This is a genomic window from Absiella sp. AM09-50 (assembly GCF_003433845.1).
In the GTDB taxonomy this organism is placed as follows: domain Bacteria; phylum Bacillota_I; class Bacilli_A; order Erysipelotrichales; family Erysipelotrichaceae; genus Hoskinsella; species Hoskinsella hominis.
Genome location: NZ_QVFI01000026.1, coordinates 1 through 57,671, shown reverse-complemented (window position 1 = coordinate 57,671; position 57,671 = coordinate 1). Strand labels below are relative to the sequence as shown.

Here is a 57,671-nt window from a genome sequence, read left to right as displayed (position 1 = left end):
ACACATCGTCGCTACGATAGTCCGGGATCCATATATGTAAAACATTATTCTGATCAATTGATTATTGAAAGTCCAGGCGGTTTTATGGCGGATATCAATGAAAAAAATATTATCACACATCCATCAGTACCAAGAAATAAATTAATTGCTGAGACATTACAAAGATTAAGATATGTTCAAAGAACAGGTCAGGGAATTGATATTATATTTAAAGAAATGGTTTCAATGGGGAAACCATATCCAGAGTATACAGCATATAAAGATGCAATCAAACTAACATTATACAGTTCTATTGAAGATGAAGGCTTTGTGAAATTTATCGCAGAAACCCAGGATAAAAATAATAATTTATTTACATTGCCTGAACTAATGGTTTTAAGGTATTTATTTGAAAATAAAACAATATCTCTTTCAGAGGCTGCTGATTTAACGCAATTAAAGTCGGATGATGCTAAGCATGTTTTATCAAAGTTAGAGCGATTATCTTTAATTGAATTATCAGGAAGAATCTATATGTTAACTGCAAAGGTTTATCATGAGGTAAAATCTGATATACAATATACACAAGATCTAACTGCAACATATATAAAAGCAAAAAATATGATTTTAGAATATTTAGAGATTAATGGCAGCATTAATAATGAAACTATCAGAGAGCTATGTAGATGCACTAGAAAACAATCATATTCTTATACTAAAAGAATGAGAGAAGAAAATGTAATTAATATGATCGGTAAAGGTAAATCAGTTCATTATGTAAAAAAATGATATTTTAATTATCTTTACTATTGAAATATATATTATATTAGTGATTATGCATCCAAATTATTTCGAAAAATATGATTGTTATTATTTTGATATAAACCAATGCGCTCCAAGTACGCTCCGATATGCTCCAATATGCTCCAATGCGCTCCAATACGCTCCAAATGCGCTCCAATGCGCTCCAAATACGCTCCGATGCGCTCCAATGCGCTCCATAATCAATTATTTGAGGACAGTACAAAGCTGTCCTTTTAATTTTTTTGTAAAAAATTCTTAAGAAATATTGACTTTCCCCTTAGGGTAGAGCATATAATTCATCACATAGACAGGAGGCATTCAAATGAATTCTATAAAAATTGAACATCTATCATTTGCATATGATGAGGTGGATGTATTGCATGACTTTTCCTTAGAAATAGGAGAAGAAGGTTGTGTGCTATTGGCAGGAAGAAATGGCAGTGGTAAAAGTACACTATTAAACCTATTATGTGGCAGTCTTTTGCCATATGAAGGAAGTGTTGAGCGAAATGGTATACATATAGGTTATTTGCCTTTTGATTCTCCTTTGATAGAACAATTAAGTGTACTAGATAACTTACGATATTTCTATCGCTGTTTTCATCATCAGGATTTCGATTTACAGAGTCCGTTTGTTCAAAAAGTATTACAAGCCTTGTCAATAGACTATTTAAATCAACGTGTAAATAAATGCAGTTCTGGGCAAAAACAAAAGGCAGGGATTGCGATGATTTTATTAAGTGGTGCAGATATGATTGTGATGGATGAACCTTTTGTGGCAATCGATTCTAAAAGTGTTATTAACTTGATTGAACTTTTGCAAGAAATGAAAGAACATACAACTTTTTTATTAACCACTCATACGATTGATCAATTAGAGCCATTAGCGGACCGCCTGATTTTATTAAATGAAAAAGGTATAGCAATAGATACAAAAGATAAAAATCAATTACATGCATATTTCAAAGGTGATGTTTTATGAGATGGAAAATGATTTGTAAAGATCAAGACTGGAAATATCTTGCAATTGTGATGATTCTAGCGTTTCTTTATGCGTTTGGTACTTATAATGAAGATTCCTTAACAATCGTTGTAGGAATCTTAGAGCCAATGACACATGAACAGCTAATGATGTCGATATCTGCTTTTCCGGCATTTGCTTTATTATTTCTGTTTTACCGGATTATGGCACATCACGAAACCAAAGGACGATGGAAAACATTATTAGCATTTCCAATCCAAATACGAAAGTATGTCGCAGGGCTTCTGCCACTTGCTTTTATAGCACAACTGATACCATTCTTATTATCACAGTTGATATATTATATATTATCTTCAACGATTTCGCTTTCCTTTATAAGCTTTATGCTTGTTTTACAAATTGTTTATTATGTGTCATTTTTTTACACTACCTTTGCGACAAAAAGTGGTTATTTTGGGGAAGGAATCAGTGTAAATATCGTAAATCCATTAAGAGAATTAATGCCAATATTTTTGATGTTTTGTATTTTAAATATTGGTAACTGGATATCTTTTATAACCAAATATCAGTTCATTATCTTATGCATCTGTTTACTGTTTTTATTAAGACTATTTTGGCATCTGCCTTATCTTATGATTATGAAACAGCATCGTGAACTTATGGTGGAAAGATTATTTTGTGGAAAACAGGCAACTGCAATGGAAAGGAAAAAACAAAAACAGCAACAGCGGATAGATAAAGTATTACAATATATATTTCAACATTTTCCATGGAAAGGAAAGAATTACTGGATATGGGTTGCGATTATTGATGTCAGTCTAAAACAAAAAGGCTACCCCTTATGTATCGCATTATTTTTCATGTTGCTTGCGATTGATCAAGGACAGCCTGTATTTGGATTATGTGCGTGCTTGTGTATCATCTATTTTCTTTACTTTGTTTATACCCAGAAAAAGGTGATAGAACGCGTGTCAATTAAATAATTACATGAATGCAGATTCGTCGTATCCTAAACATACGATACAGAAGATTGCTTTAGCGATTTGTAAGAATTTTGCCATCATGTATCCCTCCTATCATTGACATCTATAGTATAATCAAAGTAGAAAAAAACTGCGTGTGATTGAACTTACAGTTTCATAACAGATTTGTAAGTTATGGTTAGAAGGTGTAATTTATGTTATTTCATGAAGTAATCAAAGAAACAGGTATCACAAAAAAAGCGTTATTATATTATGAAGAAAAGGGATTGATTGAAGTTTTGCGCAATGATAACGGCTATCGTGAATATCGTGAAGATCAATTATTGATTTTATGGAAAATCAAAGTATTGCGGCAACTAGACTTTTCTATTTCTGAAATCGAAAATATCTTAAAGAAGGAGCATGATGAAGAAATCTTTCAAGACCATTTTAATGAAATTGATAAACGAATGGCACTATGTCGTATACAAAAGGCGTATATCAAAGCTGTATATAATCAAAAAGATGAAACATGTTCAACCTATGCCCGAATGGATCAAGAATTGAAGGAGGAATACGAATTTCAGGATAGTGTCAAAATCACAATGCAGGAAGATAATAAACAATTCACATCTAAATATTTTATGGAATTTATGATGGGATGCTTTTTACTGTTTTGTGATAAAGACTGGCTGCCGATTGTGGGATTGATTATGGTACTGCATGTGCTATATATTTTTGTAAGAAGCTCTGCAGATCAAGATGGATTGCTCAGAGTGTATATATCTAGTATGAAGGAACTATTGCGTAAATGGAAAAGAAAAAACAAACGAGAGGAATCATGATCATAAGATTCTTCTCGTTTTGCTTTGCACATGTCATAAAATGTTTGCGTAAATATTATATCGAAAGGAACATGAGCATATAAAGTTGTTTGATACACCCTTGTGTACTGATATTATATATAGAAAAATATTTTGCTATATCCTCATAATAATCTTTCATGCTTTGCTGTTGCTGTTCTCTTACTTTTATGAAGTCTTGTATGTTACATTATCCTTTATAAATGCAGGCATTCCTCCACATAATATATAATTTTTAGGGGCTAAAGATATATCTTATAGATACTATCAGGGACTATTTTTACATATCCAATCGAATGAAGTTGACGCAGCTATTGCTACTTTCAGTAGGCTGCCACTGGCTATATTCATAGCACATGTTGCAACTTTTATGTACATATTTCTTGCATCAAAACAATTTTCATGTACATAAAATATGCAAAAGACAAAGAAAAAGGTATATCGAATATACGATATACCCTGAATATTAGCGATAATTACGCATGAAGTGATCGATTCTTTCGATTGCTTCTTTGATATGCTCAATGCTATACGCATAAGATACACGGACAAAGCCTTCACCAGCATCACCAAAGGCTGTGCCTGGGACACAAGCTACTTTTTCTTCTGCCAATAATTTTTCACAGAATTCATCACTTGTTAAACCGGTAGAGCGAATATCTGGGAAGATATAGAAAGCACCATGAGGCAGATGTGTTGGCAAGCCAATACGATTAAAGCCTTTTGTGATAAAGTTTCTTCTTGATTCATAGGCTTCTTTCATTTCCGCAACATGAATATCACCATTATGAAGTGCCTCAATCGCACCATATTGTGCAGCAGTAGGGGCAGACATAATAATGTACTGATGGATTTTATTCATAGCAGCAGTGAATTCTTTGTTGGCAAGAGTATAACCTAAACGCCAGCCAGTCATCGCAAAGGCTTTTGAGAAACCGTTGATAACAATGACCTGATCTTTGATTTCCTCAAAGTTCGCAAGTGAACAGAACTCTCCATCATATGTTAATTCAGCATAAATTTCATCACTGATGACGATTAATTCATGTTTCTTGATGATTGGCACAAGCTTTTCATAATCTTCTTTCGTCATGACACCACCAGTAGGATTGCTAGGATAATTCAACAGCATAACCTTGCTTTTTGGAGTAATGGCAGCTTCCAGTTTTTCTGGTGTTAATTTAAATTCATCTTTATGCTCCAATTTGATATGCACAGGTTTTGCGCCACATAATTCTACACTTGGTGTATATGCGACATAACATGGCTCCATTAAGATAACTTCATCTCCTGGATTAACAAGTGCACGCATGGCGATATCAATTGCTTCACTGCCACCAACAGTCACAATGACATTATCATTTGGATCATAATCCAGATTAAAACGGCGTTTTGCATAGGATACGATTTCTTCTCGCAGTTCTAATAATCCCTGATTTGCAGTATAGTGCGTTCTGCCTTCTTCAATGGAATAGATTGCGGCTTCACGAATATGCCAGGGAGTATCAAAATCAGGTTCACCAACACCTAAAGAGATAACTCCTTCCATTTGAGAAGCTAAATCGAAGAACTTACGGATGCCACTGGGGCGAATCGTCTGTACTTTTTCACTTAGAAATTTTTCATACATTATGGCGTCACAACCAATCTTTCGTTATGTTTTTCTTCTTCGTCAAAAATAACGCCGTTTACTTTATATTCTTTTAATACGAAGAAAGTAGATGTGGAAACCACGTTTTGTGTTGGTGCTAATTTTGTGCCAACAAAGTTACTGACTTCCTGCATCGTTTTTCCATAGATAATTACGATGAATTCACTTTTTCCACTCATAAGATACATAGTATCTACTTCAGGATAACGGTATATATTCTTCGCAATCTTGTCATAGCCATAATCACGTTCTGGTGTGACTCCTACTTCAATCAACGCCATCACTTTTTCTTTATTTGTCTTATCCCAGTTAATGATCGTGTGGTATCCACAAATAATTTTTTTCTTTTCCAGATCACTCATCGTATGAATGACACTGTCTTCGTCTTCTAATAAAACATCTGCCAAATCTCTTGTAGAGTAACGGGCATTTGTTTCCAGAAGAGATAATAGTAATTCAGTCTTCATTTTTCATCACCTTTTCTATAATATGTATCTATTGTATAATGGATTCAAAAGGAAGTAAACCAGGAATTTTCATAGGATTCTTAAGATTTTGAAATAATACATGAAAACAAAGCGTTATATTTATGAAAGGAAATGGAAGAAGTATGGATAAACAGGAGGAAATGTTGTGTGAAACGATAGATGATTTCATTGATCGCTATGGAAATATGGTTTATCGCGTCGTACTACAACATATGCAGCATGAAGCAGATGCTCAGGATGTTTTACAGGATAGTTTTGTGAAAATCATGAACGCAAAACGACCAGAATTTGAAAATGTTTATAAAGAAAAAGCATGGGTACTACGCATAGCAATCAATACATGTAAAGATCATTGGAAACATGAACGTATCAGAAAAACAGTAGAATTAAAGGATCAATATGCACAAGAGGAAACCTACACACCCCTTGTGGTTTTGCCATATGTTAAAAAACTGCCACAGAAATATCGGGATGTTGTCTATCTTTTTTATTATGAAGAATACAGCGTAAAAGAAATCGCATCTATTCTGGGAAAGAAAGAAGCAACGATATTAACGTGGTTAAGGCGAGCAAGAAAATGTTTAAAAGAGATGTTGGAAGGAAGTGATATCTATGAAGAAATATAAAGATGATCTGAATCATTTTAAATTAGATGAACAACAGATTGCCCAGCTGAAATATCAGGTAAAAACGAATCAGACAGTTAAAAAACGTAGAAAAAAAATTTATCTGCCAGTGGGAATCGTCATCATTACCGCAATACTCATCATCTTTTTAATTCCTAAGCCACATGTTTCTTATGGTGCAATCACTTATCTGCCCAATATTCCACAGATAGAAAAAAAGACTTATACACCACAAAGCTATGATTGGCTGGGTGGTGGTATATTCGATTCATTATTTGATAAAAACCGCAAAGATGTTTATGATAACACATATGAAGATATCAAAGCATTGCCTGTTTATCGATATCAAAATGTGGATCTTCAAGCCGCAGAGATTGGTGATTTTGAGGATAATGTTTTAAAGGAACGCATGCAGCTTGTGAAAGAACAGCTACAAATGGAAGGACAGATTCAATCATCAAATGATTATGATGTAAGATATCACTTAGAAGATGATGAAAAAAATGTTTCTGTATATCGTGATGCCTCCATTCATATCCAATATAAACAGGAAATAGAAAGAAGTACTATAAGCAATAGTGAAAAAATGCTTCAACTTGCGAAACAATATCAATCAGTTTATGCGCAAACAAGAAAGATTACATCACCTATATATCATGTGATTGAAACAGGACCTGATGCATTAGAAGTTTTGATTACTCAAAAAAGTGAAAACGCACCAATATATGCGGAAGGTAAAGATGCCATTCATTTCACAATAATAGATACATTAGAAGCAGCGTATCCCTGTATCGTGCTTCCTTATCAAAAAAATATTGAAGAAGTGGATACAATGCCTTTGATCAGTAAAGAAGAAGCTGAAGAAAAACTCTTACAAGGAGATTATTATTACTTTTTCCATCATACAGAGTTCACAAAAGAGGACATCATTGGATATGATTTATTATATCCTACACTTAAGCGGATACGAACATTTTTACCATATCGTCTGCCTGTATATCGCTTTTATATTCTAAAAGCGGAAGGTATTTATTTTTGTGATGTTGTCGCAATTACAAGTGATGCTTATGAGCGTTTGACAGATATGAATCCTTACACAAAACAGAAGCCGTGAAAAATAATTGAAAATTAGAAAAAATCAAAAAACAGTATCCTAAAATCAGGAAAAAACGGTAAATTTATGAAATACATCGGAAATACAATTCACGTATACATTATGTCGCATTACGTGATAAAATAATATTACATTGTAGATATCAAAGGGGAAATGATTATGGCAGTGAAGAAAAAGAAAAAATTAAAAAGAAAGATAAAAATTATACTTTTATTATGTTTAAGTATTTTATTGGTTGGCTGTGCTGGTGCAGCTTATTATATTACACAGGTATATGAAGATATTACACAAAAAGTGAAAGAAGTAACGTTAGATTATAATGAAAAAGCGCCAACCAACAGTTCCTATTATTTTGAAGGACAACGAAGTGATGAAGAATTTGATTCCTCATTATTCAAGTTTGATGAAATCAAAGACTATACAGTTACCTTACATTTCAGAGATAAAGATTATCCAGTGATTTTTCATGTGGAAGATCATGTGAAACCAAAAATCACACTCCCTGTAAAGGAAGTGGATTTGTATAAAGGATTTTCTATTAAAGATCTATATACCGCAAAAGATGAAAAATCAAAAGTAAGTGTGACACTCAACATGAAAGAAGAGGACTTTACTGTAGGGGAACATGAATTTTGTGTAAGTGCAAAAGATCAAAGTGGCAATACAGAAAAGAAGTGTCAAGTTATCAATGTGATAGACAGTACGCCAAAAGTAGATGTAGTATCAAAGGTATCCTTTGATTATGATTATAAGAATATGAGTTTAGAAGCAATCTTAAAGGATTATATGAAAAAAAGAGGTCTTACCACACAGGTTGCGATCAGTTATCATAGTTTTACGACAGGTGAAGAGTATTTTGTGAATGGTAATCAATGGATGGTGGCAGGAAGTACTTATAAATTGCCTTTGAATATGTATTATTATGAACAGGAGAATGCTGGAAAGATATCACAAAGTGATTTGCTGCTTTATGAGAAAGATGATTTTGAAGAAGGTGGACCAATCGGGGATACAAAGAAACCCGGAGATAAGATATCTATCGCAGACCTGCAGTTTTATAGTATCGTTTACTCTGACAACACAGCATCCCGTATTCTGTTTAAAGGCATAGGTGGCTGGGGAAGTTATCGTGAAGCAATTAAAAAATATAGCTCCATTAATTATGAAACGCCATATTATTCCAACAATATTACTGTACATTATATGAATGATGCACTGGTATATTTATATCAGCATCTAAACAGCTTTCCTGAGCTGTCACAGCGATTATATGGAGTTGCGCCAGGAGATTGTCTGAAGCGTTATTTAGATGTGCCAATTATGCAAAAGGATGGCTGTTATGGTAGTGCATGGAATGCCGCAGGACTGGTAATGAGTGATCATCCTTATGCAGTATCTGTATATACTTCTCTTGGAGAAGCAGGGAAAAATGTAATGGGTGAAATCAATGTGCTTTTATATAACTATGCACAGGCACATTAATACAATGAAAAAGTGAAAAAAATGAAATAAAGATTGAATTATTTTCAAAAGGTTGTACAATAAAATTAGGAAAACAACAAAATGAAAGCGCTATGGTTCCCACTCATCATCGGGAACCTATTCATATACAACAGTGACATAGTTCCATTTATCTTCAAATGTCAAACATACGTCAAGGAAAGGAGGAAAACTATGGCAATTTATGATATTTTGAGTGAAGTTCAAGATGCTAGAGAAGGGAATACCGGAATTTGTGAATTTAATGGCTTTTTAGAAGATTATCTTTCCACGATAGAAACAGTAGAGGGCAAAGAGGAAGTTTATACTTTATTATCAAAACTGTTTGAAAAGGACTGTAATCTCAAGATTTGTGTAGGTCTGAGATTAAATATCAATAAAGATGCAATCGCAAATCAAATCATCCGTTATAAGGATGCATTCAAATTGCCTAAAGGAAGCATTGTATGTCCTTACGTAGTATATGGGAAATTCGATGACGTCCAAAAGGCAATCATATTGACATTAGGAGATAAAGAAGAATATGTGAAAGCAAAAGCGTTGTATTATGTAATGAGCGAACCAGAAAATGAATATGAGGGAACTCGTAATGAGATTATCGCAGACTGTATGAATGAGGAAAACGTGGAGCTGATGCTTCAGGCAGTTGATTCATTCTTCTTCCAAAACAGTAAAGCAGGTATCGTTCAGCGTAATCTGGATTCTAAAATGTTTGACAGTTATGCAGAAATGTATGATTTGGCAAATCAGATGGGTAAGGAACAGGAAGCGTCTTTAAGGGAAACGCTTGCGGCCAGTGAAAACAAGGAAGCATGTATCAATACCTTTATTGCGAATTGGTTCCTTTTGAAGAAATTCTCTTATGTACAATACATGATGGATAAAAATAATCTGAATGCTGTACATGAAGGAAATGTAAAACGTCAGCGCCAGGTTGCGAAAGAAAAAAGCGATGCAATCGGTTTTGTGTCTTTCAGTGAACTATGGAAATTAGCAAAAGAAGTTCGTTAAAATAAACGGTGGAATATCATCTATTCGATGATGCTTCACCGTTTTTAAGCATTTTTGGTTTTTATGATAAAGAAGATACATCCACCAATCAAAATATTCAGATAATATGTCGCAAATCGCCATAAGATCATGATACTGCTGGCATATATCTTTCCAAAAGGTACGCTGAATATTAGTATAAAGGCACTTTCTGTCCAGCCTGAATCTCCTGGTAATGGTGTTAAAGCATTTAACATATGAATAAAACATGACAATAGTAAAATTGTCATGATATCCTCAAAACTTAAAGGCAAGCCTAATCCAATACCAACCAGATAAGGGATACTGTAATAAATAATTTGTCTTAATAAATCAATGATCACACCTTTTTTAATCAGACGCTTATCTTTTTTTAACTGTTTGATTTCCTTTGTGAAATATTCTACCTGAAGATTCCACTTTTCTAAGATTTCCTCTTTCTTTTTAATGATATGAAACTTTTCCCCAAGGGAAACGACTTTTTCACTGATCCAGGTATATAATTTAGGAAAATGTGACATGGTCCACAGAATCAATATAACGGAAGCATTGATGCATAGACCTGCCAAAACCAATAGGAAATAACCAGAAAAGGTATGAATAGAAAAAGTGAAATGTGTCATAATCAAAAGACATGCAAAGCCAACCACTACACTTTGGTAAAGAAAAAACTCTTTCCACAAGATACTTGCGATATCTTGATAAGAAATGGCAAGTTTACGAAAAGCATAAGTCTGTGCTACCTGTCCACCACCCAAAGGTGTCACCCCGTTAAAGAATGCGGCAATATAAGCGTTGTAGCAGCCATCCTTGAAAGTTACATCTTTTTTATATGGCTTTGTGATCGTATATAACATATATCCCTGTAAAAGATAATATAAAATACCAAAAAGAAATATAATGCCAATCCAGACAAGGGATACGCTTTTTAGATTATGCAGAACTTCTTGATAATCATCCTTAAGCGCAAACCAGAAAGCAAAGCTAATGAGCCCTATCAACAATATCATTTGCGCAATTGTTTTTTTCCAGTTTGTTGTCATACATGTCTTCCTTCCTTTACTATCGTATGCTTATTTTGTTAGTATAGCACTAAAATTCATGAAGAAATGTAAAAATATGGTTAAGTATTGCGTAGCATCCCTGATTTGCCGTATACTAATAGCAATTGGAGGTAGATGTAATGAAGTATTGCAGTACATGTGGACATCCACTTATTTTAAAAGAACATGAACATGAAGGAAGGATACCTTATTGTGAACAGTGCCAAGAATATCGTTTTCCTGTATTTAGTACAGCTGTTTCCATGGTGGTATTAAACCCTGAAAAAGATAAAATATTATTAATTAAACAATATGGCAGAGATCATAATGTACTGGTCGCTGGATATGTAAATCAAAAGGAATCTTTAGAAGAAACATTAATTCGTGAGCTGGAAGAAGAAATTGGTCTGAAGGTAAAAGCTTATCGATATAATCGCAGTGAATATTTCCCCAATACCAATACCCTGATGTGCAATTTTACAGTAGTGGCTGATGATGAGTGTCTGGATCATGTCAGTGATTGGGAAGTAGATGAGGCAAAGTGGTACAGCTTTGAGGAGGCAAAACACGAGGTAAAACCTTGTTCCTTAGCCCAGCGGTTTTTATTTGATTTTTTTAAGAAATGGCAGGATGCAAACAACCGCTATGATTTCAGCTGGATGGAAGTCAAAGATACAAAAAAGGAATCGTTATGATTCCTCTAATGTGATATCCATATCTATTATAACATCTTCAATAAATTCAGGAAGGAAAGCACCATTGCTCATTTCACTGATATCCTCATCGATTGCATCTTTTACTAGAAATGTATAAGTTACCTGTTCATCATATACCTTATCTAATATGATAATATGATTTATACGCAGGTAATGGTCAAGTTTTCCAATCAGGTCATAAGAAAATGTGAGAGAATATTTCTTCATATTTTCTTTTTTTGTGATAACAGCGTGCTGCAGGGCATTGGATACACTTTTAGAATATGCCCGAATCAATCCACCAGCACCCAATTTAATACCGCCAAAATAGCGAACAACAACCGCTGTGATATCCTGCATCTGAGAATGCATTAAACATTCCAGCATGGGTACACCGGCAGTACCAGAAGGTTCCCCATCATCATTGCTTCGTTGTAATTCATTATGTTCACCAATCACAAAGGCATAACAATGATGTGTCGCATTGGGATGTTCCTTCTTGATTTTTAAGATAAACGCTTTTGCGTCTTCTTCACAAAAACTTTTATGTAAATAGCACAGGAAGCGGCTTTTTTTGATATCTAGCTCTTCCATATGATCTTCTTTTAATCTGTACATAATATCACCGTATCTATTATATCGGAAAAGAAAATATAAAAAAAGAAAATTCGTTTGTGTATGTAAAAAAAAGATACCTAGCGCTTAGAAAATATGGTATCATGATAAGGTAAGGGCAATATAGATTGTCTGATTCATGCAGATCTTTCATGGTATGAAAAAAATTGCGATGGAGGGCATAAGCAATCTTTTAAATCCATACAAAAGACCTGTTATGAATATGCATAATTGACAGGGGTATCCATATGAAAGAAGTTAAGACGAAGTTTAAAGAGGAACAGATGTTCTATGGCTTTAGTACAATTTCCAATGAAAAAGAAGCAAAGAAAGACATGCTTGAATTGATTGACCGTATCAGACGTGTCAGTAAATGTGATACAGTTCTTCCCTATGTTGCGTTGATCAAAGATTTTTATCAGGATGAAGGAGAATTTCAGCTGTTTGTTGGAAGAATGGAATATCACCCTGATCTGGAAAAGCTGGTGGTTGTGGAAGGCGATTTTGCGACTGCGGAAGTTGAGCCGGCTTTTGGTCGTTTCTGGAGAAAGGCGATTACTTCTACAGAGCGCTACATGGAAACAAAATGGGCAGATAAAAATGGTTATACACCAGGAAGTGTAAAATATCTGTTGTTTAGTGAAAAGATAAAAAGTGAACATCCTACATTGGATTATTATATGCAGATAGAAAAGAAATGAAAAACATAAAGTCACATTTGACCTTATGTTTTTTTTGTGGAAAAAAAGAAGTGAATGAGGTTTCACTTCTTATCTAACTATTGTGCCTTAAATTCAATAAACTTAATTTCTCCCGGCGCAAAGTCCATAGGGATATTCTGGAAATCATCCATGAATACATCATGGATATAAGGATCATTTGTGGAATAGATCTGTAAGATGCTTTGATAACGAAATGGCAGCTCACTCATTAAATTCTCCGTGTGGATATGCAAATGAACACTTTGATGTACATTAGTATTACATACCACCAATAAAGCTTTATCTTCCTTTACATAAGTAAAGCCGATACCAGCATCTCTTGGTGTATCAAACCATACAGGGATACATGCCTGTGGTGTATGGATTTCTTCTATATACTCCTCACGGATGTGATTAGCGTGCTCCATTAATGTAGGCAATGTATTTAAATCATGAGCAAGATAGTTATAATAATAACGATCAATATATGCCTGCTTCAGATAACGGGTATCTGATTTAGGAAGGGAGTACAAATACTTTTGATCCCCGTATTCACTAAGCTGCAGTGGCTGTACCTCATAGCTTTCCACACCATTCATATACATTGGAATGCCATTTGGTAAAAACATATTCATGATACTTAACATATTTGTCAACGTCTTGCCATTTTCTAAACAGCTGCTTCTTCTGGAATCATAAAATTCACTGGCAGCAAACATTGGACATACGCAGCCTTTTAACTGATAAGCAAAGTTATGGAAGCGATATTGTTCAATCTGGGTTTCTTCATAAGCACTGTTTCCAGATATAGCATCATATCCTTTACGTTTCCATAAGGCACCATTTTCATGAATGGTATCTTCCGCAATCATCACAAAGCCTTTTTTATTTTTCTTTGCTTGTACAGCCATTTGTTTCTGAAGCTTTTCCGGAATCAAAAATGGTTTACCAAGGAAAATACCATCCACCTGTAATTCATTCTGATACCAGATGATATTCTCTGTTAAAGTATCCCAAAGTGCTGTGAACGGTTTTTTGGCAGGATGCAGATCTGCACGGATGATATCCTGTGTCATATAAGGGATACCGGCTTTTTTCAGCTCAGCAGGTGCGTGTGTATGAATATCTTCATAGAAGCGAAAATATGTTGTATCCTCATCAATAGGAAGATTGGCATTGATTTGATCAGAAAAAGCAGGTGCTAATACTTTCTTACAAGGATCATCATGTTTCACAAACTTTTGGATATGCTCCTTTACATCCTCACTGCGATAAAAATCCTTTAAAGTATAAGAAAAAGGCAGTGTATTTTGTGGTAAAGCATGACAGATTGGCGCATGATAGTTTTTATATTCCTCTTCTTTGATCCAATAGAAGTATTCTGGACACTCTCTTGCGTAGAAATTATCGATAGACATTTTACCAGGACAATATTCCAGTATCACATGAAATCCTAATAGATGACAGGCTTCCATGAAGGCAATACACTGTTGCTTGGCAGATAACTGTGGTACCAAAGGATCCTTTAGCTGATCGTCAATCAAACGGAAATCCAAAACACATTCTTTATTAGAATAATCATGTGTGGTATGCGTTTTTCCTAAACTGAATATCTGATGAAGCAGGATGGTATTGATACCCATACGTTTATAAAATGGTAAAAGCAGCATTGCCTTTAAAAAGGTTCCATTATCCTTTAGACCATATAAATTTTCATTTAAATTGTCGTCACGGTCATGATCCCATGCACTCGCACTGCGGATATGTAAAGAATAGATGTTTGCTTTTTTTAGCCAGTCTTTTTTCACAAGTGACTGTGCTTTTTTCAGTTTTCCTTTTTCATCAAAAAACAGATGTTGGAAAGAATAATGATAAAATGCATAAGGATTTACAAGTATTTCGTTGTTTCTTAAAATCCTTGTGTCGGAGTAGCCGAATAAATTCCAGGACTGGGGAAGTGCATAATTAAAGATATCCTTTTCGTGAATTTCAGCTTCTTTTTCCAGGTTTTGTAAGAGTAATGGTAAATATTTCATAAAATGCCCCCTTTTCGTCGTTTGCGTCAGTTTTTAGCATCACCTTTATTATACCGTGGAAATCCACATTCTTCTACAAATTTTACACCTTTTCGCTGATAGACTTTTTCATTAGGTGATAAAAATGAAAAAAATCGTATGGTATCTTCTGTTATGTATGACATTAAGTTCTTGTACATTATCAAAGGATGCCTCTGTGGAATTGGAAAAACATGCATCTTTGCAGGTGGAAGTATCGAATAAAGCATATGGTAAGGCACTGGTGTCTTTATGGAATACGCTGTATCCTGAACAAAAAGATGCCATTCATATCGTAAGTCCGGATAATTGCTTCCATCAGCAGTTTTATCATGATATCGAATGGGTAAATGATTGTGATGCATTATCAAAACGTACATATGCTTTGGCTTTTGATATAACCTCTGCTTATGATGTTCCATCAAGTTTAAAACGTACATCTTTAGAAGATTATTTTCAGCCAATAGAAGGGAAGGGGATGCTGTTTGTATATGCACAACCCATGCTGGATACATATTCGATCAAAGAAGATGAAATCTCAGATTTTATGAATTATCGTAACCCACATATGTATTACTATAATCATTATGCTGATCAGATTCTTCCATTATGGCTCTCTCATTATGATCCAGACAGCGGGGTTTCAATGGAGGATATATTTATGGAGGATGCATTTTTAGACTGTATCCAGCAAATGAAAGATTTTTATCATGAACATCAATTAGAAGATGATCCATATCATGCGACAAACTTTTTTACACAAGGCTATTTTAGTGGCTTGTTACCTTCACAAGAGATAAAGAAACAACCATATTATGCCAGTCAGCAGTTACATATCAAACCAATGCCATCACTTGATGAACAGGGCTATTCGCCCTATGCGGATACCTATGGATTTATGGTAAACAAAGACTGTCCCTATCCTAATTGCGCAAAAGCATTTATGAATATGGTACGCAGTAAAGCAGGCATCCAAGCATATCTTGATCATAATGATGGGGTGGTATTGCTTCAGAAAGAAGATATTTCAGACTTTCATATCTATGATGCTTTAAATAAAGAAATGATACAGGCGATGAATGGCAGTCGTTTATGGAGTATGGGAGCCATCAAAGAAAAACCATCAATTCATTATAAAGATTTATATCTGAAAACAAATATCGTATCGATCTTACAGAATGGGATCGTCGCCAATAAATCTGCGAAAACGATCCAAAAAGAAATTCATGCATATAGTAAAGCGTGGTGTTTACACCAATAAAAAACCCTTACCTATGATGATAAGGGTTGCTTGTTAGTTTTTGAATAATAGATCTTTCATGGTATAGCTGCCATTTTCCTGTTTCATCAGAAATTCCGCTGCACGAATTGCACCATTCACAAAGATTTGACGACTTGTTGCTGTATGGGTGATTTCAAAACTTTCATCATCCCCTAAAAACATAACGGTATGTTCACCAGCAACAGTTCCACCACGTACTGCATGGATACCAATTTCCTTCTGGCGTTTTCCAACCATGCCATTACGACCGTGTACTTCTTTATATTCATGATCAGGATTCATGGTTTCCACTAATAATTTCGCAGTTCCACTTGGCGCATCCTGTTTCTGGTTATGATGTTTTTCAATCACTTCGATATCAAAACCATCTTCCAGCATTGGTGTAATCAATGAAAGAACTTCTTTAAACACAGCGATACCAAAAGAATAGTTCGCAGAATAGATCACACGATTACTGTCTTTTAAATCTTCAATCTGTTTACGCTGTAAATCATTTAATCCTGTAGTACCACAAACCAGGGCAGCACCACTTTTTTTCACATAGGGAATCATCCATGATAGATTATCTGGATGAGAGAAATCAATGACACAATCCACTTTTTCCTGTAAAGCATCTAAATCCTGACAGTTGGTAATATCCACTACCATGACGACCTGATGACCATGCTCCTCTGCTGTTTTCTTTACCAGCTGTCCCATTTTACCAAAGCCGACAACTACGATATTCATAGTCCCACCTCATGCAATGCCTGTGCCAGTACTTCTTTATGCGCATCACTCATTTCACATAAAGGTAGACGATAACCGCCAACGCCTTTGCCCATAATATTCAATGCTTCTTTTACTGGGATTGGGTTGACTTCAATAAATAAAGCGTGAATCAAATCCAGATATTTTAACTGAGCTTCTAATGATTTTTTAACATCGCCATTCAGATAGTCCATAACCATATCATGTGTTTCCTTTGGCAATACATTGGCAAGTACAGAAATGACACCACTAGCACCTAAAGATAACATACTAGTAATCATATCATCATTTCCACTGTACATTGCGAAATCATCATTTAAATAACGTGCAATGTTGGTAGCGTATGAAATATTTCCACTAGCTTCCTTGATGCCACAGATATTCGGATGTTTACTTAATACTTTCACAGCATCTTCACTGATTGCGACACCAGTTCTTCCAGGAATGTTATACATGATAATTGGAATATTCACAGCATCCGCAACGGCAGTAAAGTGTGCAATCATACCCTGATTATTCGCCTTGTTGTAGTATGGAGAAATAATCAACAGATAATCTGCGCCCATTTTTTCGTATTTTATACTCTTTTCCACAGCTGTCTGTGTACAGTTGCTGCCTGCACCAACAATGACTGGCAAACGCTTGTTGATAACCTTTAATGTGAATTCCACAACTGCATCATCTTCTTCATGTGTCATGGTAGAACTTTCACCAGTGGTACCCAATACTAGAATACCATCTGTGTGATTGGCAACATGCCATTCCAATAATTCCTCAAGTTTTTCAAAATTTACACTGCCATCTTCGTGGAACGGTGTAATCAATGCTACAATACTACCCTTAATCATAATTGCTTCTCCTTTCGTGGTTCTCTTGGAATCACTTATCTTCAACAGTTATACTGTTTTATAGCCTTTCTTATAAATCAAATGCTTCGCCAAGTACCTGAATGGCTTTTTGTTTATCCTTTTCTTCAATCGTTAAAGAAATAGAAATTTCACTGGATGTAATCATATAATAACGGATGCCATGTGCACTTAATGTATTCAATACTTTTGCGGCGATACCACTATGTGTAGAAATACCAACACCAACCACAGACAGTTTCACAAAACCTAACAAACGACTGATTGGATATTTAGAATGTAATTCATCCAAATGTTCCAAAATCGTATCGGATTGCTGCTTATTACAATAGAAAGAGAAATTTACCTTTCCATCATGTGTCAGCTGCTGGGAAATTGTGTCCAGATTGATATCTAATTTCGCAATCATCGCAAATAATTCCCCAAGGAATTTTCCATCATTAGGAAGCTCATTCACACGCATGATGGCATAGTCGTCTTTGATACTGATACCGGTAATCGGCATATCTTCTAAATTCTTTATTGTTTCCATAATATATGTCCCCTTGCGTTTATCTTTCTCTAAGGCCTTGCCTAAAAATAATTTTACATGATACTTGCTGGCTAATTCCACACTTCTTGTTTCCAGTACACCAGAGCCAAGACAGGCCATCTGCATCATTTCGTTATAAGTGATCTCTTTTAAACGTTTTGCATGTGGATATAAACGTGGATCAATCGTATATACACCATTTACATCTGTATATATATGACATTCCCAGCCAAGTTTAGCAGCTAGTGCCACAGCGGTTGTATCACTTCCACCTCTTCCAAGGGTTGTGATTTCACCATTTTCTGTCGCACCCTGAAAACCTGCCACGACAACGACTTTTCCATCATCCAGATGTTTCTTTAAATTGGTGATGTCTATATCTTTAATGCGTGCATGGGCATGATGATGACTGGTAATGAATCCACACTGATATCCAGTTAAAGAGATTGCAGGGATACCCAGAGCATCAATTGCCATCGCAAGTAAGGTAATGGTTCTTTGTTCACCTGTACTTAATAAAGAATCCAATTCTCTTTGATTTACCTTGTCACTGATTGCCTTAGTCATTTCAATCAGTTTATTTGTAGTTTTCCCCATTGCGCTGGCAACGATCACAATATTGTGACCGGCTTCTTTCATTTCCTTGACATGCTGAGCAATCGCAAGGATCTGATCAATCGTACCAACACTTGTTCCTCCATACTTCTCAACTACATTCATACATTCACAACCTCATCACAATCCATTGCGTTCATATCCTGATAGCTTTCACGTTTTACTACGACACGTACCACACCATCTTTTACAAAGACAACGGCAGGTTTACCAAGCTTGTTGTAGTTGCTGGCCATGCTGTAGCCATATGCACCAGTTGTATAAATGATCAATAAATCATTCTGTTTTGCTTCTGGCAGCATGACATCCTCTACCAGTATATCTCCAGATTCACAACACTTGCCGGCCACCGTCACTTTTTCCGTTTTTTCTTCATTCATACGATTTGCGATATCACAGGCATATTCTGCCTGATATAAAGCAGGACGGATATTATCGCTCATACCGCCATCCACAAATAGATATTTTTTGTTTTCTGTCTGTTTCTGATAACCGATACGATATAATGTAGAACCAGCTTCTGCCACAATACTTCTGCCTGGTTCAATCATCACCTTATGGAATGATAAACCACAAGCTTCTTTCTGCGCCTTGCAGGTGTCTAAAATCGTCTTACAAACATCCTGTAAAGGAATTGGATGGTCAGCCTGCGTATAATATGCCGCAAATCCACCACCAAGATTTAAAGACGAACAAGTGATGCCAAATCGTTCTTGCATGATTTTCATGAATTCACAAAGATTGCCGATTTCCGCAACATACGCTTCCTTATCAAATATCTGAGAACCGATATGAGAATGGAAGCCTTCAAAAGTGATATTAGGAATACTTGTTAATTTATGAATCATATCCGCAATTTCCTGTTCACGCAAGATAGAAATACCAAACTTGCTGTCCACATGTGCTGTCACAATATATTTATGAGTATGTGCTTCTACACCCGGATTTACACGCAGCATTGTCTTTATAGAAGTACCTGCGTTTTTCATAATAGAAACTAATGCATCGCACTCCATATCATTATCAATGATAATCGTACCTACACCATATTTAACTGCCATTTCCAGTTCTTCATATGATTTATTATTTCCATGGAAATAAACACGTTCCATTGGAAATCCTGCCTGATATGCAGTAAACAGTTCACCACCGCTCACAACATCTAGACTTAAGCCATATGTCTTCACAAGCTCAACCATTGCTTTACAGCTGAATGCTTTACTGGCATATAAAACTTCTGTATCGAAATCCTTAGACTGAAACAGTTCATGATACATACTTAATTGCTGGCGTATTTTGTTTTCGTCGTATACATATAGGGGAGTTTTGCAGGTAGCCGCCAGCTGTTCTACAGATACTCCAGAAATTTCTAACACATTTTTGTTCATATCATTTACCTCTCGCAATAAAAAATGCCAGTAGATTCGCTCTTACTGACATGGTGTTTATCTCCTGACAATAAGATAGCACATCTACGTATTCGCAGACAGTCCAATGGATATTCTCCATCAGCCCACCATTTCCTTATGCCTAAGAAAACAGTTCGGCAGATTTGCTGTTAACATACATCAATCGCTCGCCAGCTCTGTAAGTTATAGTCGCATCCGCGCCTCTATCAAATTTGTTAGTATCATACCACTAACGCACGTAAATTACAACACTTTGGCGTGATAAATAGAAAATATTTCCAATGTTGTAAAAATTTATAATTTGATCTGCGTTATCTACATCATATCATAGTTTTCTCTAACATCGTTTGAATATTCCAAAATATTAAACATATGATATATAATTTCCTGTTAAGACCATTTTTTACCACTTATAAGAGTAAATGCTGATATTTTATGCATAATTTGGTATGATAAATTACTAGGAAATACATAAAAGTCACAAGTTATCTCTTATAAGAGAATTATTTCTTAAAACTGATGTATTTAAGGGAGAAAAAAAATAGTACAATAAATAAGGACAATGTTTCTACAACAAAAGGGAGATATAAAAAATGAGTAAAATTGCAATTATCGATGATGACGAACTATTTTCAGGTTTACTAAAAAACAAAATAGAAGAACTTTATCCTTCTTGGAAAGTTAACTGTTTTACGGATATGCCTGATGATTTTGATTTTGATGGCTGCCTGCTGGATATCGAATTGAAGGGCGTTCATGAAGGATTTGAAATCGCAAATAAACTAAAGCAAAAAGATTTAGGATTTCCAATTATCTTTATCAGCTCTCATGATGAACTGGTATGTGAAGGATATAAATATAGTGCACTTCGTTTCATTAGGAAACAATACTATCAAAAAGAACTGCCAGAAGCATTAGAAGCACTATTCAAAATCTTGCGTATCAGACAGGCGTATGTTGATGTAAAAGAAGATCGTAATAATATTGAATGTAGAATTATGATCAATAATATACAGTATATCTATTCAAGTGGAAGTTATCTTTACTTTCTAGATAAAGACAACTATCTGTTTAGAAAACGGGATTCTATGAAAAACTTCTTAGAAGAACATCCAACAAATTTAGTGAAATGCAGCAGTGGAGAATTGATCAATCCAATTTATATCAAAAATGTAGATAGCAAACGCTTAGAAATCACATTAAAATCCGGAAGAATTGTGAAATTCAATAAGCGTAATATAGGTCCGATCATCCGTACCTTTACTTTAGCAAGACGCTAGATTAGAACAGGGATTATTTATGTTATTGCTTAGTATTTGCATGTCTTTGTTGGAGAACTATTTAACACTTAGCTTTCCAGCCATCTTTGTGAAAGAAAAGTATCCCTGGCTGAAGTGGGTGTTTATGGGAATTTTGACATTGACATCTTTTTATCTTGATACATTGAATTATCCTTTTCTTATGGTTGTGCCAATTTTGATATTAGCTGCATTTTGCAGGTTGAATTATAAGGAACATTTTTGCATTAGTTTGTTTTATATTATATTCATTTTTACTATTTTATCTATTGTCGATATGTTCATTTTATTTATTAAGAATTTCTTTATGAGCTATTTAGGAAATAAAATCTATCAATCATATTTTATCCATCCTATAGGATTGATAATTAACAAAGTTATTCTGATATTTATTTACTATCTTTTCATAAAGAAGAGAAAGCTTTTTGATAACTTTACCATCAAGGATAAACAAATGCTTATGTTTTCTCTAACAGAAATTGTTATGTATGCAATGATTACTTTATTTCTATCCTTTGTAGTAAAAGAAAATATCTCATTTATGATTTTTCTATGCTTAATTCTTATGTTAACTATGATTTTCTTATTGTTTTCTTATCAGTATATTTTATTGATTAAAGCGAATAAAAAAGTTTTTGAGGAAGAAATGAAAAGAGCTTCTCAAGAATTTAATAAAAGTTATTATGAAGATTTCCAAAAAAATTATGATATGAATAAAGCATTGTCGCATGATTTGAAAAATCATATTACGTTGATTTATACTATGCTGGAAGAAAATCAAGTAAAAGAAGCCATGGATTATATTCAAGGAATTTATCATAAAATTGGTACATTTAAAGCTGTGAAAACTGAACGAGAAATTTTAAATTATATTATTGATTCAAAGTTATTTAATACGAAAGAATTAAATATACGTTATGTTATTGATATAAATAATAATTTAGATTTTATGGATGATGTTGATTTATGTATCTTGTTAGGGAATCTGTTAGATAATTGTATTGAGGCAGTAGAAAAAGTAAATAATCGTTTTATTGAATTGATTATTGATAAGAATAACGATGTTGTCTTTATAAATCTTAGAAATACATTTGATTTAAATTCATTAAAATATGAAAATGGCGAGTATATATCAAGTAAAACAGATTGTAAAAATCATGGTATTGGAATGAAGAATATAGAGAATATTATTAATAAATATAATGGTAATATAGTAATTGATATTAACGAATATTTTAATACGTATATTTATTTTTAAACAATGAATTCGCTTTGTCCCTATCATCACAAAATATCCCTTGTAACTTGAAGTTCATATATTATAGGAATATATTAAAGAAAAAGGAGGATTTAGAAAATGAAAAACATGATTAAAAAGGTGGTTGTGAAAACTGCATCCGTAGCTTCTTCAAATGTAACTTGGTTTGGTGAATATGAACCAAAAAAACCAAAAAGCTTAAAGAAACATGGTAAATAGACTGTTAAAAAAATTCACTGATTACATTTGTGATTCTTCTGATGAAGAAGAAAAAGAAGTGTTCCTTTATGGATTGGAAGCTATTGTATCATCAGTAGAATGTTTAGGATTATCCTTCCTGATCTGTTGCCTATTACATGAGGCATATTTTGGATTTTTCTATATTCTATTTTTATCAGTTATTAAGATAAGATTAACAAGCTTCCATTGTAAAACCAGGTTTACTTGTAGCATGTGTTATCTACTATTAGTTTTAACTAATTTAATAGCATATAAATACCTTGGATTTGCATCATTAACCATAATGCTAATGATGATTGCATTGATATTATGCTTGAGAAAGGAAGAAGTAACAAAGAAATTGTTATTCTTCTATACCGTATATATAGCCATTTTTATCATATTTCGGGCTAATCTTGGTGTCATCATCTTTCAGGTATTCAGCTCACAGCTTGGTTTGATACTGTTAAAGGATTTTCAATTAAGGGGTTCTAGTAGTACACATGAAATGATTTCAGAAAACTAAATTTCTTATGACAAATCATTCCTATTTCTAAAACGTATTTGAAATTATTTGCATGGATACAAATGAATTCTAAAATAAAGGGGTTGCTGGTGGCAATCCCTTTGCCTATATTTAGGATAAGGAGAAAATTATGGAAAAGAGAGATTTCTATTTTGGACTAGGATTTTTAACGTTTGTCATGGAATTGTCATTAAAATCATTTGTTCCGTATGGTGGAAATGATGATAAATTGTTTAAAATTTGTATGATTGTGTCAGTAGCTATGATGCTTTATAAAATTGTGCCATCTATTTTTGAATACATTGAACATGCAAAAAAGATGAAAAAAGATTAAAAAAAAGGTCAGTGACCTTTTCCTTTACATCAGATAAATTAACAACAGGATGCCAAGAACTGCTGTTAATATCAATACGTTTTTAAAGCTTAATAGCTTATCAAAGAATTCTTCGTTTCCCTCATCATCGTCGAAAATCGGCTGATGCAGATTCTTTTCATCCATTTGTTTCACCCCTTTAAGACACTTCTTCCTTTCTGGACTTGAGTATTATAGCATAAAAGCGAATCACAGTCGCAGATTTTTATAGAATCGTAAGAAAAAAATTAAAATATTAATCCTATTGTAATGGTAATAGACAGTAAAGAAATGTGATCAAAGGATACACATTTCTTTTTGATGTATAAACTACATAAATAAATAGAAGGAAACAATCCATAATAAGACGATTCCTGCAACAATGATTATGCCTTTGACACTAAAGATATTCTCACTAATGGTTTCTTTTGGATCAATGACTGTGCTGGTTCCGTTTTTCTGTTTCATTAAGCATCACCTGTCTTTCTCTCTGGTGCGATGGGTATACCCCTTGTATATATTATATTATATCATGTATGCTTTTTTTAATGGTATATCTTACCAATTTGTAATACAGAATTAAGATTTTTTAAGATTTTTTTTACCTGTATATGGAAAGTTTTGCATAATTATAGACATAATTGGCACTTTGTAGCATTATCTATAAATAAATAACGTTAAATGAATAGCAATAATTAGCTAAAAATGGTATGATTGCCCCGTACGTTTTAAAATATAGGAGGTTTAAAATGGAAAGTTCAAAAAAGATCGTCTGGTATAACCTTGCGTTTATGGCGTTCTCAACTGTTTGGGGTTTCGGTAACGTATTAAATGGTTACATGTACTTCAACGGTGTACAGGTTATATTCAGCTGGGTTCTGATGTTCGCTCTATATTTCGTGCCTTATGCACTTATGGTAGGTGAGCTGGGATCCGCATTTAAAAATTCTGGTGGTGGCGTGAGTTCTTGGATTCACGAAACAATCAGTCCAAAGTTTGCATATTATGCAGGGTGGACATATTGGGCATGTCACGTTACATATATTGCAAGTAAAGGTAGTGGAGGGTTAAAAGCATTAAGCTGGATGGTATTCCAGAATAGTGAAACTTACGCTAGCTTTGATACTCGTTTGGTTCAGTTGGCAACATTGGGCGTGTTCCTTCTGTTCTGTTGGATTGCAAGTAAAGGATTAAATCCATTGAAGAAACTTGCGACACTTGCTGGTACATCTATGTTTGTTATGTCAATTCTTTACATTATTATGATGTTTGCAGCACCTGCAATTAATCCGGGTGGCGGATATCTGCATGCTGATTTCAGCTGGAGTAATCTAATTCCTCAGTTTGATACGAAGTATTTTACATCTTTATCAATACTAGTATTTGCAGTTGGTGGATGTGAAAAGATTTCACCTTATGTTAATAAGGTAGAAAATCCTTCTAAAGGATTCCCTAAAGGTATGATTGCACTTGCAATCATGGTTATGGTTTGTGCTATCCTTGGTACAGTAGCGATGGGTATGATGTTTGATCCAGCGGATATCGCAAACAACTTTGATGCTTACAATGCGAATGGTTCCTATTGGGCATTCCAGAAGTTAGGTGAATATTATGGTATGGGCAATATCTTAATGATCATCTATGCTGCATGTAATGCAATTGGACAGTTCTCAACACTTGTTATTAGTATTGACGCTCCACTTCGTATGTTGTTAGACAATGAAGATGCTAGACAGTTCATTCCTACAAAATTATTGAAACAGAATAAATATGGAGCTTATGTAAACGGTATTTGGATGGTAGTTATTTTATCAGGTTCTATTATTCTGATTCAGGCTTTGGTACCTAGTGCGGATACAGTACTTCGTCAGTTGACACAGTTAAACTCTGTCACTATGCCAATGCGTTATTTATGGGTATTCTTAGCTTACATTATGTTGCGTAAGAAGATTAAGAAATTTAATCCAGAGTATAAGTTTGTGAAGAACCAGAAAGTTGCTTATTTCTTTGGATTCTGGTGCTTCTTCGTTACAGCATTCTGTTGTATTCTTGGAATGTACAAAGAAGGCGACTTATTTACAACATTGTTGAACGTTATTACACCAATCGTATTGACTGCATTGGGATTGATTCTGCCAATGATCAAAAAACGCGAAAAAACAAATGCTTAAAACAAAAAAGGCAAGATAGCGATATCTTGTCTTTCACTATATAATCATGAACTTTTGTGTTATACTAAAACAGGAAAAGTCTATCAGGAGGTAAAATCATGTATAAAGATACAGCAAAAGAATTATTAACATTTATTCAGAAAAGCCCTAGCTGTTTTCATGCTGTAGACAGTATGAAAGCGATGTTGAAGGAAGCTGGATATGAAGAATTAAGAGAATGTGAAAATTGGAAATTAGAAAAAGGTGGAAAGTATTTTACTACAAGAAATGGTTCATCATTAATTGCTTTCCAGATTGGTAATACATTAGATGATTATCACTATCAGGTAACATCATCTCACAGTGATTCTCCAACTTTTAAAGTAAAAGAAGTTGCGGAATTAAAAGGAAAAGGCGGATACTTACAGTTAAATACAGAAGGCTATGGCGGTATGCTTTGTGCAACATGGATGGATCGACCATTGTCTTTAGCTGGACGTGTACTTGTGAAAGAAGGAAACAGTTTCGTAAGCAAGCTGTTATCTTTTGATAAAGATTTGGTATTAATTCCTAATGTCGCAATTCATATGAATCGTGAAGTAAACAGTGGAATGAAATACAACAATCAGGTAGATATGCTACCATTATTCTCTGCTGGAGAATGTGGAGAAGGCGATTATTATGCATTGATCGCAGAAGCATTAGGCACAAGCAAAGAAAATATTTTCGGTACTGATTTATATTTATATAATCGTATGGCACCTAGCATTTGGGGCGCAAAAGAAGAATTTATTTCTTCACCGAAACTGGATGATTTACAATGTGCATTTACATCATTAAAGGCAATGATCAATAGTAAGAATGATCATGCGGTAAATGTATTTGCTTGTTTTGATAATGAAGAAGTTGGTTCAGGTACTAAACAGGGCGCATGCTCAACATTCTTGTTTGATGTATTGCAAAGAATCAACGATAACTTAGGTTTTGCGAAGGAAGATTACTATCGTGCAGTTGCGAAGAGTTTTATGGTGTCTTGTGATAATGCACATGCTGTACATCCTAACCATCCTGAAAAAACAGACGCAGAAAACTGTACTTACATGAATAAGGGAATCGTCATCAAATATAGCGCAAACCAGAAATATACAACAGATGCAATCAGCTCTGCAGTATTTAGTGGCATTTGTGAAAAAGCTGGTGTACCTGTACAACATTTCGCCAACAGAAGTGATGCAGCAGGTGGCAGTACACTTGGAAATTTATCTAGTCAAAAAGTATCTATGCATACAGTGGATATCGGACTTGCACAGCTTGCAATGCATTCTTCATATGAAACAGCTGGTATTAAAGATTCTCAATATATGATTGATGCTTTGACATGCTTCTATGATACAAATCTTCACATCACAGATAGTGAATGTATTGAGGTACAAGACTAATAATGGCAAAGAAAAAAAAGAAAATACATGTAGATAATCTGCATTTAATGAAAAAACTGGATGAAGAATATCTTGCAGGATTTAATCGTGTTTATGATAGTTTGATGAAATCCAAGAAAAGTGATACAGATATCAATATCATCGCAAACATTGCTTTGGAAGATTGTTTAAAAGGTATGCAGGATGGTAAAAAAGTGACCATGGTCATTCCAAAGGATGTAAAGGATTATATCCAAAAGAATTCCAAAGGTCATGCGTATAAAGAAATGAAAAAGAAGATTCGTGATCAAGATTGGGAAAAGTTTCAGATCAGTAGTATCTGGTATGTATTCGCAACCTGTATTGTATTGTTCTTCTTTAAGAATTTATTAATGCAGAAGTTTTTGGTAAATTACATTGTAGATGTGATTGTAGGATGTATCGCTGGTGGTATTTCTTTCCAGAACTTCATGATACGTAGAAGAATCATCAAACGTTATGATTTTGATAGTTTCTTTATGCAGATGGATGTTTCATCATTGGCTGCTTGTATCGTTGTGAAGATTGTTTCACCGGGCAACTTTGATATCACCTATTTGATTTTGGTAATTGCATTCTTTATAACGAAGAAAAAAATCAAACCGTTGTTTGAAGAAGTAATTTAAGAGTAAGGATTGTAGTATTGACTTTAGATGGATGCTAAATTATCCATGAAGTATAAAATCGGAGAACCATAGCCTCAGTTGGAAGGAAACAGAGATGAAATTGAATCTCTGTTTTTTTTTTGTATATAAACTATATCATTGAAAACTCAATGATTATTGTTTGATGCTTTGGGAAGTAAAAGCTTTTTTGTGCGCTTAGAATCAAAATAATATGATATACTTCTTCTAGTAGGATTGGAAGTGATATTGTGCAGAATATGAATTACTATTATGACTTTTCAGGGCAGAAGTTTAATTACCCTTTAAGTCTTAGTATTAATAGTTTTGATCGACAGGTGTTTTCACGACAAAGCAGTTTAGAGATATCCTATGTATTAAAGGGAGAATATGAAGCATTGTCAGATCATTTTACTAGAATCATCAAAGAACATGAACTTGTGATGATTGCCCCGGATGATATTCATATGATAAGAAAAATAGGTGAAGGGGAACATGTAATCTTAACGATTCATGTAGACTTCTCAAGGTTTTCTGAAGCAATGGTACCAATAGTGAAGGATGCTTTTCAATCCATGATCTGTACAGATGTTGAGAACGCAAAAGTTTATGGAAAGTTAAGACACATGATTGCGCAGTTAATTGTTCACTTAATGGAAGAACAAAATAATTTATTTGAGCTGAATGCAATTATGATGGAGCTGGTGAATGTTGCCGCAAATCGTAAATATCCTGTGGAAAACCTACCCTTTCAGTCTACACATCATGAAAATTATATGAAGGCAATTCGTTATATTGATCAACATTATGAAAAGGATCTACATCTGGAAGATGTCGCGAATACCTTATCTTTTAGTGTATCTTATACTTCGCGTTTGTTTAAGAAATATACAGGGATACCTTTTGTGAAATATCTTGCCTATGTTCGTATTCGTGCGTCTTTAGAGGCGTTGTTGGAAGGGAAAGACAGTATAGAAGAAATCGCAGCTGCATGTGGCATGCCAAATTCAAAATCCTATACGAGTGTGTTTAAAGAGATGTATGGGGTTGTGCCAAGTGCATATCGTAAACGTTTTAAACGCAATATGAAAGTTGGAAATGAATTACATGAACAGGAAATGGTATTTGATGATGCACTGAAAAAGCTGTTAGCCCATCTTTTGATGGAGATAAAAGAAGTGGTATATGAAGATGAGCAGGTCAAAATTATCAAGCAGCAAGGGGAAATTATATGTCAAATTAAAAATGCATCAGAATATCAAAGTGTGTTATCTACCCAACAGAATATGTTAGAAGTCGTCATAAAACGGAAATAATCCGTCAAATTTTGTTGTATTATAACTTGTGAAAAGTTGAATAATAGCAAATAATAACCTTTTTTATCAACCTATGATAACGATTACATTTTCTTGATATGTTACAATTAACACATGAAGGAGATGTAAACTATGAACAAATATCCACATTTATTTGAACCTATCCAAATCGGGGAAACGGTTGTGAAAAACCGTGTTTTTATGCCACCGATATCTACCAATCTAGCAAATAAAGGCTATATCACAGATGAATTGGTATCACATTATGCTGCCAGAGCAAAAGGTGGTGTAGGATTGATTATCACAGAAGTCACAACAGTTGAACCAACCTATATCTATTTGCCAGGAGATATTTCTATCGCTGATGATTCCTATATTCCAGGCTGGAAAAAACTTGCGGATGCAGTACATACATATGGCGCTAAAATCATGCCACAATTATTTCATCCAGCTTATATGGCTTTTCCACTTCCAGGCACACCACAGTTGATTGCGCCTTCTACTGTAGGACCAAGTTATTTAAAACAAGCACCACGACCAGTTACGATTGAAGAATTGAAAGTCATTATCAAACAATTTGGAGAAGCAGCTGCCAGGGTCAAACAGGCTGGTGGCGATGGTGTAGAAATTCACGCTGCACATGCACATGGCTTATTAGGTGGCTTCTTATCACCTTTGTATAATAAACGAACAGATGAATATGGCGGAGATATCAATGGTCGTTTACGTTTAACGTTAGAAGTGATTGAAGAAGTAAGAAAAGTTTGTGGCACAGATTTCATTATTGATGTAAGAATATCAGGTGATGAATACAGTGATGGTGGATTAAACCTAAATGATGGTATTTATATCGCAAAACAGATAGAAAAAGCTGGTGCTGATTTTATTCATGTTTCTGGTGGCACAACCATTAAACGAGGAAGTTCTATACCAGCACCTGGGACAAAACAGGGATCTCATGCATTGCTTGCGGAAGAAATCAAGAAGCATGTAAATATTCCTATCGCCAGTGTTGGGCGTATCACAGAACCTTGGATTGCGGATGAATTGATTGCCAATGGTAAAACTGATATCTGTATGATTGGTCGTGCCAACCTATGTGATCCAGAATTTGTGAATAAGGCAATGGAAGGAAATGAAATGGATATACGACCTTGTATTGGATGCCTTCGTTGTTTGAATGGTATCATGTTTGGAAAACGTGTTGCCTGCAGTATCAATCCATCCTTAGAACTTGAAAATGAAGATACGATCAAGGAAGCTAACCAGAAGAAAAATGTTTTGGTCATTGGTGGTGGACCTGCTGGTATGGAAGCTGCTTATGTTGCGAAAAAACGTGGACATCATGTGGTTCTATGTGAAGCTGAAAACGATTTAGGTGGACAGTTAAATATTGCGGCAGTACCAATCGCAAAACAAGACCTGACAAAAGTTACACAGTATATGCGTCGCAAACTTCAGCATGCAGGCGTGGAAATTCGTTTATCTACACCAGTCACAAAAGAAATGCTGGAAAATGAATTTGCTGGTTATGAAGTTATTGCAGGAACAGGCGCAAAACCAATCATCATCAATGCCTTTACTGGTTTTAAACAATGGATGAGTGCAGATGATATCCTTGCGGGTAAAGCAGTGCCAGGTCGTAAAGTTGTGATCATTGGTGGAGGCTCTGTTGGATGTGAAACAGCAGATTATCTTGCGCCACTTGTGAATGATCGCTTCCCAAGAAATAAAGCCATTACCATTTTAGAAATGGCAGATGAAATTATCATGAATGAAAGTGGTCCGGGAAGAAGCCTGTTGGTACAGCGTATGATGAGTAAAGGTGTAGAAGTTGTATGTAAAGCCAAGGTTACCAAAGTAGATGAAACAAATATCTGGTATGAAAAAGATGGTCAGGAGCATTGTATTTGCGATGCGGATACCCTTGTATTTGCGGCAGGATATCGAATTGATCCAGCAATGGAAAATATGTTGGAGGAAGCAAATACACACTATCATATCATTGGGGATGCAGAAAAAGTTGGTAATATCAAAGATGCAATCCATCGTGGTTATGAGATCGCAAAAGATATTTAATATAAAATTAGCGGATAAAAAGATATCCGCTTTTTTGTGTTATAAGGATGAAAAAAAAGACATCAACATGTCTTTTTAAGATGATGAATTATGACGAGTAATTTCCGCATCTAAATCAAAGTAAACCGTTTCTTCTTTTTCAAAATCTACTGTTTTTCCATCAAATGTGGTTGCCGTTCCATGGTATTTGAATAGCAACTGTTTGTCCTGTTCTTCGATATCCAACTTAATATCAGAGGCTTTATATTCATCTTTTAAATTTGAACAGACAACTTCATGCGTCGAGTGTATCATAAAGAGTTTTAACTCTGCGGAAGCAGAAGAATCAATTCCATTTTTGCCTGTAAATGAGATATAAGGTGCTTCTATTTTTAAATTTCTACCTGCACTACTTCCACCTACACTGATACAAATTTCTGGATGATCTGCACACCATATATAAAATACATGAATGCCACAAGCTAGTACTACTACAATAAGTGATAATATAAGATATTTTACTTTAATTTTGATGTAATGGTTCATGATGATTCTCCCTCATAGAAATGCTTTCTACCTATAGTGTACCTTTTGTGAAGCAATATGAAAAGGCTTTTTGTATAAAATACAGAGGAATTGTATAAGATACAAAAAACATGGCAATTCGCCATGTCATTTTCTTTGTTATAGATAATTTACCGCAATGATACCTAAACCTAATATTGTTAAGACGATACCTGTTGCACGATTCAATGTAATTGGTTTGGCTTTATTCGCAAATAATGCCGCAATTCTTGCCCATAACAGTGTAGAAGCAATACAAAATACAAGTGCCCATACATCAGGCGCTCCACCAATCATAAAGTGAGAAACAGCTCCAGTTAATGCGGTAAATGTCATAATGAATACGCTGGTGCCTACTGCTGTTTTTAATTCATAGCCAAGGACACTGGTTAAAATCAACAGCATCATCATACCACCGCCTGCGCCAATGAATCCACAGATAAATCCAATCAGGATGCCACATAAAACAGATTGTATAAACCGTTTCTTTGGATCAACATCGCCCATAGCTTCTTTGGTTGTCATCACTGGTCGTACAATAAATTTAATACCTAGCAACAATGTCATAAAGGTAGAGAAACCACCCATGGCATCATTTGGCACAAGGGAAGAAATATAACTTCCTACCATTGTGAAGATCAATACGGTAATCATCATCACGATACCATTTTTGATATCTAAATTTTTATTCTTTCCATATGTATAAGCAGAAACTGCACTGGCTAAGACATCCGATGCCAAAGCGATACCAACGGCTTCATAGGCAGGCATTCCTAGAAATGCAATGAGCATGGGAGAAATGACAGCCGCAGCACTCATTCCCGCAAAACCAGTACCTAAACCAGCGCCAATACCGGCGATAAAACAAATTACAAACTTAAATAACATATTCTTCCCTCTTTCTTATTTACCCGCATTTTGCATATTATGTTCAATCTTTTTAAACAGTTTTTGAAGTGTCATGACTTCTTCTTTTGTGAAATCTTTGATTAATACATGATAAAACTTCTTCTGCGCCTCTCGTCCCTCCTGTATGATTGCATCAGCATCAGGAAATAAATGAAGATGGATTTTTTTCTTATCACCTTCTAGTTTATCAGTGTAGATCAGGCCTTTTTCAATCAGATGTTGTACGGATGTGGAAACATGGGACTTCGCAATTCCACGACGATGAATGATATCGCTGGCAGTATCATAACCGGGATTATTGGCAAGAAACAACAGGATATCCAGTTCTTTTCGTTTGATATCGTAAGCTTGTACAACAGTTTCCATATGCTGATCATACAAATGCTTGATTAAAGAGATATTAAAAAGAAATTCACTTTGCATAGGACACCTCCAATTTAGTTCTATTTAGAACAATCTAAAGTATAGACCTACTCTTTCAGGATGTCAATACATAAATGGTTATGATATAATAAACAGGCTAGGAGTTGATAGAATGAAATCATGGGATGAATTTTTTACACAGGAAGAAGCACAGCCGTATTATCAACAGTTGATGCAGTTTCTGGAAGAAGAATATAAGACAAAAACAATCTTCCCACCAAAGGAGGATTTATTTACCTGTTTCAAGGCATGTCCTTATGAAGATGTAAAAGTTGTGATGCTAGGACAAGATCCCTATCATGAAGTAGGGCAGGCCCATGGATTGTGCTTTTCAGTAAGAAAAGGTGTGAAGATACCACCAAGTTTACGAAATATGTATAAAGAATTAAAAACAGATTTGGATATCGATATGCCATCACATGGCTATTTGATTGACTGGGCGAAGCAGGGTGTGTTTATGATGAATGCGGTAATGAGTGTGGTGGAAGGAAAAGCTGGTTCCCATCAGAAAAAAGGCTGGGAAACATTTACAGACCATGCAATTCAGGCGTTGAACGAACATGAAAGTGGTATTGTATTTTTATTGTGGGGAAACTGGGCACAGAAGAAAGCAGAACTGATTACCAATCCCCAGCATAAGATCATCACCTCTGCACATCCATCACCATTAAGCGCAAGTCGAGGTTTCTTTGGCAGCCGTCCTTTTTCAAAAACCAATGCGTATTTAAAAGAAATGGGCAGAACACCGATAGAATGGAAGATTGAAGAATGATGAAGTTTACATGTGCAGATGAGGTTGTAGCGCAAATTGAACAGCGTAAAAACAGAGGATATGGATTAGAACATTTTAAAAAATATATGGATACTCTGGGAAATCCACAGGGACAGTTAAAAACGATTCATATCGCAGGAACCAATGGAAAAGGATCTACCACCAACGATATCCGCAGTGTGCTGCAAGAAGCAGGATATACGGTTGGCAGTTTTACTTCTCCCTATATGATTACGCATTATGATCGTATCCGTATCAACGATGTATATATTGATGAACAGGAGTTTCTGGATATCAGCAATGCCCATTATGAAGAATGGATGAAATGGGATTTAAGCATGTTTGAGATTGACACATGTATTGCGATATTGTATTTTTTGAAACATCAGGTGGATTATTGTGTATTTGAAGTAGGTATGGGTGGTAGACTGGATTCTACCAATATCTTAAGACCGATGGTATCCATCATTACCAATATCGGCTTAGATCATATGGAGTTTCTGGGGGATACCAAAGAGAAAATCGCAAATGAAAAGGCGGGTATTATAAAATCTGGTATTGATTTGATTACTGGAGAACATGATGCAGGCTGTCTTGCGGTGTTTCAAAAACATGTGACAGATGCTGGAAGTGAAATGTTTATCACAGGGGATATTACCAATTTGAAGGAATATCCTGATGGTATCGTGTTTGATTATGGAAGCTACGCACAAGTACATTTACAAAGCCATGCGGCTTATCAAAGTAAAAATGCGGCATTATGTATAGAAGTGATTGATTATCTGAATCGTAAACAAAGGATATCTGTAAATGAAGCACAGCTTCGTTCAGGGTTAAAAAAGGCAAACTGGATCGGGCGTTTTGAAATCATACAGGAAAAACCATTATTGTTGTTGGATGGGGCACATAATGCACATGGTATCAAAGCACTTGTGGAAAGTCTGCAGGGGCATGAAAACATTCGTGTGATTTTTTCAGTATTGAAAGATAAAAACTTTGAAGAAATGCTGGATATACTTGAAACATTAACAAGCGATATCGTGGTAACTCCATTTTATAATGAACGTGCATTAGATGTACATGTGCTGGAAAAGCGTGGACATATCCGATATGAAAAAGATTATCGATGTGCAATTAAAGATGCCATGGCACAGGGAAAAGATTGTGTTGTGACGGGTTCATTGTATTTTATTAGTGAAGTTAGAAATTACATATATAAAGAGCTTAAATAAGAAAAGGGAGAAATTGTTATGATTTTATGTATAGGACAGAGTGCATATGATATTACGTATGTGATTCATGAAGATTTGATAGAAAACCAAAAGTATCGTATTTATGAAACGATGGAATGTGTGGGAGCACCTGCGACCAATGCTGCCAGTCTTTGTGCGAAATGGCAGGAGGATAGTGCGTTAATTTCCAGAGTAGGAAACGATCTTTATGGAGAAAAGATTTTACAGACATTAAGAGCACAGGGCGTGGATACTCGTTTTATAAAGGAACTAGAAGATTTTAAAACACCTGTGTCCACGATTATTGCCCATGCGGAAAATGGCAGTCGTACAATTTTTAACTGTCCGGGTGAATTACATCCATGTGAATTTCAATATCCTTCTTCCTGTGATGTAATTTTATTAGATGGTCATGAAATGGAGGCAAGCTTAGAGGCATTGACACGTTTTCCTGATGCGATATCTGTACTTGATGCAGGTACGTGCAAAGAAGAAACACGCTTATTAGGCGCTATGGTAGATCATCTGGTTTGTTCACAGGATTTTGCCCGTCAATATAGTGGCATCACTATTGATAAAGAAAACCCACAAAGTGTTGTGGATACCTTTGTGAGCTTGAGAAAATTAAATAAGAAACAAATTGTTGTTACCCTTGGAGAAGATGGCTTATTATATGGAAAAGGGAATGAAATCATACATTTACCGGCATTTAAAGTAAAGGCTTTGGATACAACAGGTGCGGGAGATATTTTTCATGGCGCCTATGCCTATGGTGTGATGAAGAAATGGGATATGGAAAAAATCTTAAAAGTTGCCAGTGCCACAGCAGCATTATCCACAGAAAAGCTGGGTGGCAATGTTGCAATTCCTGCTTTAGAAGATGTGGAAAAGATGATAAAAAAGGAATGAATGTGTCATTCCTTTTCTTCATAATCGTCTAATACTTGATTTAATTCTGTCAATTGCTTTGTGCGCATCATTTCTTTCATTTCTTTTAGCTGACTCAATATTTGAATGAGATATACCAAAATGAAACATAGAACGATGAAAATCAATAATGGTAGCATCATTTCATCTCCTTTAATAAACATTTTCTAAGTATAGTATAGTTTGAAAAAATGATGACGTCAATGCTTTTTCTATTTCAGGTTTACCCGTTGTGCACCCTTTAACGCAAAATATAAAATAGCGACATCAACAGGGAACATCACAATGTTTTTGATTAAACGAATCATTGTGAATAAAGGGGATTGATACAGGATATTCAACCATAGGGAGGTTAGAATCAGGTTGATAAAGATGGTAATTACTGCACGTGCAATAATGACTCTTGGTAATGTGATTTTCTTTTTATAAAAGAAACATCCATAAATAAAGCCAGTTAAAAATTCATTAATGGCAAAGCCAGGAAAATAAGGACCATCTGGGCGGATCATATACTTTAATGTATCTGCGATCACACCGGCAAAACCTGTCAACATTGGCCCATAAACCATACCGCTCACACCGGCAAATACACTGGAGAAGCCAATGCGAAGGGTTGGGGAAATCGGGATATACAAGGCACCAACGGAAACATTTAATGCTGTTAACATGGCACATCCACAAATGGATTTTACCTTTTTATTTTCCTTCATAGATTCTTTGATCAGACTGGGTACTGATAAACATTCATGTGCAAAGTTCATATAAAAATACCTCCTTTTCCATATTGCATATAGAAAAAGAGGTATTGATTTTCTATTGCAACAGCGGGATGCGAGATAAAAACCGCAAGGAAACCTTTTCGCCCACACGACAACTCCCCGTTCGTGGGTACTTAACGCTTTTATCTCTACTCTGCGTACAATTGCATTATAGACGATTGTGTTTCATTTTACAATAGAAAATTTACAATTTTAGAAATGATAGCCATTACTTAGATTTCTTTCGATTCATCTGTACACAATACGTGACCATATCCTTGATAAGTGTTTCATCAATGTCAACATCTAAAGGTAGATGCGTTGTGTTTTTATGATTGGTTTTATATGGGGCAAGTCGTTTTTCAAAGTGTTGTAAGGCTTCAGGATTTGTGTAAAATCCAATATATGTTTGATAAGCAGCAATCTGAAGAAGGTAGCCATGGTCATAAAAGGTAGGAACACCCCAAGCGATTTTTTCCTCTACATCAGGATCGCACTGTTTTATAATCTCTCTTAATTTCTGTAGCTTTACTTGTACATGAGCAGGAAAGCTTTGTATATAGGTATGGACATTTTGTTCATTTTTTTTCATATGTTAGCTCCTTTAGAAAGGGTATCCGATTTGGATACCCCATAGATTATAAGATAGATGCTTCATAAATGGAAGTGATAGAAGTTTTTAATAATGCATTGAAATCTTCATCACTTTGATCAATGTGCAATCCTTGTGTTAATGCACGGGAGAAACTTGCGATTAAGCCATGATTCTGTGCTAGTTTATCATTTGCTTCCTGACGGGTATATCCGCCGGATAAAGCCACAATACGTACAACATGAGGATCACTCATTAAGGCACGATAGAAATCTGGTGTATCTGGAATCGTTAATTTAAACATGATATGGATATTGTCATCCAGCATAGATAAATGATTGATGATTTCTTCCTTCAATAATACCTCACATTCCTTTTTATCTGGTGCATGAATATCAACTTCTGGTTCCAGAATTGGGATAAAGCCAGCCAGAGCAATTTGATGAGCAATTGCGAACTGCTGCTCTACAATTTCTGCGATGCCTTGTGGATTGGCTTCCTTAATTACAGAACGCATCTTTGTGCCGAAGATATGACGTTGTTTTGCTTTGATCAATAACTCATCCAGATTGGTAATAGGTTTCATTAACTGTACACCATTTTCAAGTGGTGCCAGCCCTTTATCCACCTTTAAGATTGGCAGGATTCCTTTCACATTCCATAAATAATCTGCGCTATATTCACCACAGATTTTACGATCCATCGTATTTTCAAATAAGATGGCTGCCAGAATGTGTTCGCTTGTAAATACAGGACTCGTAATGATGCGGGTACGCATTTCATGAATTAAATCAAACATTTCCTCATCGTTATGATATTGTGTTTCATTAATGCCATACAGACGTAATGCTTTTGGTGTGCTGCCTCCGCTTTGATCAAGAGCTGCGATAAAGCCAAGACCATGCTGCATGCGTTCTAACTGTTCTTTTAACATACCTCATACCTCCTTTACAATCGTATGAATATCTCTACCTGTATCTTAACACCGAAATTCACACATATCTATGATTGGAGAAAAAAAGTTTATTTTTTTATTTGACACATGGGAATGCTTGTCTGAAAATCCTGAATTAATTGATGCATGGACAATAGATCAAATAATGCTTCATCATCCAAATCCTTTTCATATTCATCTATGACATTGCAGACAGTGTCCGCAAGCGGGTATGGTTCTCCACTCTGGGTACGGATAAAATGCAAATGCCAGTGATCATCTTGGGCACTTACATGGATGGATGCACAATCCTCTCCCATATCACCCCATATGGCTTTGCTAAATAAATCTGCACGATATATAAAATCAGTGGAAGAAAGCTTTTTTCTATATGTTGAAAGTTCTTGTAGTTTCATATGATTCTCCTTTATTATTCGGGTATTATTATATACAAAACAAACGAAAATAGAAATGAAAAGCCAACAATTTTGATGATTTGTATAAGAAAGAAACATTGCGTTTCATAAAAATGTAACGTATAATAATAGGAAAGAGGGAGTAGGAGCGTTCATCATTATTAGCGCGGTAAGTCAACAACCTCGACGTTATTCACGTCTGGCTTATCTTAAATACCGAGACTCATATATAGAAAAAGACTATGTATGGGTCTTTTTCATTAAGGAGGATAACATGGAACCATACTTAAAATCTAAAGAAGAAGTATTAAAAGAGTTGTTGAGCAGTCATGAAGGATTAAGTAAAGAAGAAGCAGAAAAACGTTTACAGGAGCATGGCTATAACCGCTTAAAAGAAGCGAAAAAAGATTCTTTTTTTAAACGTTTGATGAAACAGCTGTCGGATCCTATGATTATTGTGTTGATTGCTGCGGCTGTGGTGTCTGCGATTACATCTGCTTATGCACATGAAAGCTTTGCGGATGTATTTATCATCTTGTTTGTGGTTATTGTGAATGCGATTCTTGGCATGTATCAGGAAAGCAAGGCAGAAAAAGCAATTGAAGCTTTGAAAAAAATGAGCGCTGCGAAAAGCAAAGTATATCGTGATGGGCAATTGTGTGTTGTGCCAAGCGAAGCATTATGCGTAGGCGATGTTATCGCTTTAGAAGCTGGTGATGCTTTGCCTGCGGATGTACGTGTTTTAGAAGCCGCAAGCTTAAAAGTAGAAGAATCTGCGTTAACTGGTGAAAGCGTACCAGTAGAAAAATTTGATCATGTATTAAACAATGATGAAAAAACGATACCATTAGGGGATCGTAAAAATATGATGTATATGGGAAGCAGTGTGGTGTATGGCAGAGGACTGGCTGTTGTGACTGCCATTGGTATGGATAGCGAAATGGGTAAAATCGCCGATGCAATTAATCAAAGCAAAGAAGAAGCGACACCGCTTCAGCTTAAATTAAATCAGCTGTCTAAAATTCTTAGCTATGGTGTGCTGGGCATCTGTGTATTGATATTTGTGTTCGCATTAATGAGAAATCATGATGTATCTGCGCCGGTATTGATCGATACCTTTATGCTGGCAGTATCCCTGGCAGTTGCGGCTATTCCTGAAGGATTAGCTGCGGTGGTAACGGTACAACTTGCGATTGGGGTTACCCGTATGTCAAAACAACATGCGGTTATACGACAATTAACTGCAGTAGAAACATTAGGCTGTACCCAGATCATCTGTTCCGATAAAACAGGTACTCTGACACAAAATAAAATGACAGTGGTCGATCATTATGGAAAAGATGAAGAATTACTGGCATGTGCTATGAGCTTGTGTAGTGATGCACAGGTAAGCGATGATGGTGTAAAAGGAGAACCAACGGAAGTAGCACTTGTGGAATATGGAGAAAAATTCTTCCATAAAAATGATAAACTGAAGGAAATGCCAAGGATCAAGGAAGCACCATTTGATTCTATGCGTAAAATGATGACAACGATTCATGAACAGAGGAATCATACCTATATCCAATTCAGTAAAGGCGCACCGGATGTACTATTATCCAGATGTGATTACTATATAGAGAATAATATGGTAAAACCATTAGATGATATAAAACGTCAGGAAATTATGGCACAGAATAAAGCCTTTGCGGATCAGGCATTACGTGTGCTTGCGGCAGGATATCAGATATATGATACAAAAGAAGCGTTAAAAGATAATGTATTGGATATGGAGCAACATTTGATTTTTATAGGCTTATGTGGCATGATTGATCCTATCCGTGAAGAAGTCAAAGGCGCAATCAGTGAATGTAAACAGGCAGGTATTCGTCCTGTGATGATTACCGGAGATCACATTGATACAGCAGTGGCAATCGCGAAACAATTGGGCATCCTGAAGGATAAATCACAAGCAATCACGGGAGCTCAGCTGGATGAAATGAGCGATGAAGAATTCAAAGAAAAAATTGCCCAATACTGTGTATATGCACGTGTACAGCCAGAACATAAAGTAAGAATTGTAGATGCATGGAAAGCACAGGGAAAAGTCGTTTCCATGTCAGGTGATGGTGTGAATGATGCGCCAAGTATCAAGCGTGCAGATATTGGTGTTGGTATGGGAATCACAGGCACAGATGTTACCAAGAATGTTGCGGATATGGTACTTGCGGATGATAACTTTGCGACAATTGTTTCTGCGGTAGGCGAAGGACGAAGAATTTATGATAATATCAAAAAAGCGATTCAGTTCTTATTGTCCAGCAATATCAGTGAAGTAGTATCCATCTTTACCGCTACCATGCTTGGCTTTACGATTTTAAAACCTGTACATATCTTGTGGGTCAATCTTTTGACAGATACTTTCCCAGCACTTGCTTTAGGTATGGAAGATAAAGAAGACGATATCATGTCACGTCCCCCACGTCCCAAAGAAGAAGGACTATTTGCGGATAAAATGGCATTTGATGTTATCTTTCAGGGTATCATGATTTCTGTGATTACGCTGGTGGCATATTTTGTAGGACATTATATAGAAACTGGGGTATTTGAAATTACGGAAAGTCTGGATGGCATGACTATGGCTTTCCTAACGATGTCTATGACCGAAATTTTCCACTCCTTCAATATGCGTTCAAGAAAGCATTCCATCTTTACCATTAAGAAACAGAATCTGTATTTATGGGGCAGTATGCTTGGCTCTTTATTATTAACGATTTTGGTGATTTATGTACCAGTACTATCTGATTTATTTGAGTTCCAGCATATATCCTTGATGGAATTTGCAATTAGTATGGCAATGGCATTTAGTATCATTCCGATTGTGGAAATTGAAAAAGTTTTCTTAAGACATAAAAAGTAGAACAAGCGGCTGTTGTGAAGTACACAATGGCCTTTGTTTATGTATCTTGTATCAGATATTAGAATTATAGCGGAATTCAAGAACAGTAAGGAATGTTTACCAATGTTTTACTTTTACTTTTGATAGGTTGTGATATAATAAATGCAGCTAAGAAACGGGAGGATACAAAATTATGAAAATTTTAGTAACTGGTGGTACCGGGTTCATCGGAAGCCACACATGTGTAGAATTATTAGAAGCTGGACATGACGTTGTCATCATTGACAACCTGTATAATTCACAGGCAGACGTTATCGATAAAATCAAAACAATTACAGGGAAAGATGTTGCTTTTTATGAAAGTGACTGCTGTGATGAAGAAGCACTGGAAACAATCTTTAACGAACACAAGATTGATGCGGCTATTCACTTTGCAGGATATAAAGCTGTAGGAGAATCTGTCGCAAAACCAATTATGTATTATCAAAACAACCTGATGAGTACCCTTGCTTTATGTAAAGTCATGGCAAAACATGGATGTAAACGTCTAGTATTCTCATCAAGTGCAACAGTTTATGGAAATCCAAAGAGTGTTCCAATTAAGGAAGATTTCCCATTAGGACCTACAACAAATCCTTATGGAACAACAAAATTAATGATCGAACAGATTTTAAAAGATTTATATATTTCAGATCACGAATGGAATATTGCATTGTTACGTTACTTTAATCCAATTGGTGCGCATGCAAGTGGATTATTAGGAGAAAGCCCTAATGATATTCCAAATAATTTGATGCCTTATATCGTAAAAGTAGCAAATAAAGAATTACCATACTTACATGTTTATGGAAACGATTATCCAACACCAGATGGCACAGGTGTACGTGATTATATCCATGTTGTGGATTTAGCAAAAGGCCATGTGAATGCTGTGAATAAAGTGATGGAAAACATTGGTGTGGATGCTTATAATCTGGGTACAGGTATTGGATACAGTGTATTAGATGTTGTAAATGCCTTTGTGAAAGCAAATGGTGTAGAAGTACCATATCAGATTGATCCAAGAAGACCTGGTGATATCGCTGAATGTTATGCAAGTACAGATAAAGCATTCAAAGAATTAGGCTGGAAAGCAGAAAAGAATCTGGAAGAAATGTGTAAAGATGCATGGCATTTCTTAGAAACAACAAAAAGATAACAAATGAAAGATACCTTTGCGTATCTTTTTTTGCGCAATTACTTACAGAAACTTTACATATTATACATTGTAAGTGATATGAAAAAAGGGTATGATAAAGAGGCAAAAAATGGGAGGACTTGTATGAATGCAATTATTCTAGCAGCTGGTGTAGGGCATAGAATGATCAATCTGACAAAACAGACCAACAAGACGCTGTTGCCAATTGGCGGTGTTCCAATGATAGAAAGAACCATCCAGTATTTGAAACAGGCGGGTATAGAGGATATCACAGTCGTTACAGGTCATAAAAAAGAGCTGTTTATGCCATTGAAAGAGAAATATGCAGTTCAGCTGATATATAATAAAAAATACTCTGTATACAACAGCTTATATTCACTAAAACTGGTATTGAATAAATTAGAGGACACTTTCGTGATTCATGGAGATGTGGTACTCTTTAAAAACTTTTTTATGCGACAGATGAATGCTTCTACTTTATATACCATTTTCAAGAATCCTAAGGGAGTACCGATGATGAAGATTCACAAGGACGAACAATACCGCTTAAAACAAGTAGAAATGTGTAGTGTGAATGAACGTATTACAACCTTTTTAGGGATTTGTTATTTTACAAAAGAAGATAGTGAAATGATTAAAAAATATTATGAAACTTCGATTACAGAAAAGAAGCTTCGTGATTATAAAGGTGAACTGGAAACTGAATTATTGCCATTGTTGTCAGATCGTATGGTGGTTCATCATGTGGATAATCGTTATGCAATGGAAATCAATGTCATGGATGATTATTATCAGGCATGTATCAAATATGAAAATTTTTGGAAACCTTAAGCGTGGGTTTTTATGAAACAACGGATAAAATAAATTAGATATAGTGTGAAAATACATATAAAAGAAAGCATAATTAGACTGAGTGGAAGCAATGTTTTCCATAATTTAACTGCGATAAAAAGAAAGAGGGCAGCGATGCCAATATAGATGGCAAGAAAAAGGCATGCGGCGGGGATACGTACCCATAAAGATGCTTTTTTGCTTTTGATGAGCTCACTGGTGCCTTCTAATACTAATTCTAAAATGATTTCAAGTAGAAATTCCATATGGATACCTCCAGTATAGTGTGGCTTTATCATAACAAAGATGAAGAAAGAATATATAAAAAAATTCTTAAAATGTCTTAATGTTGAACTTTTCTGTAAGAATTGACAAAAAAAGCAAAAAAGAAGTTGCAATTTGATTTTATGTGTATTATATTATAAAGGTGCCGCTTAGCGTGGCGCTTTTACATGCGTGGGAGAAGGTGGAGCAACCCTTCATCAACCACTGCATAAGACAACAAATTATAGGAGGTGTGTCTTGTGAGTAAAAAAGTTGCAAAGATTTGTAAACTACAGTTCCCAGCAGGAGGAGCTAGACCAGGACCAGCGCTTGCATCAGCAGGTATCAACATGCCACAGTTCTGTTCAGCATTTAACGATGCTACGAAGGACCGTGCAGGAGATATGGTTCCAGTTATCATTACTGCATACGAAGACAAAAGTTTTGATTTCGTATTAAAAACAACACCAGCATCAATTATGATCAAGAAAGCTGCTAATATCAAAAAGGCTGCTGGAGATCAGAAAGTAAAAGCTGGAAAAATTACTGTTGACCAGTTACGTGAAATTGCAGAATACAAAATGCCAGACTTAAACGCTAATGATGTTGAAGCTGCTATGCGCATTGTTGCAGGTACAGCTAGAAACATGGGTGTTGAAGTTGAAGGTTTTGAAGGTTAAGAGAAAGGCGAGAGGTAATTAAATATGGCAAAAGTAGGAAAAAAATACGCTGAAGCTGCTAAGAAAGTTGATCGCTCTAAATCTTATCCTGTAGCTGAAGCAGTACAATTAGCAAAAGAAACAAACACAGTTAAATTCGACGCTTCTGTTGAAGTTAGCTTCAAATTAAATGTAGACCCACGTCATGCTGATCAGCAGATCCGTGGAGCAATGGTATTACCACACGGTACTGGTAAAACTCAGAAAGTGTGTGTAATTGCTCAGGGACCTAAAGAACAAGAAGCAATCGACGCTGGCGCAGATTTTGTTGGTGGTAAAGAACTGCTAGACAAAATGCAGCAGGGATGGTTCGATTTCGACGTTATCGTTGCTACACCAAACATGATGGGTGAACTTGGTAAATTAGGTCGTATCTTAGGACCTAAAGGTTTAATGCCAAACCCTAAGACTGGTACAGTAACTATGGATGTTAAGAAAGCAATCGAAGACATCAAAAAAGGTAAAGTAGAATACCGTGTAGATAAAGAAGGTAACATCAACCTGATGATCGGAAAAGTTAGCTTTGATGATGAAAAATTGGTTGATAACTTCAATGCAATCTACAAGACAATTCTGAAAGCTAGACCAGCTGCAGTAAAAGGTACTTACATCAAGAACCTTGTATTAACAACAACAATGGGTCCTGGAATCCATGTAGCTGTTGAAAAATACTAATTGACTTTTAAGTAAAAGTTGTATAAAATAGCTATGTTATCAATATACCATAGACAGTAACGGCCGTTAAGGCTTAATTATGTTACCGAGGTGTTGAAAGTTTAAGATACATTTCTTTCACCCGTACGTCTATGCATACGGGTGATTTTTATAAAACTCTTAAGGTATATTGTTACATATAAATTTAGGAGGTGTAAAGTTAATGAACCAGGCGATTATCGATAGCAAGAAGACTGTTGTTTCTGAAATTGCTCAGAAAATGAAAGAGTCTGATTCTACAGTCGTTGTGGAATACCGTGGGTTAACCGTTGCTGAAATGACTCAGTTACGTAGAGATCTGCGTGCAGAAGGTGTAGATTTCAAAATCTATAAGAACTCTCTGGCACAGCGTGCTGCTGAAGAAGTTGGGGCATCTGACTTAACAAAAGATTTAGTTGGACCTAACGCAATCGCATTTGGAGCAGACGCAGTTGCTCCTGCACGTGTATTAGCAAAATTCGCTAAGAAACACGACAAACTTGTATTAAAGAGCGGAATCGTTGAAGGTAAAGTTGTTGGCGTAGATACGATCAAAGAACTTGCTTCATTACCAAACCGCGAAGGTATGTTATCAATGCTGTTAAGCTGCTTACAGTCACCAGTACGTAGTTTTGCATGTGCTGTTAAAGCTGTTGCTGACAGTAAAGAAGAAAACGGTGAAGCTGCTGCACCAGCTGCAGAAGCTAGCGAAGAAGCTGCTGCTTAATCAAAGCGCAGTCATTAATCAAACATAGGAGGACATGAAAAATGGCAAAATTAAACCAGGAAGACATTTTAGCTTATTTAGAAGAAGCTACAATCTTAGAACTGAACGAATTAGTAAAAGCAATCGAAGAAAAGTTTGGCGTAACTGCTGCTGCACCAGTTGCTGTTGCTGCTGCACCTGCTGAAGAAGCTGCTGCTGGACCAAGCGAAGTAACTGTTACATTAACTGATGTTGGTGGAACTAAAGTTGCTGTTATCAAAGCAGTACGTGAAATCACTGGATTAGGATTAGTTGACGCTAAAGGTATCGTTGACAAATGCCCAAGTGTAATCAAAGAAAACATCAAACCTGAAGAAGCAGAAGAAATCAAGAAGAAATTGATGGACGCTGGTGCTACAGTAGAAGTTAAATAATTAACTTTACAACTCTAAAAATTTACAGAAAGCCTTCGGGCTTTTTGTCACCTAAAAAGGCGGGATAACGATGGATCATTATTTTACAGATAATCGTCATTTAGCAGAAAACCGGAAGGAAATATCTTTCCGGTTTTGGTGTTTTACCTATACCTTTATCACTGATAATGGTGTTTTCAGTAAAGATAGTGTGGATTTTGGTACACGTGTATTATTGAAAACGTTATGTGATAGAAATGAATTAGGGGAACATATTCTGGATGTGGGCTGTGGCTATGGCGTGATTGGCATTACGTTGAAAAAAATCTACCCCAAGGCACAAATGGAAATGGTGGATGTCAATCCAAGAGCTGTGTTACTAGCCATAGATAATGCAAAGAAAAATAATATTGAAGCAGATATCCATGAATCTAATGTATACGAAAATGTAAAAGGGAATACTTTTAGTGATATCATAACCAATCCACCAATTCGTGCCGGTAAAAAAGTGATCTATAAAATCTTTGAAGAAGCTTATGATCATTTGGCAGAAAATGGTAATTTATGGGTTGTGATCAGGAAACAACAGGGCGCAGAAAGTGCCGTGAAAAAGATTAAAGAAGTCTTTGAAAATTGTGAAATAATTAACAAAGAAAAAGGTTATTTTATTTTAAATGCGAAAAAGCATTGACAATTTGACGTTTGATTGCTATTATAATAAATTGCATAATACTAAAATATTAAAATGGGATTTTGTGCCTTATTTTGGTAGAAAAAACTTGTAGAAAGGATGGCGTACATGGACAAAAAACAGCCTTATCGTATTGTCGCTTCCGGTAAAAAGGCAGAGCGTCGTGATTACTCAAAAGTTAGTGGACATCTAGAACTTCCTAATCTGGTTGAAATTCAAACAGATTCTTTTGAGTGGTTCAAGAACGAAGGAATCGAGGAAGTATTTAACGAAATCTACCCGATTCAAAACTATGGAGGAAACATCAAGCTGAAGTTCACAGGTTATGAATTTGGAGAACCTAAGTACAATGCGGAAGAATCAATGTATCGTGAATGTAACTTTGCGGCACCATTGAAAGCACGCATGGAGCTTGAAATTACCGATAACACCACCGGGGAAGTTATCAATAAATGGGAGGATGTCTTCCTAGGAGATTTCCCTTTAATGACGGAAACAGGTACCTTTATTATTAATGGTGCTGAACGTGTCATTGTATCACAGATTGTACGATCACCAGGTGCATATTTTGCGACTGGTTATGATGAAAAAACAGGAAAGGAATCCTTCTCTTGTGAATTGATTCCAAGTCGTGGTACATGGCTGGAATTTATGACTGAAATGAAAAAAGCGTCAACTGGACGTCTTTTAAACATGAGCATTGACCGTAAACGTAAAATGCTGTCAACCATCTTGTTTAAAGCAATTGGTATGTCCGTTGACTTAGATCGTAGTGAAGATCCACATGATACAACTGCAATCAAAACTTTCTTAAACGCTATGGGAAGAACAGTTGTGGAGGATTTACCACAGGATGATGAAAACCGTGAATTTATGGATCTTTACCTTACACTATATGCCGCATATTTTGGTAAGTATGAAGAAATTGAAAATACATTATTGGCAGATAAGGTAAAAACAAGACAGGAAGCATTGCTTTCTATATACGAAAACCAGCGTTCTGATGAAATTCCTACATTAGATGGGTCTATTACATTAATGAATGCCAAATTCTTTGATCCACGCCGTTATGATTTAACAAAAGCCGGACGTTATAAATTGCGTAAAAAATTAAATGCAATCAACCGTATCGATAAACACCGTCTTGCACAGGATATTCTGGCAGCAGATGGCAGTGTTTATATGGCTAGTGGAACAATGATTCACCGTGATGAAAGAAACAGTTTACGTGGAGAACTTGAAAAAGGTATGTATGTCAATGCATTCCCATTCAATCCATTATTCAACCATCCAGATAAAGTAAGTGTACCTACATCAAATAACTTAGGTTTGGTAGGTCGTGTACTTGCAAGTGATGTAGAACTGCCTGATGAAACATTGTTTGAAGGCAGCATTCTGACAAAACAGGATGTTGAAAAACTGGTTGCTTCTATGGATAAAGTAAATGTTCATGGTGGCATCATCGCTAAAGAAGTTGTCTTAACAAAAGAAAATGTAAATGCTGTATTAAACTATGGACAGCGTTTATATGCACTTGGACGTTTAACAGATGCACAAGGCAATGATTTATTAAATGAAGAAGATGATTTATTTGTAGAAGGCTATACACCAAGACAAAGAACAGATGTATTAAGTGCTTCTGCATTAGAAGATATCCGTAACCGTGTACACAATGGAGCTGTCATCAGTGCATGGTTAGTTGGTGCTGCTGTACAGGAAATCATGGTTTACGATGAAGAAAACCAGATAATTAAAGTTATGGGTAATGACCCATATGCTGACAAGCACACCATTACTATTTCCGATATGTACGCCCTTTATTCTTATAACTTGAATGTTATGGAAGATATCGGTGAAACAGATGATATCGATATGTTAGGAAACCGTCGAATCCGTTCCGTTGGTGAATTGATTCAGAACCAGTTCCGTATCGGTTTAAGTCGTATGGAAAGAGTTGTTAAAGAACGTATGTCTATTGCGGACATCGCTACGTTAACACCTAAAAAATTAACGAATATCCGTCCATTGACTGCAGCAATTAAAGAGTTCTTCTCAAGTTCTCAGTTGTCACAGTTTATGGATCAGCAGAATCCTTTGGCAGAGCTTACGAATAAACGTCGTATTTCCGCATTAGGACCTGGTGGTTTAACAAGAGATCGTGCTGGTTTTGAAGTACGTGACGTTCACAGTTCTCACTATGGTAGAATTTGTCCAATCGAGACACCAGAAGGTCCAAACATCGGTTTGATCAACAACTTAACATCTTATGGAAAAATCAATGAATATGGTTTCATTCAGACACCATATCGTATCGTAAATCCTGATGGAACCGTGCGTGATGAGGCAATTTATCTGTCCGCAGATGAAGAAGCAGATTACGTTATCGCTCAGGCCAACGAGGTCATCGATGGACGTTTGGTAAATGAACGTGTCGTAGCCCGTAAAGCCGGAGATACCATCATCGCTCGTCGTGAAGAAGTAGAATTGGCCGACGTTTCGCCAAAACAGATCGTATCTGTAGCGACTGCCTGCGTTCCTTTCCTGGAAAATGACGATGCTTCCCGTGCCTTGATGGGTGCGAACATGCAGCGTCAGGCCGTACCTTTATTAAAACCTCACTCACCATATGTAGGAACTGGTATCGAATATAAGATTGCCAAGGACTCAGGTGTTGGTGTAGTTGCGAAAGAAGACGGTGTGATTGAATACGTTGATTCTCAGCGTATCGTTGTCGCAAAAGATGATGGCGATCGTCATGAATACCGTTTACGTAAATTCCAGCGTTCTAACAATGGGACAAATATCAACCAGAGCCCAATTGTGAAAAAAGGTGAACGTATTGAAAAAGGTGACATCTTAGCGGATGGACCATCTATGGAAAATGGTGAACTTGCTCTTGGACAAAACGTAACCATTGCTTATATGACATGGTATGGTTATAACTACGAGGATGCCATCATTATGAGTGAACGTCTTGTTCGTGATGACGTTTATACATCCATTCATATCGAAGAATACGACATTGACTGTCGTGAAACAAAGCTTGGACCTGAAGAAATTACACGTGACATTCCAAATGTTAGCGAGAATGCATGCCGTAACTTAGACAGCCGTGGTATCATCATGGTTGGTGCGGAAGTTATGGAAGGCGACATTCTGGTTGGTAAGGTTACGCCAAAAGGTCAAAGCGAAATTTCTCCAGAAGAAAAACTGCTGTTGGCAATCTTTGGTGAAAAATCACGTGAAGTACGTGACAACTCATTGAAGGTACCACATGGTGGTGCTGGTATTGTTCATAGTATCCGTATCTTCAAGAGAAGTGAAGGACATGAACTTCCACCTGGAGTAAATGAAACAGTAAAAGTATATATCGTTCAGAAACGTAAGATTTCTGAAGGTGATAAAATGGCCGGACGTCATGGTAACAAGGGTGTCATCTCTAAGATTTTACCAGTAGAAGATATGCCTTATATGCCAGATGGAACGCCAGTAGATATCATGTTGAACCCATTCGGTGTGCCATCTCGTATGAACATCGGACAGGTACTAGAAATCCACTTAGGATATGCAGCTAAGAAATTAGGTGTAAAATTCTCGACTCCAGTATTCGATGGTATCAACAATCAGGAATTAAGTGACATCATGAAAGAAGCAGACATGACAGTTGATGGTAAACAGGTATTGTACGATGGACGTACTGGTGAACCATTCGATGAACGTATCGCTGTCGGTGTTATGTACATGATCAAGCTTGCCCACATGGTTGACGATAAACTGCATGCCCGTGCAACTGGACCTTACTCACTTGTTACTCAGCAGCCATTAGGTGGTAAAGCACAGAATGGTGGTCAGAGATTTGGTGAAATGGAGGTTTGGGCACTAGAAGCATATGGTGCTGCACATACACTTCAGGAAATCTTAACGATTAAATCAGATGATATCGTAGGTCGTACAAAAACTTATGAAGCTATCATCAAAGGTAAAGATATTCCAGAACCAGGTATCCCAGAATCATTCCGTGTATTAACACACGAATTACAGGCTCTTGCCATCGATGTGAAGATGCTGGATGAAGATGGAAACGAAGTAGATATTAGTAAAGAAGATGGAAATGAAGCAGTTGCTGCACCACTTCCACCTGTAGAAGATAAAGTAGAAAATGAAGAAGACATCAACGATTTAGCAATCGATGATGAAAATGAAGATGTTGATGATGATATCGATGCAGAAGAAGATTTGGATCTAAGCGAAGAAGATTTAGACGAAGAACTTCTGACAGACGATGAAGATGAAGAAAATGTAGAGGAGGCGTAAGTAGATGAGTGTTAATAATTTTGCCTCAATTCAGGTAAGTTTAGCTTCACCAGATCGTATCCATGAATGGAGTCATGGAGAAGTTAAAAAACCAGAAACGATCAACTACCGTTCTCAGAAACCAGAACGTGATGGTTTATTCTGTGAAAGAATTTTCGGCCCTAGCAAGGACTGGGAATGTTACTGTGGTAAATATAAAAAAGTACGCTACAAAGGTGTTGTATGTGACCGTTGTGGGGTAGAAATCACAAAATCAAGCGTTAGACGTGAGCGTATGGGACACATCGAACTTGCTGCTCCTGTTGCACACATCTGGTACTTGCGTGGTATCCCTAGCCGTATGGCATTGTTACTTGACGTAACACCAAAACAGTTAGAAGAAGTAGTATATTTCGTATCCTGGATCGTTACAGATCCAAAGGATACGAAACTGGAATACAAACAGATTCTTTCAGAAAAAGAATACCGTGAAAACATGGCAATTTATGGACCAGGAAGCTTTACAGCACAAACTGGTGCAGAAGCTGCTTTGACACTGTTGAAAGAAGTAGATCTGGAAGCTGAATATAAAAACATTCAGTTACAGTTAGAAACTGCACAGGGAGAAAAACGTAAAAAATTAATCAAACGTTTGGATACTGTACAGGCATTCCGTAATTCAGACAACGATCCAGAATGGATGGTATTAACGGTAATTCCAGTTATTCCACCTGATTTAAGACCAATGCTGCAGCTGGATGGTGGACGTTTTGCGACAAGTGATCTAAATGACTTATACCGTCGTGTTATCACTCGTAACAATCGTTTGAAAAAGCTGTTAGAACTTGGTACTCCTGCAATCATCGTTCAAAACGAAAAACGTATGTTACAGGAAGCTGTCGATGCCTTAATTGATAATGGTCGTAGAAGTAAACCAATCACAGGCGCTGGTGGACGTGCATTAAAATCTCTGTCACACTCATTAAAAGGTAAACAGGGACGTTTCCGTCAGAACTTGTTAGGTAAACGTGTTGACTTCTCAGGACGTTCCGTTATCGCGGTAGGACCAGACTTGAAAATGTATCAGTGTGGTATCCCTCGTGAAATGGCTATTCAATTATTCAAACCATTCGTTATCAACGAAATTGTAAATAGAGAAATTGCTAGCAATCCAAAAACTGCAGAAAAACTAATCGATCGTCAGGACCCACGTATCTGGGATATTGTGGAAGATGTTATCGATGGCTATCCTGTATTGATGAACCGTGCACCTACACTGCACCGTTTAGGTATTCAGGCATTTAAACCAAAACTAGTAGAAGGACGTGCTATGCGTCTGCACCCTCTGGTATGTACTGCGTTCAACGCCGATTTCGATGGTGACCAGATGGCTGTTCACGTTCCATTAAGTGAAGAAGCACGTGCCGAAGCATTAATTATGATGTTAGGTAGCAACAATATCCTTGGTCCTAAGGATGGTAAACCAATCGTTACCCCTGGACAGGATATGGTTATGGGTAACTTCTATTTGACAATGGAAGAAACTGCAGAAGAATTCTATGCCGAAGCAGAACGTTACATGTCAGTAGATTGCCCGAAATCAGCAGCATTATGGACTCGTTATGGAGATAACGAAGGACATGTGTATGGCAGCCTGGATGAAATTTTAATGGCTTATCAGACACAGCAAATCCATCTGCACTCCAGAATTGCGATTCCTGCAAGAAATTTGAAAAAAACATGCTTCACAAAAGAACAGGAAAACATGTATCTTTTAACAACGGTTGGTAAAGTAATCTTTAACAATATGTTCCCAGAAGATTTCCCATTCCTGAATGAAGTGAGCGAAGCTAACTTTAAAGCAACTCCTGAAAAATTCTTTATTCCAATGGGAAGTGATGTAAAAGAAGAAATCAAAAAACTTCCAATCACATCCGCATTCAAGAAGAAAGATTTAGGAAAAATTATCGGAGAAGTGTTTAAACGCTACTCAACAGAAAAAACAAGTGAAATCCTAGACCAGATCAAGGACTATGGATTTAAATATTCCACTGTTGCAGGTGTTACCGTATCTCTAAGCGATATCGAGGTTGCTCCTCATAAAGAAGATCATGTAGAATATGGTAAGGAAAAAGCCGAAGAACTGAAAATGCTGCGTAAGAAAGGTAAACTTACAATGCAAGAATGGGAGCGTCACTTAAATAAACTTTGGGCAGATGTCAAAGATGATATCGCTGAAGAGCTATTAGGTAACCTTCCACGTAAAAACCCAATCAATATGATGGCCCGTTCCGGAGCCCGTGGTAATACTTCTAACTTTACTCAGCTTGCAGGTATGCGTGGTCTGATGGCAAAACCATCACAATCAAAATCCGCAAAAGGTGAATATGTTCCAAGTATTATAGAGGTTCCTATCTACTCATGTTTCCGTGAAGGTCTGAATGTGTCTGAGTTCTTTATTTCCACACATGGTGTGCGTAAAGGTCTGACCGATACAGCCTTAAAGACTGCAGAGTCTGGTTATCTGACTCGTCGTCTGGTTGACGTTGCACAGGATGTTATCGTTAAACAGGAAGACTGTGGTACAGATAAAGGATATTGGGTAGAAGCAATCATTGATCGTAAGACAAACTCTATTATCGAAAGTTTCTATGATCGTCTAGCTGGACGTTATAGTAAACAAGAAATCAGAGATCCAAAAACAAATGAATTGATTATTGAATCAGATGAATTCATCACAGAAGCAATCGCACAGAAAATTGTAGATGCTGGTGTTGAAGGTATGTATATCCGTAGTGCATTCACATGTAAATCTATTTACGGTGTATGTAAAAAATGTTACGGACGTAATATGGCAACTGGAAAAGACGTAGAAGTAGGAGAAGCTGTAGGTATTATGGCTGCCCAGTCTATCGGTGAACCAGGTACACAGCTGACCATGCGTACATTCCATACCGGTGGTGTTGCGAGTGCAGATGGTGGAGATATCACACAGGGTCTTCCTCGTGTCGAAGAACTTTTCGAAGCACGTTGTCCAAAAGGTGTTGCTGTTTTAGCACAGATTTCTGGTGAAATTACAAGTGTAGAACCATTAGAAAATGGTACTGGATTTGAAGTTGTCATCAGTAACGATAAAGAAAGTATCGCTCATAAGGTTTCATTGGTACAGGCAATTCGTCCTTGGATGAAAGTCGGTGCACATGTAGAAGCCGGTGATAAGATTACTGAAGGTCAGGTAGATCCAAAAGAATTATTGAAGGTAGCTGGTGTACGTCAGGTACAAAACTACATTCTAAAAGAAGTTAAGAAGGTTTATGCTAGCCAGGGTATTGAAATCAGCGATAAACATATCGAAGTTATGATTCGTCAGATGTTACGTAAAGTTGTAGTATTAGAGGGCAACGATACAGATCTGAATCCAGGTGTACAGATTTCTTTAACAGAAATTACAAAAATCAACCGTAATGTATTATTGTCTGGTAAAGTACCAGCAACTTTCAAACCAGTATTATTAGGTATTTCTAAGGCGTCAGTAGAAACAGACTCCTTCTTATCTGCTGCATCATTCCAGGAAACCACAAAAGTACTGACAGATGCTGCTATTAAGGGTAAAAAAGACTTCTTAATCGGATTGAAAGAAAACGTTATTATTGGTAAATTGATTCCAGCTGGAACAGGATGTAAAGCTGATAGAGAAACTAATAAACTGATTGATATAAAAGCTCAGGAATTAAAAGAACAAAGAGAAGAAAGAAATCATCGTGATGAAGATGATGACTTTATGAATTATGTTCTTGGTCCAGAGAAGTTGACTAGCGAAGATATTCAGAAAATCATGGCAGATGAAGCAGCATTGTCTATTGACGACAGCTCTGATTTGCACATTGTACCTGAAAACTAATAAATGAGAAGGCGTTTATAATGAATGCCTTCTTTTTTTGGTAATCAAATTTTTTAGGGGTTTTTGCCAGAAATTTAGGGGGCAACTTTAGGGGGATGAAGGAAACAAACAAAGAATTTAAGACCCCTAAAGTTAAAAAGAAAAGGAATCAGCAAAAACAGTGCTGATTCCTTTTTAGGTTATGCTCTATTTGTTTTTATCAATCTATTAATTGTTTTTTACTTTATAGTTGCCACGTTTTTTCCCTCTGTAACTGTGTATTTCTTCCTGAGGCTTTGGCATATTTCTTATTGCGGGATGATTTCTTGTAGACCAGAGTATGCGGTTTCTAGTATAATCGAAATTAGAGAAGCCTCTAGAGTTTCTCTTATAGTCTTTCGGCTTCCGGTTGAATGATTCCATTGGCCCATTGGATAGACGTGCGTAATAACGGTCGCTGTCTGTGGCATTTCTCCATGATACCTCTGTAACAGTAAATGAGCGGACAATTTCATTTTTGTATTTATCAAGGTATTCAGAAAATTCCCGTGGGATATAGCTTCTGGAAGCCTTAAATTCAGTTATCAATTTATTAAGTTCAGACATGGCAGCGTCTTCAGAATCAAAAGATGTTTTATTGAAACTGATATATTTCTCTTTCGCTTCAAGGATCATAGGGAATCTGGGATCAAGTTCAAGGAACATCTTCTCGATCATATATGTATCCGCATAGATACCGAGAGATCTGTGGTAATATCTCCTGTGTGAATGATTAATATCATCCTGGTTCTTAAGCAGAACCCATCTATATTTTTTGAGCAATATAACTTCCCGAGATTCCTTAATGGTTTTATTATCACGGTTGGTTTCAAAATTAGACTGATCAAGAGCTTCACGGTCTTTCTTTTTATAGCTTTTCATCACCAGATTGATATAAGGCTAACAATAAAGATAATGCAGGTAGAATCCTGTAAAATAGGGTGCTTGATTTTTCTCTTATAGATGCCTTCAGAATGCATCCTGCATGAGCAGTTAGGGCAGTAAGTGGGTATAGGCGGTCTTGAAATATAGACATATTTCGTATCGCCAGCAACTTCAACATTATCGATACTGATAGAGCCATCATCAGGTAGGCTCAGCAATTTAAAAATATAAGAATAATCCATGAGTTACCTCCTTTTAACAGAGAGCATAACCATGAAATATTATAAAAAAAGAAACAGATAGATTCACCTATTTCTCATTTGAAATAACCCCTAAAGTGCCCCCTAAATTTCAGACCCCTAAAGATTTTGGATACCCCTTTTTTTTGTGTTAAACAGCGTTTTTAAGCGATTTTAGAAAGATTAATCCATTTAACCTATAAGAGAAGCATGCATATAGATGATAGTGGAAACAAGATATATTTTGATATTTAAAAGCATATAACTTCATTTACAAAGCTTAAATGAATAAAATAAAAGTATGTTTTATGGATTCAAGCGTAAAATCTCAATAAATAGAAAATAAAATGTGCGGTTTAATACAAAATAAAGAACTTTTGTGATTAAAAACGAAGCTTTTTTGTGTTTTTAATTCAAAATAATGGATATGAAATTGAAAAAATCATATATTTTATAAGACATAATTGTGATAAAATAAGCGGAATATAAGTTAATAAAGCCAATATTTACGCGATATCAAGGTAAAATCAGTGATTTTAACAATTTTTCGATAAAAAAACGAAAAAAAGATAAAAAAAGCGTTGACAGGAGGAAGGAT

At 35.9% G+C, this 57,671-nt stretch carries 56 protein-coding genes, 2 riboswitches and 1 other annotated feature (1 of these 59 running past the window's edge); of the genes, 34 read left to right on the top strand and 22 right to left on the bottom strand.

Annotated elements, in window-relative coordinates; genetic code table 11:
• From DW114_RS17175 to DW114_RS17160, 4 genes are all read left to right on the top strand, one after another.
• On the top strand, positions 1–768 hold the 3' portion of the coding sequence (locus DW114_RS17175; protein WP_117454932.1) for an RNA-binding domain-containing protein. It extends 876 nt beyond the left edge of the window; the window shows 768 of its 1,644 coding nt (coding positions 877–1,644); its start codon lies beyond the left edge, outside the window; it ends in the stop codon at positions 766–768.
• Between the two features lie 337 nt (positions 769–1,105).
• Complete coding sequence (locus DW114_RS17170; RefSeq protein ID WP_117454931.1) at positions 1,106–1,765, top strand: ABC transporter ATP-binding protein; 660 nt, start codon at positions 1,106–1,108, stop codon at positions 1,763–1,765.
• Positions 1,762–2,748 (top strand): hypothetical protein, encoded by a 987-nt coding sequence (locus DW114_RS17165; protein ID WP_117454930.1) that lies wholly within the window; start codon positions 1,762–1,764, stop codon positions 2,746–2,748. The genes DW114_RS17170 and DW114_RS17165 overlap by 4 nt, the downstream gene beginning before the upstream one ends.
• A 194-nt stretch (positions 2,749–2,942) precedes the next feature.
• Positions 2,943–3,572 (top strand): MerR family transcriptional regulator, encoded by a 630-nt coding sequence (locus DW114_RS17160; RefSeq protein ID WP_117454929.1) that lies wholly within the window; start codon positions 2,943–2,945, stop codon positions 3,570–3,572.
• 484 nt (positions 3,573–4,056) lie between these two features.
• On the opposite strand, the gene DW114_RS17155 is transcribed toward DW114_RS17160, so the two are convergent.
• Together DW114_RS17155 and DW114_RS17150 are read right to left on the bottom strand one after the other, a co-directional pair.
• Entirely contained in the window at positions 4,057–5,220 is a 1,164-nt protein-coding gene (locus tag DW114_RS17155; protein WP_117454928.1) for an aminotransferase class I/II-fold pyridoxal phosphate-dependent enzyme, read from the bottom strand.
• Positions 5,220–5,708 carry an Lrp/AsnC family transcriptional regulator gene (locus DW114_RS17150; protein WP_117454927.1) on the bottom strand — a complete coding sequence of 163 codons (489 nt, stop codon included), beginning with the start codon at positions 5,706–5,708 and terminating at the stop codon, positions 5,220–5,222. The genes DW114_RS17155 and DW114_RS17150 overlap by 1 nt, the downstream gene beginning before the upstream one ends.
• Positions 5,709–5,851: 143 nt before the next feature.
• Here DW114_RS17150 and DW114_RS17145 point away from each other — a divergent pair, with 143 nt between their 5' ends.
• The 4 genes from DW114_RS17145 (at position 5,852) to DW114_RS17130 (ending at position 9,980) form a co-directional block, all read left to right on the top strand.
• A complete protein-coding gene (locus DW114_RS17145; protein ID WP_117454934.1) occupies positions 5,852–6,355 on the top strand; it encodes an RNA polymerase sigma factor in 504 nt (167 codons plus the stop codon).
• Positions 6,342–7,469 (top strand): hypothetical protein, encoded by a 1,128-nt coding sequence (locus DW114_RS17140; protein ID WP_117454926.1) that lies wholly within the window; start codon positions 6,342–6,344, stop codon positions 7,467–7,469. Before DW114_RS17145 ends, DW114_RS17140 begins: the two co-directional genes overlap by 14 nt.
• 159 nt (positions 7,470–7,628) lie before the next feature.
• Positions 7,629–8,951: a serine hydrolase gene (locus DW114_RS17135; RefSeq protein WP_158552321.1), complete on the top strand. Its 1,323-nt coding sequence runs from the start codon at positions 7,629–7,631 to the stop codon at positions 8,949–8,951.
• A 192-nt stretch (positions 8,952–9,143) separates the two neighbouring features.
• Positions 9,144–9,980, top strand: coding sequence for a hypothetical protein (locus DW114_RS17130; RefSeq protein WP_117454924.1), 837 nt, complete (start codon positions 9,144–9,146; stop codon positions 9,978–9,980).
• Positions 9,981–10,024: 44 nt separating this feature from the next.
• Here the strand turns inward: DW114_RS17130 and DW114_RS17125 are convergent, their stop codons facing one another.
• Entirely contained in the window at positions 10,025–11,041 is a 1,017-nt protein-coding gene (locus DW114_RS17125) for a lysylphosphatidylglycerol synthase transmembrane domain-containing protein (protein WP_117454923.1), read from the bottom strand.
• Positions 11,042–11,181: 140 nt separating this feature from the next.
• On the opposite strand from DW114_RS17125, the gene DW114_RS17120 reads away from it, so the two are divergent.
• On the top strand, positions 11,182–11,736 hold the full coding sequence (locus DW114_RS17120) for an NAD(+) diphosphatase (protein WP_117454922.1): 555 nt from the start codon (positions 11,182–11,184) through the stop codon (positions 11,734–11,736).
• Here the strand turns inward: DW114_RS17120 and DW114_RS17115 are convergent.
• On the bottom strand, positions 11,731–12,354 hold the full coding sequence (locus tag DW114_RS17115; protein WP_117454921.1) for a YigZ family protein: 624 nt from the start codon (positions 12,352–12,354) through the stop codon (positions 11,731–11,733). The genes DW114_RS17120 and DW114_RS17115 overlap by 6 nt on opposite strands.
• A gap of 245 nt (positions 12,355–12,599) precedes the next feature.
• Here DW114_RS17115 and DW114_RS17110 point away from each other — a divergent pair, with 245 nt between their 5' ends.
• Positions 12,600–13,052: a hypothetical protein gene (locus tag DW114_RS17110; protein ID WP_117454920.1), complete on the top strand. Its 453-nt coding sequence runs from the start codon at positions 12,600–12,602 to the stop codon at positions 13,050–13,052.
• Positions 13,053–13,129: 77 nt separating this feature from the next.
• On the opposite strand, the gene DW114_RS17105 is transcribed toward DW114_RS17110, so the two are convergent.
• Positions 13,130–15,088 (bottom strand): maltodextrin glycosyltransferase, encoded by a 1,959-nt coding sequence (locus tag DW114_RS17105; protein ID WP_117454919.1) that lies wholly within the window; start codon positions 15,086–15,088, stop codon positions 13,130–13,132.
• A gap of 124 nt (positions 15,089–15,212) precedes the next feature.
• Here DW114_RS17105 and DW114_RS17100 point away from each other — a divergent pair, with 124 nt between their 5' ends.
• Entirely contained in the window at positions 15,213–16,367 is a 1,155-nt protein-coding gene (locus tag DW114_RS17100) for a hypothetical protein (RefSeq protein WP_117454918.1), read from the top strand.
• Between the two features lie 33 nt (positions 16,368–16,400).
• Here the strand turns inward: DW114_RS17100 and dapB are convergent, their stop codons facing one another.
• From dapB to lysA, 4 genes are all read right to left on the bottom strand, one after another.
• On the bottom strand, positions 16,401–17,117 hold the full coding sequence (dapB, locus tag DW114_RS17095) for a 4-hydroxy-tetrahydrodipicolinate reductase (protein WP_117454917.1): 717 nt from the start codon (positions 17,115–17,117) through the stop codon (positions 16,401–16,403).
• Positions 17,114–17,986: a 4-hydroxy-tetrahydrodipicolinate synthase gene (gene dapA / locus DW114_RS17090; RefSeq protein WP_117454916.1), complete on the bottom strand. Its 873-nt coding sequence runs from the start codon at positions 17,984–17,986 to the stop codon at positions 17,114–17,116. The genes dapB and dapA overlap by 4 nt, the downstream gene beginning before the upstream one ends.
• A gap of 70 nt (positions 17,987–18,056) precedes the next feature.
• Positions 18,057–19,256 (bottom strand): aspartate kinase, encoded by a 1,200-nt coding sequence (locus tag DW114_RS17085; RefSeq protein WP_117454915.1) that lies wholly within the window; start codon positions 19,254–19,256, stop codon positions 18,057–18,059.
• Positions 19,253–20,539, bottom strand: a complete 1,287-nt coding sequence (lysA, locus tag DW114_RS17080; protein WP_117454914.1) for a diaminopimelate decarboxylase — start codon at positions 20,537–20,539, stop codon at positions 19,253–19,255. The genes DW114_RS17085 and lysA overlap by 4 nt, the downstream gene beginning before the upstream one ends.
• A gap of 68 nt (positions 20,540–20,607) precedes the next feature.
• Positions 20,608–20,774: riboswitch (Lysine riboswitch) on the bottom strand.
• Positions 20,775–21,153: 379 nt separating this feature from the next.
• On the opposite strand from lysA, the gene DW114_RS17075 reads away from it, so the two are divergent.
• The 5 genes from DW114_RS17075 (at position 21,154) to DW114_RS17055 (ending at position 24,195) form a co-directional block, all read left to right on the top strand.
• The gene (locus tag DW114_RS17075; protein WP_117454913.1) at positions 21,154–21,840 is read left to right on the top strand and encodes a LytR/AlgR family response regulator transcription factor; all 687 of its coding nucleotides are present in this window, start codon (positions 21,154–21,156) and stop codon (positions 21,838–21,840) included.
• A gap of 124 nt (positions 21,841–21,964) precedes the next feature.
• Complete coding sequence (locus DW114_RS17070) at positions 21,965–23,116, top strand: sensor histidine kinase (protein ID WP_158552320.1); 1,152 nt, start codon at positions 21,965–21,967, stop codon at positions 23,114–23,116.
• 99 nt (positions 23,117–23,215) lie between these two features.
• Positions 23,216–23,335: an AgrD family cyclic lactone autoinducer peptide gene (locus DW114_RS17065; RefSeq protein ID WP_117454911.1), complete on the top strand. Its 120-nt coding sequence runs from the start codon at positions 23,216–23,218 to the stop codon at positions 23,333–23,335.
• Positions 23,325–23,861 (top strand): accessory gene regulator B family protein, encoded by a 537-nt coding sequence (locus DW114_RS17060; protein ID WP_117454910.1) that lies wholly within the window; start codon positions 23,325–23,327, stop codon positions 23,859–23,861. The genes DW114_RS17065 and DW114_RS17060 overlap by 11 nt, the downstream gene beginning before the upstream one ends.
• Before the next feature lie 130 nt (positions 23,862–23,991).
• Positions 23,992–24,195 carry a hypothetical protein gene (locus tag DW114_RS17055; RefSeq protein ID WP_117454909.1) on the top strand — a complete coding sequence of 68 codons (204 nt, stop codon included), beginning with the start codon at positions 23,992–23,994 and terminating at the stop codon, positions 24,193–24,195.
• Positions 24,196–24,219: 24 nt separating this feature from the next.
• Here the strand turns inward: DW114_RS17055 and DW114_RS21345 are convergent, their stop codons facing one another.
• The gene (locus DW114_RS21345; RefSeq protein ID WP_158552319.1) at positions 24,220–24,360 is read right to left on the bottom strand and encodes a hypothetical protein; all 141 of its coding nucleotides are present in this window, start codon (positions 24,358–24,360) and stop codon (positions 24,220–24,222) included.
• A gap of 183 nt (positions 24,361–24,543) precedes the next feature.
• Positions 24,544–24,681, bottom strand: a complete 138-nt coding sequence (locus tag DW114_RS21340; protein ID WP_158552318.1) for a hypothetical protein — start codon at positions 24,679–24,681, stop codon at positions 24,544–24,546.
• Positions 24,682–24,962: 281 nt separating this feature from the next.
• Here DW114_RS21340 and DW114_RS17050 point away from each other — a divergent pair, with 281 nt between their 5' ends.
• The 5 genes from DW114_RS17050 to DW114_RS17030 all read left to right on the top strand — a co-directional run bounded on the left by DW114_RS17050 (position 24,963) and on the right by DW114_RS17030 (position 31,838).
• A complete protein-coding gene (locus tag DW114_RS17050) occupies positions 24,963–26,384 on the top strand; it encodes an APC family permease (RefSeq protein ID WP_117454908.1) in 1,422 nt (473 codons plus the stop codon).
• A gap of 98 nt (positions 26,385–26,482) precedes the next feature.
• The gene (locus DW114_RS17045) at positions 26,483–27,802 is read left to right on the top strand and encodes a M18 family aminopeptidase (protein ID WP_117454907.1); all 1,320 of its coding nucleotides are present in this window, start codon (positions 26,483–26,485) and stop codon (positions 27,800–27,802) included.
• Positions 27,803–27,804: 2 nt separating this feature from the next.
• A complete protein-coding gene (locus DW114_RS17040) occupies positions 27,805–28,446 on the top strand; it encodes a transporter (RefSeq protein WP_117454906.1) in 642 nt (213 codons plus the stop codon).
• A gap of 257 nt (positions 28,447–28,703) precedes the next feature.
• Positions 28,704–29,759 (top strand): helix-turn-helix transcriptional regulator, encoded by a 1,056-nt coding sequence (locus DW114_RS17035; protein WP_233511381.1) that lies wholly within the window; start codon positions 28,704–28,706, stop codon positions 29,757–29,759.
• A 132-nt stretch (positions 29,760–29,891) separates the two neighbouring features.
• Complete coding sequence (locus tag DW114_RS17030) at positions 29,892–31,838, top strand: FAD-dependent oxidoreductase (protein WP_117454904.1); 1,947 nt, start codon at positions 29,892–29,894, stop codon at positions 31,836–31,838.
• 75 nt (positions 31,839–31,913) lie between these two features.
• Here DW114_RS17030 and DW114_RS17025 read toward each other — a convergent pair whose 3' ends face one another.
• The 3 genes from DW114_RS17025 to DW114_RS17015 form a co-directional block, all read right to left on the bottom strand.
• A complete protein-coding gene (locus DW114_RS17025; protein WP_117454903.1) occupies positions 31,914–32,363 on the bottom strand; it encodes a hypothetical protein in 450 nt (149 codons plus the stop codon).
• A 138-nt stretch (positions 32,364–32,501) separates the two neighbouring features.
• A complete protein-coding gene (locus DW114_RS17020) occupies positions 32,502–33,269 on the bottom strand; it encodes a sulfite exporter TauE/SafE family protein (protein ID WP_117454902.1) in 768 nt (255 codons plus the stop codon).
• Positions 33,270–33,284: 15 nt separating this feature from the next.
• On the bottom strand, positions 33,285–33,713 hold the full coding sequence (locus DW114_RS17015) for a MarR family winged helix-turn-helix transcriptional regulator (RefSeq protein WP_117454901.1): 429 nt from the start codon (positions 33,711–33,713) through the stop codon (positions 33,285–33,287).
• Between the two features lie 112 nt (positions 33,714–33,825).
• On the opposite strand from DW114_RS17015, the gene DW114_RS17010 reads away from it, so the two are divergent.
• Genes DW114_RS17010 through DW114_RS17000 form a run of 3 tightly spaced genes read left to right on the top strand, consistent with a single transcriptional unit; the run spans position 33,826 to position 36,626 of the window.
• Positions 33,826–34,485 carry a uracil-DNA glycosylase gene (locus tag DW114_RS17010; protein ID WP_117454900.1) on the top strand — a complete coding sequence of 220 codons (660 nt, stop codon included), beginning with the start codon at positions 33,826–33,828 and terminating at the stop codon, positions 34,483–34,485.
• Positions 34,482–35,717, top strand: a complete 1,236-nt coding sequence (locus tag DW114_RS17005) for a bifunctional folylpolyglutamate synthase/dihydrofolate synthase (RefSeq protein ID WP_233509517.1) — start codon at positions 34,482–34,484, stop codon at positions 35,715–35,717. The genes DW114_RS17010 and DW114_RS17005 overlap by 4 nt, the downstream gene beginning before the upstream one ends.
• Before the next feature lie 18 nt (positions 35,718–35,735).
• On the top strand, positions 35,736–36,626 hold the full coding sequence (locus tag DW114_RS17000; RefSeq protein WP_117454899.1) for a PfkB family carbohydrate kinase: 891 nt from the start codon (positions 35,736–35,738) through the stop codon (positions 36,624–36,626).
• A 5-nt stretch (positions 36,627–36,631) separates the two neighbouring features.
• On the opposite strand, the gene DW114_RS21335 is transcribed toward DW114_RS17000, so the two are convergent.
• The 5 genes from DW114_RS21335 to DW114_RS16980 form a co-directional block, all read right to left on the bottom strand.
• Positions 36,632–36,787 (bottom strand): hypothetical protein, encoded by a 156-nt coding sequence (locus DW114_RS21335; protein WP_158552317.1) that lies wholly within the window; start codon positions 36,785–36,787, stop codon positions 36,632–36,634.
• Positions 36,788–36,856: 69 nt separating this feature from the next.
• Positions 36,857–37,405 carry a folate family ECF transporter S component gene (locus DW114_RS16995; RefSeq protein WP_117454898.1) on the bottom strand — a complete coding sequence of 183 codons (549 nt, stop codon included), beginning with the start codon at positions 37,403–37,405 and terminating at the stop codon, positions 36,857–36,859.
• A 59-nt stretch (positions 37,406–37,464) separates the two neighbouring features.
• A riboswitch (THF riboswitch) is annotated at positions 37,465–37,561 on the bottom strand.
• 70 nt (positions 37,562–37,631) lie between these two features.
• Positions 37,632–37,994, bottom strand: a complete 363-nt coding sequence (locus tag DW114_RS16990; protein WP_117454897.1) for an iron chaperone — start codon at positions 37,992–37,994, stop codon at positions 37,632–37,634.
• A gap of 46 nt (positions 37,995–38,040) precedes the next feature.
• Entirely contained in the window at positions 38,041–38,928 is an 888-nt protein-coding gene (locus tag DW114_RS16985) for a fructose bisphosphate aldolase (RefSeq protein ID WP_117454896.1), read from the bottom strand.
• A gap of 89 nt (positions 38,929–39,017) precedes the next feature.
• Positions 39,018–39,344 carry a hypothetical protein gene (locus DW114_RS16980; RefSeq protein ID WP_117454895.1) on the bottom strand — a complete coding sequence of 109 codons (327 nt, stop codon included), beginning with the start codon at positions 39,342–39,344 and terminating at the stop codon, positions 39,018–39,020.
• Positions 39,345–39,618: 274 nt separating this feature from the next.
• On the opposite strand from DW114_RS16980, the gene DW114_RS16975 reads away from it, so the two are divergent.
• The 3 genes from DW114_RS16975 (at position 39,619) to DW114_RS16965 (ending at position 44,251) form a co-directional block, all read left to right on the top strand.
• Positions 39,619–42,243: a calcium-translocating P-type ATPase, PMCA-type gene (locus tag DW114_RS16975; RefSeq protein ID WP_117454894.1), complete on the top strand. Its 2,625-nt coding sequence runs from the start codon at positions 39,619–39,621 to the stop codon at positions 42,241–42,243.
• A 172-nt stretch (positions 42,244–42,415) separates the two neighbouring features.
• Positions 42,416–43,420: a UDP-glucose 4-epimerase GalE gene (galE, locus tag DW114_RS16970; protein WP_117454893.1), complete on the top strand. Its 1,005-nt coding sequence runs from the start codon at positions 42,416–42,418 to the stop codon at positions 43,418–43,420.
• Positions 43,421–43,543: 123 nt separating this feature from the next.
• The gene (locus DW114_RS16965; RefSeq protein ID WP_158552316.1) at positions 43,544–44,251 is read left to right on the top strand and encodes an NTP transferase domain-containing protein; all 708 of its coding nucleotides are present in this window, start codon (positions 43,544–43,546) and stop codon (positions 44,249–44,251) included.
• Here the strand turns inward: DW114_RS16965 and DW114_RS16960 are convergent.
• Positions 44,248–44,517: a hypothetical protein gene (locus tag DW114_RS16960; protein WP_117454891.1), complete on the bottom strand. Its 270-nt coding sequence runs from the start codon at positions 44,515–44,517 to the stop codon at positions 44,248–44,250. The genes DW114_RS16965 and DW114_RS16960 overlap by 4 nt on opposite strands.
• Positions 44,518–44,775: 258 nt before the next feature.
• Here DW114_RS16960 and rplK point away from each other — a divergent pair, with 258 nt between their 5' ends.
• From rplK to rpoC, 7 genes are all read left to right on the top strand, one after another.
• Positions 44,776–45,195 (top strand): 50S ribosomal protein L11, encoded by a 420-nt coding sequence (rplK, locus tag DW114_RS16955; RefSeq protein ID WP_117454890.1) that lies wholly within the window; start codon positions 44,776–44,778, stop codon positions 45,193–45,195.
• A gap of 24 nt (positions 45,196–45,219) precedes the next feature.
• Positions 45,220–45,909 carry a 50S ribosomal protein L1 gene (gene rplA, locus DW114_RS16950; protein WP_117454889.1) on the top strand — a complete coding sequence of 230 codons (690 nt, stop codon included), beginning with the start codon at positions 45,220–45,222 and terminating at the stop codon, positions 45,907–45,909.
• Between the two features lie 29 nt (positions 45,910–45,938).
• Positions 45,939–46,069: a sequence feature (ribosomal protein L10 leader region), on the top strand.
• Positions 46,070–46,111: 42 nt separating this feature from the next.
• Entirely contained in the window at positions 46,112–46,654 is a 543-nt protein-coding gene (gene rplJ, locus DW114_RS16945) for a 50S ribosomal protein L10 (RefSeq protein ID WP_117454888.1), read from the top strand.
• A 41-nt stretch (positions 46,655–46,695) separates the two neighbouring features.
• Positions 46,696–47,067 (top strand): 50S ribosomal protein L7/L12, encoded by a 372-nt coding sequence (gene rplL, locus DW114_RS16940; RefSeq protein WP_117454887.1) that lies wholly within the window; start codon positions 46,696–46,698, stop codon positions 47,065–47,067.
• 70 nt (positions 47,068–47,137) lie between these two features.
• A complete protein-coding gene (locus DW114_RS16935; RefSeq protein WP_117454886.1) occupies positions 47,138–47,737 on the top strand; it encodes a class I SAM-dependent methyltransferase in 600 nt (199 codons plus the stop codon).
• 108 nt (positions 47,738–47,845) lie between these two features.
• The gene (locus DW114_RS16930) at positions 47,846–52,051 is read left to right on the top strand and encodes a DNA-directed RNA polymerase subunit beta (RefSeq protein ID WP_117454885.1); all 4,206 of its coding nucleotides are present in this window, start codon (positions 47,846–47,848) and stop codon (positions 52,049–52,051) included.
• A gap of 4 nt (positions 52,052–52,055) precedes the next feature.
• Positions 52,056–55,931, top strand: a complete 3,876-nt coding sequence (gene rpoC / locus DW114_RS16925; protein WP_117454884.1) for a DNA-directed RNA polymerase subunit beta' — start codon at positions 52,056–52,058, stop codon at positions 55,929–55,931.
• A 207-nt stretch (positions 55,932–56,138) separates the two neighbouring features.
• Here the strand turns inward: rpoC and DW114_RS16920 are convergent, their stop codons facing one another.
• Together DW114_RS16920 and DW114_RS21785 are read right to left on the bottom strand one after the other, a co-directional pair.
• Positions 56,139–56,831: a transposase gene (locus DW114_RS16920; protein WP_233511380.1), complete on the bottom strand. Its 693-nt coding sequence runs from the start codon at positions 56,829–56,831 to the stop codon at positions 56,139–56,141.
• Complete coding sequence (locus tag DW114_RS21785) at positions 56,831–57,076, bottom strand: hypothetical protein (protein ID WP_233511379.1); 246 nt, start codon at positions 57,074–57,076, stop codon at positions 56,831–56,833. Before DW114_RS21785 ends, DW114_RS16920 begins: the two co-directional genes overlap by 1 nt.
• Positions 57,077–57,671 lie beyond the last annotated feature (595 nt).

Bases quoted from the DNA above. Each gene is read 5' to 3' on its own strand.
- DW114_RS17170 (WP_117454931.1), top strand. From the start codon at position 1,106: ATGAATTCTATAAAAATTGAACATCTATCATTTGCATATGATGAGGTG.
- DW114_RS17165 (WP_117454930.1), top strand. From the start codon at position 1,762: ATGAGATGGAAAATGATTTGTAAAGATCAAGACTGGAAATATCTTGCA.
- DW114_RS17160 (WP_117454929.1), top strand. From the start codon at position 2,943: ATGTTATTTCATGAAGTAATCAAAGAAACAGGTATCACAAAAAAAGCG.
- DW114_RS17155 (WP_117454928.1), bottom strand. From the start codon at position 5,220: ATGTATGAAAAATTTCTAAGTGAAAAAGTACAGACGATTCGCCCCAGT.
- DW114_RS17150 (WP_117454927.1), bottom strand. From the start codon at position 5,708: ATGAAGACTGAATTACTATTATCTCTTCTGGAAACAAATGCCCGTTAC.
- DW114_RS17145 (WP_117454934.1), top strand. From the start codon at position 5,852: ATGGATAAACAGGAGGAAATGTTGTGTGAAACGATAGATGATTTCATT.
- DW114_RS17140 (WP_117454926.1), top strand. From the start codon at position 6,342: ATGAAGAAATATAAAGATGATCTGAATCATTTTAAATTAGATGAACAA.
- DW114_RS17135 (WP_158552321.1), top strand. From the start codon at position 7,629: ATGGCAGTGAAGAAAAAGAAAAAATTAAAAAGAAAGATAAAAATTATA.
- DW114_RS17130 (WP_117454924.1), top strand. From the start codon at position 9,144: ATGGCAATTTATGATATTTTGAGTGAAGTTCAAGATGCTAGAGAAGGG.
- DW114_RS17125 (WP_117454923.1), bottom strand. From the start codon at position 11,041: ATGACAACAAACTGGAAAAAAACAATTGCGCAAATGATATTGTTGATA.
- DW114_RS17120 (WP_117454922.1), top strand. From the start codon at position 11,182: ATGAAGTATTGCAGTACATGTGGACATCCACTTATTTTAAAAGAACAT.
- DW114_RS17115 (WP_117454921.1), bottom strand. From the start codon at position 12,354: ATGTACAGATTAAAAGAAGATCATATGGAAGAGCTAGATATCAAAAAA.
- DW114_RS17110 (WP_117454920.1), top strand. From the start codon at position 12,600: ATGAAAGAAGTTAAGACGAAGTTTAAAGAGGAACAGATGTTCTATGGC.
- DW114_RS17105 (WP_117454919.1), bottom strand. From the start codon at position 15,088: ATGAAATATTTACCATTACTCTTACAAAACCTGGAAAAAGAAGCTGAA.
- DW114_RS17100 (WP_117454918.1), top strand. From the start codon at position 15,213: ATGAAAAAAATCGTATGGTATCTTCTGTTATGTATGACATTAAGTTCT.
- dapB (WP_117454917.1), bottom strand. From the start codon at position 17,117: ATGAATATCGTAGTTGTCGGCTTTGGTAAAATGGGACAGCTGGTAAAG.
- dapA (WP_117454916.1), bottom strand. From the start codon at position 17,986: ATGATTAAGGGTAGTATTGTAGCATTGATTACACCGTTCCACGAAGAT.
- DW114_RS17085 (WP_117454915.1), bottom strand. From the start codon at position 19,256: ATGAATGTAGTTGAGAAGTATGGAGGAACAAGTGTTGGTACGATTGAT.
- lysA (WP_117454914.1), bottom strand. From the start codon at position 20,539: ATGAACAAAAATGTGTTAGAAATTTCTGGAGTATCTGTAGAACAGCTG.
- DW114_RS17075 (WP_117454913.1), top strand. From the start codon at position 21,154: ATGAGTAAAATTGCAATTATCGATGATGACGAACTATTTTCAGGTTTA.
- DW114_RS17070 (WP_158552320.1), top strand. From the start codon at position 21,965: ATGGGAATTTTGACATTGACATCTTTTTATCTTGATACATTGAATTAT.
- DW114_RS17065 (WP_117454911.1), top strand. From the start codon at position 23,216: ATGAAAAACATGATTAAAAAGGTGGTTGTGAAAACTGCATCCGTAGCT.
- DW114_RS17060 (WP_117454910.1), top strand. From the start codon at position 23,325: ATGGTAAATAGACTGTTAAAAAAATTCACTGATTACATTTGTGATTCT.
- DW114_RS17055 (WP_117454909.1), top strand. From the start codon at position 23,992: ATGGAAAAGAGAGATTTCTATTTTGGACTAGGATTTTTAACGTTTGTC.
- DW114_RS21345 (WP_158552319.1), bottom strand. From the start codon at position 24,360: ATGGATGAAAAGAATCTGCATCAGCCGATTTTCGACGATGATGAGGGA.
- DW114_RS21340 (WP_158552318.1), bottom strand. From the start codon at position 24,681: ATGAAACAGAAAAACGGAACCAGCACAGTCATTGATCCAAAAGAAACC.
- DW114_RS17050 (WP_117454908.1), top strand. From the start codon at position 24,963: ATGGAAAGTTCAAAAAAGATCGTCTGGTATAACCTTGCGTTTATGGCG.
- DW114_RS17045 (WP_117454907.1), top strand. From the start codon at position 26,483: ATGTATAAAGATACAGCAAAAGAATTATTAACATTTATTCAGAAAAGC.
- DW114_RS17040 (WP_117454906.1), top strand. From the start codon at position 27,805: ATGGCAAAGAAAAAAAAGAAAATACATGTAGATAATCTGCATTTAATG.
- DW114_RS17035 (WP_233511381.1), top strand. From the start codon at position 28,704: ATGAATTACTATTATGACTTTTCAGGGCAGAAGTTTAATTACCCTTTA.
- DW114_RS17030 (WP_117454904.1), top strand. From the start codon at position 29,892: ATGAACAAATATCCACATTTATTTGAACCTATCCAAATCGGGGAAACG.
- DW114_RS17025 (WP_117454903.1), bottom strand. From the start codon at position 32,363: ATGAACCATTACATCAAAATTAAAGTAAAATATCTTATATTATCACTT.
- DW114_RS17020 (WP_117454902.1), bottom strand. From the start codon at position 33,269: ATGTTATTTAAGTTTGTAATTTGTTTTATCGCCGGTATTGGCGCTGGT.
- DW114_RS17015 (WP_117454901.1), bottom strand. From the start codon at position 33,713: ATGCAAAGTGAATTTCTTTTTAATATCTCTTTAATCAAGCATTTGTAT.
- DW114_RS17010 (WP_117454900.1), top strand. From the start codon at position 33,826: ATGAAATCATGGGATGAATTTTTTACACAGGAAGAAGCACAGCCGTAT.
- DW114_RS17005 (WP_233509517.1), top strand. From the start codon at position 34,482: ATGATGAAGTTTACATGTGCAGATGAGGTTGTAGCGCAAATTGAACAG.
- DW114_RS17000 (WP_117454899.1), top strand. From the start codon at position 35,736: ATGATTTTATGTATAGGACAGAGTGCATATGATATTACGTATGTGATT.
- DW114_RS21335 (WP_158552317.1), bottom strand. From the start codon at position 36,787: ATGATGCTACCATTATTGATTTTCATCGTTCTATGTTTCATTTTGGTA.
- DW114_RS16995 (WP_117454898.1), bottom strand. From the start codon at position 37,405: ATGAACTTTGCACATGAATGTTTATCAGTACCCAGTCTGATCAAAGAA.
- DW114_RS16990 (WP_117454897.1), bottom strand. From the start codon at position 37,994: ATGAAAAAAAATGAACAAAATGTCCATACCTATATACAAAGCTTTCCT.
- DW114_RS16985 (WP_117454896.1), bottom strand. From the start codon at position 38,928: ATGTTAAAAGAACAGTTAGAACGCATGCAGCATGGTCTTGGCTTTATC.
- DW114_RS16980 (WP_117454895.1), bottom strand. From the start codon at position 39,344: ATGAAACTACAAGAACTTTCAACATATAGAAAAAAGCTTTCTTCCACT.
- DW114_RS16975 (WP_117454894.1), top strand. From the start codon at position 39,619: ATGGAACCATACTTAAAATCTAAAGAAGAAGTATTAAAAGAGTTGTTG.
- galE (WP_117454893.1), top strand. From the start codon at position 42,416: ATGAAAATTTTAGTAACTGGTGGTACCGGGTTCATCGGAAGCCACACA.
- DW114_RS16965 (WP_158552316.1), top strand. From the start codon at position 43,544: ATGAATGCAATTATTCTAGCAGCTGGTGTAGGGCATAGAATGATCAAT.
- DW114_RS16960 (WP_117454891.1), bottom strand. From the start codon at position 44,517: ATGGAATTTCTACTTGAAATCATTTTAGAATTAGTATTAGAAGGCACC.
- rplA (WP_117454889.1), top strand. From the start codon at position 45,220: ATGGCAAAAGTAGGAAAAAAATACGCTGAAGCTGCTAAGAAAGTTGAT.
- rplJ (WP_117454888.1), top strand. From the start codon at position 46,112: ATGAACCAGGCGATTATCGATAGCAAGAAGACTGTTGTTTCTGAAATT.
- rplL (WP_117454887.1), top strand. From the start codon at position 46,696: ATGGCAAAATTAAACCAGGAAGACATTTTAGCTTATTTAGAAGAAGCT.
- DW114_RS16935 (WP_117454886.1), top strand. From the start codon at position 47,138: ATGGATCATTATTTTACAGATAATCGTCATTTAGCAGAAAACCGGAAG.
- DW114_RS16930 (WP_117454885.1), top strand. From the start codon at position 47,846: ATGGACAAAAAACAGCCTTATCGTATTGTCGCTTCCGGTAAAAAGGCA.
- rpoC (WP_117454884.1), top strand. From the start codon at position 52,056: ATGAGTGTTAATAATTTTGCCTCAATTCAGGTAAGTTTAGCTTCACCA.
- DW114_RS16920 (WP_233511380.1), bottom strand. From the start codon at position 56,831: ATGAAAAGCTATAAAAAGAAAGACCGTGAAGCTCTTGATCAGTCTAAT.
- DW114_RS21785 (WP_233511379.1), bottom strand. From the start codon at position 57,076: ATGGATTATTCTTATATTTTTAAATTGCTGAGCCTACCTGATGATGGC.